Below are 57,518 nucleotides of genomic sequence, written 5' to 3' on the forward strand. Positions count from 1 at the left end.
CTCCTGACCCGGGCCCTCCCCATGTGCCGTACAGGTCATACGCAAATAGCCGTACTTGACTAATCGTACGCAACGGCGTGTAGTCGGAAGGGTGGGTCCGCTGCCGACCCCCGTCCGACTTCAGGAGGAACGCGATGACGGAGAGCTGGACCGACGAACACAGCGCCGCACCACCCAACCCGCGCCGATGGCTGATCCTGGCCGTCGTTCTGGCCGGGGCGTTCATGATCCTGCTGGCAACGACAATCGTCAATGTCGCGGTCGCCCCGATCCAGCGCGACCTCAAGTCGACCTACACGGCCATGGAGTGGGTCATCGCCGGCTACGCGCTCGGCTACGGCCTATTGCTCATCCCCGCCGGTCGGATCGGTGACCGCTTCGGCCACCGCAAGCTGTTCCTCATCGGTGTCGCCGGGTTCACGGCGGCGTCGGCGGCGTCGGCGCTCGCGGCCACCCCCAACCAGTTGATCGCGTTCCAGGTGGTGCAGGGCATGATGGCCGGCATCCTCAACCCGCCGGTGCTGGCGCTGATCCAGACCACGTTCCCGGCGAAGGAGACCGGCAAGGCCTACGGGATCTACGGCGCGATCGGCGGCATCGCGACCGCCAGCGGCCCGCTCCTCGGCGGCCTGCTGATCGCGTGGGACCTCGGCGGCTGGGACTGGCGGCCGGTGTTCCTGCTCAACGTGCCGATCGGCCTGGCCACGTTCGTCGCCGCGCTGATCCTGGTGCCCGAGTCGCGAGGCCGCCGCGGTGGGCTCGACGTGATCGGCATGCTGCTCGTCTCGGCCGCCGTCCTGTTGCTGGCCGTTCCCCTGGTCGAGGGCCAGCGCCTGGGCTGGCCGGCGTGGACGTTCGTCTCCATGGCAGCGGCGCTGCCCGCGCTGGCGGTCTTCGCGGTGTGGGAGTTGCGCCGCGCCCGACGCGCCCAGGTCCCGCTGGTGAGCATGCGCCTGTTCGCCCACCGCTCGTTCTCCGCCGGCGTCGGCATCAGCCTCTGCTACTTCGCGGGCTTCATCGGCCTGCTCTTCGCGCTCTCGCTGCACCTGCAGATCGGCCTGGAAAAGTCCGCCCTGACGACGGGCCTGATCCTGCTGCCGTTCTCGTTCGGCACCCTGGTCGGCGCGGCCATCTCCGACAACGTCGCCCGTGCGCTCGGCCGCGGTGTGCTGATGCTCGGAGCGGGCATCGTGATCGTGGGCATGGTGGGCATCATCGCGACGATCCATTGGTGGGGCTCCGGCCTGGAGCTACTGCCGGCCCTGCTCTTCGCCGGCTTCGGCTCGGGCCTGGTGATCGCGCCGAGCGTCGAGATCGTGCTGGCCGGCGTGCCCTGGCAGGACGCGGGCGCGGCCAGCGGCGTGCTCGGCACCGCCCAGCGTCTCGGCCAGGCGATCGGCGTCGCGGTGGCCGGCGTGGTCCTCTTCGGGACGCTCGGCTCCTACTCGGCGACGGCCGCGGAGAAGGCGAGCCCCGAGCTCCAGGCATCGCTCGTGGCAGCGGGCCTGCCGCCAGCGCAGGCGAGCACGGCGACGACCACCTTCGCCGACTGTTTCATCCGCCAGTCACGCGCGTCGGATCCGACAGCCACGCCGCCCGGCTGCGCGGACTCGGCGCCGGGCGCGGTCGGCGAGGCCTTCGACAGCGCGGCCACCTCGGCACTGGAGACCAACTTCAACCGCGCGGTCCAGTGGACGGTCGGCGCCGTCCTGATCGGCGTGATCCTCACCTTCCTGCTCGTCTACCTGCTGCCCCGCCGACCCGAAGAGCCCTGGGCCGAGGCGAGCAAGCCCGATTGGAACGTGACCACCGCGCCCGAACCCGCCCAGTGACAAGCCGCCAGCCCTGGCCCGGGTGTAACACCGGGGGCCAGGGCTGGCGCTCTCAGGACGTGGTCATCGATGTCGGTTGGTTGGCCATCAGCTTGGGCAACTGGTCGAGCAGCTCGTCGTGCCAGGCGAGCTCGGTACGGAGACGGAGCTCGGTATGACGGAAGGTCGTCCACTCCAGACCACGAATGTGGGGCGCCGCCAACTCTCGGAGCGCGAGCCACGAGTCGAGCTGCGCGGCGAGAGCCTTCCGGCGCGCGACGATGATCGCGCGCAGCGCGTCCTCTTCGAGGTCGATCACGTTCTGCAGGGCCAGGTCGACCGGGTCGTGACGGAGCTTGGTGTCACGCAGCGCCTCGTCGCGGTGGTCGATCAGCTCCGCCGCACCGGCCGAGGTGATCGCGTAGATCGTGCGGGCGGGTCGGTTGCCATCCTGCTCGGTCCGGACCGCCTCGATGACGCCCTCGACCTGCATTCGGTGGAGCGCGCCGTAGAGCGACCCCGGCTTGACGTCGCTCCACAGCTCGGTACGGTCCACCTGGGCCGCCCGGCGGATCTGGTGCCCATGCATGGGGCCCCCACGCGCGAGCGCTCCGAGTACGAACAGGCGAGTGCTATTCACGGCATTAGTCCAACACGAGTGCCCGTTTGCGGGCAAGTTACCCATAGCAATCCTTGAGCCGACTGCTATCCCCCGTGAAAGGTCGGGTCGACGCAGAGCCTCGGCAGAGCGATCAGCGAAGCCGCGATGGCCCTGTTGACCGCGTCGATGCGCGACACCGCACCGAGCTTGGCGAAGATGTTGCGCAGGTGGCGCTTGACCGTCGCCTCCGACAGGCAGAGCCGGCCGGCGATCTGGGCGTTGCTCATCGCCTGACCGACCAACTGCAGGACCTCGCGCTCACGGTCCGACAGCGTGCTGTGCACCGGCCCCTGCACCTGGGTCAGGCTCTCGCGGGACACGGCCAGCATGACGGGCGCGTCATCGGCGCGGGCGCCGCGGATCGCAGCCACCAACTCCTGGCGCGTCGAGTTCTTCAGCAGGTAACCGCAGATGCCGAGGGTCAACAACTCGCGCAGCAGCGTCGGGCCGTCGAACATGCTGAGGATGATGACCCGACTCGCCGGCGCGACGTCGCGGATCCGACGGACCGTCGTGGTCACCCCGTCGCCGGGGATCTGCACGTCGAGCAGCACGATGTCGGGCTGGCGGGCTCGGATCTCGTTGACCGCGGCGCAGCTGTCGCCCGCCTCGCCGACGACCACGAGGTCGCGTTGGGCGTCGAGGATCTCCCGGAGGCCGTCGCGCACCACGACGTGGTCGTCGACCAGCACGATGCGGGTCGGCTCGATCATCGTGGCGGTCACCGGCCGGCCCCCGCCCCGACGGCGAGCAGCGGCACGACCAGCTCGACCGAAACGCCCTGGTGGCCCGTCGCGCGCACCGCGAGGCGACCACCGACGGCGGCGGCGCGCTCGGCCATCGCGCGCAGGCCGGAGCCGTCGCGCGCCGTCGCGAGGTCGAAGCCCACCCCGTCGTCGGCGACGGTCGCCCGCAGCTCGTGCGGGGTGATGTCGACGACCGCATGGATCACGCGAGCGCCGGCGTGGGCGACCGCGTTGCGCAGCGCTTCGCGGACGACCAGGAACACCTCGTCGAGCACCTCGGGCGGTACCCACGACTCGTCGCCGTTGATCTCGGTGTGCAGACGCGTCTCGCCGGTCTCGACCGTCGACAGGAAGTTGGCCAGTGCCTCGTCGAGTGACCCGAGCGGCTGAGAGAGCCGAAGATCGGCGATGAGCACCCGCAGATAGCCGACCGCGTCGTGCAGCGACTCACGGGCGATGACCACCCGACGGTCGACGTCGTCGTGGCGTCGTTCCTGGGCGAGCTCGTGGGCCTCCAGGTTCCGGTACGCCGCGCTGAGGCTGTGGCCCAGCCGGTCGTGCAGCTCGCGCGCGATCAGCGAGCGCTCTGCGATCTGCGCCTGGTGGACCTCGTTCATCAGGCCGGCGGCATAGCGCGAACTCGAGTCGAGCAGCCGGGTCAGTGTCGTACGGGTGAGCGCGTCGGCGACCAACGCCAGGATCGCGCTCTGGTCGGGCTGGCCACACAACTGCTTCAGCGCGTCGGCCAACACGATGTCGGCGAGCGCGACGACCGCGCGGAAGCACTCGCGTGGGTGAAGTTCGGCGTCCTCGGTGGACACCGCCGGCGGCGGTGTCGACAGCGGATCGGTGGTCTCGCGGCGAATCCCGGCAATCGTCTCCCGCACCAGGACGTCGGCCTGTGCTGTGTAGCTGTCGATCAGGTCAGCGGCCCCAGCGAGATCGTCACTCGCAGCGGCAAGACGCTGACGGTAGGCGGCAAGAATCGGTTGACGCCTGCGTTCGAGAACCTCGGCAGCGGTCCTCCGCAGCGCATCGTTTCCAACAACCATTGCGGATCCCCCGGTGTGTGCCCTATTGCTCCCCAGGTGCGGGCCCGAACGGCTCTCCCCAGCGCCGGCTGCCCGCCGTGTCGCCGACCCCCCATGCGTGGGCGACAAAGCACTCAGATCGGATCGGCCTCTTATGAGTTGTCACGGCCGACTACTCGCACGAGTCTACGGTCTCCCCGCACACCGTTGGAAGCATCGAAGCTTAGCTTTTGGTAGTCACACCAAAACTTAAGGTTAAATCCACACTTGCCGCGATCAGCTTTCGACGACGCGTCGAGGGGCCTCCGCGACAGTTCACCCGAGAACTCGACAACCAGGAGTGGAGCGACCAATGGTGAGCAGACGCAACGTCATGAAGGTCGGTGCCACCGCCGGAGCAGCCGCGCTGGTCACGGGCACCGCGGCGGCAGCGGCCCGCGGATCCACCCCGTCCGCGACGCCGGCCCACGGCACCCACACCGGCCACGGGAAGACGGCACACGTCGCGGCCGTCACCGCCCCGTTCGCTGTCCGGATGCCGATACCGCCCGTGCAGCAGCCGATCGCCTCGGTAAGCAACACCGACTTCTACGTCGTTTCCACCCGTAAGGCTCAGGCGGAGATCCTGGCGGGGACGCGTACCGAGGTGTTGACCTACGACGGGCAGTTTCCCGGGCCGACGTTCCGGGTCAAGACGGGCCGGCTCGCGGTCATCGCGCACAGCAACCACCTCGACATGCCGACCGCGGTGCATGTGCACGGAGGCCACACCCCGTCGAGCAGCGACGGGTTCCCGACCGACGTGCTCGACCCGGGCAAGAGTCGGATCTACAGCTATCCCAACAAGCAGCGGGCCGCCACGCTCTGGTATCACGACCACGCCCATCACATGGAGGCCGAGCACGTGTTCCGCGGGCTCGCCGGCTTCTTCCTGATCGACGACCCAGCCCAGGACGAACTCCGGTTGCCGTCCGGCAACCACGACATCCCGATCATGTTGCGCGACGCGCGGTTCGCCGAGGACGCGAGCCTGGTCTTCGAACACGACGACTTCCAGTTCCGCAACACGATCCTCGTCAACGGCAAGCCGCAGCCCTACTTCCAGGTGGCCGCCCGCAAGTACCGGCTGCGCTTCGTCAACGCGTCCAACCTCCGCACGTTCACGCTGCGGCTCGGCAACGATGCCGAGGTCGCCCAGATCGCGAGTGACGGCGGGCTGCTCGCCGGGCCGACGCCGATCCGCTCGTGGAGCCTGACGCCCGGTGAGCGGATCGAGATCGTCGTCGACTTCGGCGCGTTCCCGGTCGGCAGCCAGGTCTTCCTCGACGACGCCGTGGCCGGGCCGGTGCTGCGCTTCGACGTCAACCGGGCCGCCGCCGACACCAGCCGGGTGCCCGACCGGCTGAGCACCATCCCCGCGCTGCCCGCGGCCACCAAGGAGCGGGCGTTCACGCTCAACTTCAACCCGGCCACCGGCCAGTTCCTCATCAACGGGCAGCAGTTCGACGCCGACCGGGTCGACACCGAGATCAAGCGCAACACGACCGAGGTGTGGACGGTGACCAACGGCGACACCCTCTTCGGTATCCCGCACAACTTCCACCCCCACCTGGTCCAGTTCCGGGTGCTCGCCCGCAACGGCCAGCCACCGGCGCCGGGCGAGGCCGGGGTGAAGGACACCGTCTCGGTGGGGCCCGGCGAGACGGTCCGACTCCAGACGACGTTCGGGCCCTACCTTGGCCGGTATGTCTACCATTGCCACATGATCGACCATTCCGCGAGTGGGATGATGGCACAGATGAAAATCGTTCCCTGACCCTGAGAAAGGTTTCTTGTGCCCTCGGCAGAGAAGACTGTGCAGATCGGACGGACTCCTGAGGACGTCTTCGCCTTTCTCGCCCGTGGCGAGAACGACGCGCGCTGGCGCCCCAACGTGCTCGACGTCGCGCGCGTCTCGGGCGAGGGGGTCGGCGCTCGCTACAAACAGGGACTCAAGGGCCCCGGTGGGAGCCGCATCCCGGCCGACTACGAGGTGACCGGGTTCGAGCCGGGCCGGCGCTTGGCGTTCCAGGCCACCGGCAGTGTGGTACGCACCCAGGGCGAATACACGCTCACGCCGGCCGGTGGCGGCGGGACCCAGCTCACGCTGAAGCTGGCGTGGCAGCCGAGCGGGCTGTCGCGTTTCCTCGGCCCGGTCGTCGGCAAGACGTTCGAGGAGGAGATCGCCGCCCTCGATGCCCTTCGCGACCTGCTGGAGAGCGAAGCCTGAGCGCAGCGTGCGACGGGAGCGCCGGCGTCAGCTGCCGCTGGCGGATGTCACCTGCGGGCCCGGAGCCACTCGGCTCCGGGCCCTCACCCTGCCCGGTCAGGGGCTGGTGCAGGTGACACTGCTGGGTGCGGTGGCACCGTTGCCCGTGGCGGTGAAACCGAAGTTGGTCGAGGCGTTCGGGCCGACCGTGCCGTTGTAGGCGGCGTTCCTGACGGTGACGCTGCCGGTGGTGCCCGTGTTGGTGCCGCTCCAGAGGCTGCTGATGGCCTGACCACTGGCCAGGGTCAGGCCCACGGTCCAGCCGTTCAGGGGCGAGGTGGAGTTGTTGGCCACTGTCACCTCGGCCTGGAAGCCGCCGGGCCAGGTGTTGAGCGTCCGGTAGGTGGCGGTGCAGGTGCCCGGTTCGCCGGTCGGCGGCGGGGTGGTCGGCGGCGGGTCGGTCGGCGGCGGGGTCGTCGGAGGCGTGGTCGACTCGAACTGACTGAAGAACCTCCAGATCTCACCCGAGGTCCAGGTCCGCGAGTCGTTCGGGCTGCCCGACCCGTCCACCGGACTGGGGGTGTGGTCCCCGTCGAACGCCGCCCACTGCACGGGGTAGCCGGACCGGCATCCCGCGTACGCGGTGGTGATGTGGGTGAGGCTGCCCCGGCTCGGTTCGCGCGGGCTCTGCGCGGTGCAGCCGTTGTTCCGCACGAACGTGTCGCGCAGCTGCCGACCCTGGGAGATGTTCAGCACGCTGTCGTAGATGCCGTGGATGCCGAAGTAGGCGACGGGCTGGGTGCCGCCGTTGCATCCGCTGAGGTTGCCGCCGGAGATGACGGTGACCGCGCGGACGATCGTGGGTCGGGCGCAGGCCACCGCGTAACTCATGGCCCCGCCGTAGCTCCAGCCCAGGGCGAACCGCTGGGTGGTGTCCACGCAGAGGTCGTTCTCGATCTGCCGGGAGATGTCGTCGAACAGGGTCAGGTCCCGCCCGTTGGTGTTGGCCCAACCGGCGTCGAGACCCTGGGGCGCGACGAAGATCGTGCTGTTGTTCGACAGCGGCTGGAGCCCGTAGTAGCCGGCCGAGGTGACGTTGTTGGCCGAGCCGTTCAACCAATGGAAGCCGAAGATCAGGCGGTAGGGGTGGTTCCGGTCGTACCCGTCCGGGATCCGCAGGTTGTACGTACGACTCTGGCCGCTGCTCTGAATCGTGCGCGTCCCGCTGGCGAGTGTCGGGGCCTTGCCGCACCCGGCGGTCGCCGCGAGGGTGCCGTTGGTCGCGGCCGCCGCCGTCGCACCGAAGCCGCCGCTCAACGCGCCGCCGGTGGTGGCCGCGAGCAGAAGCGCCGCGGCCGCGATGGATGGGAGGAAAAGTCTGCGTTTCAGCATGGATTGGGCTCCTTGCCGTTGGGCGACCGTCAACGGTCGCCTGGCATCGACGGGGGCCCGGACTGGTCACCGACCGGGAAGGCGGCGGGAGGGGTGCAGCCCTCGGCACGTCTTCGCCGACCGGCTCAGGTGACCGGGAGCGTGCCCTTCACTCCCGGCTGAAAGATAGCATGTTATCGATAACACACCGAGCCGATCGCGCCTCTCGCGCTCACGCCCCGAGCGGCCGGGCCGCCCACTCGGCGGCCACTTCTTGCAGGTCACCGGTCCGAAAAAGCGGAGGCTCGTGCAGCAGGAAGTCCCGGTGACTGATGTTCCAGGCGTACGCGCCCGCCATGGCGAAGGCCAGCACGTCACCCACGCCGATCGGCCCCGCGCTGGCCGACCGGGACAGCACGTCCTTCGGCGTGCAGAGTTGCCCGACCACTGTGACCGGCCCGCCGTCGGTGTGGGGGCCGCCGGCACCTTGTCGCGGGTGCACGGTGAATGGCTGCGCGTGCCCCTTCGCCGCCGGGGTCCGCAGGTGGTGCGTCCCGCCGGCCACCACCACGAACCACTCACCGTAGGAGCGCTTCACGTCGATGACCTCGGTGAGGTACGCCCCACAGTGGGCGGTGACCGACCGGCCCGGCTCGATGCGCAACCGCACTCCCGGGTGCCGGTCCAGGACGTCCGTCAGGGCCCGGCCGTAGCACTCCCAGTCGAACCGCGCGGCCGGGTCGGTGTAGTCGACGGTCATGCCGCCGCCGACGTCGACCTCGGCGGCGTCCACCTCGGCCGTCGCCCATTCGACCACGGCGGCGGCGACCGTCGCGGCGAGCGGTGCGTCCAGCCCGCTGGCCAGGTGCGCGTGGATTCCGCGTACGTCGATGCCGGCGGGCGGGCGGCGGGCGCACGCGATGGCGTCGGCCGGGTCCATGCCGAACGGGCTGGGTCCACCGCCCATGACCAGGCTCGCGCCCGGCGCGTCGACCGGCAGGTTCACCCGCAGCAACACCTGGGCCGACCGGCCGGCGGCGGTGGCCAGCGCGCCGAGTCGCGCCAGCTCGGCGGGCGACTCGACGTGGATGCGGTGCACCCCGGCGGCGAGAGCGGCGGCGAGGTCCACGTCGGTCTTGCCCGGCCCGGCGTACGCGGCCGGCGCCCGTCCCGGCAGCACCTCGGCCAGTCTCCGCAGCTCGCCCCGGCTGGCGGCCTCGAACCCGTCGACGATCGGGGCGAGGGTGCGCAGCACACCGGGATCCGGGTTGGCCTTGACCGCGTAGAGCAGCTCGACCGGCCGGGGCAGCGCCGCCCGGATGGCCCGGGCCTGCCCGGCCAGCGCGTCGAGGTCGTGGACGTAGACCGGTCGGGTCACCGTGGCCCACCCATCGGGTTCGGCACCGGCACGAACGGTGCGGCCCGGTCGGCGTCGCGCCGCCACCGGACCAGCAGGTTCGCCTTGGCCAGCAGCGGCTCCCCGGACAGCAGGGCGCGCAGCTCGGCCGGCTCACCGAGGTCGGCGGACACCGCCTCGACGACGGCGCGCAGCTCCTGCCACAGGAGTCGTTCGATGCCCGGCCGCGCGTCGGCGAGGGCCCCGCTGATCCCACCGAGGTGGTTGACGAACAGGCAGTAGACGATCCGGCGGTGGGCGGCCCGGGGACCGTAGCGGACCTGCGCCGGGACGCCGTCCGGCCAGGTGCCCCACCGCTCGGCGTCCAGCTTCACCCCCTCCAGGTCGCGCAGCAGCATGCGTACCGGGCGGCGGTCCCGGTCGAGCACGACGACCACGTTCTGCAGGTGCGCCTCGTGCACGACGCCGTGGCTGAGCCAGCCGCGCAGCACCGCCGGCACCAGCAGGCCGACGTACGCGCGCCACCAGGCCACCGGATCCGGTGTCCCCAGCGGCGTCGCGGCCAGCGCCGCCGCCAGCACCGGGGTGTCGCCGGGACGCAGGTGCGGGCGCAGACCGCCGCGCAGGATCGTCCCGTAGGCCTCGTCCGGGCCGGGAAGGTCGACCGTGCGGTAGGCGGGCTCGGCGAGCAGCCCCACCCCGTCCGGCAACGGCACCCCGGCCAGCAGGTCGGTAAGCGCCACCGCGCCGGTGAGTTCGTAGCGGGCGTTCTTGCGCAGGCAGTTGGTGATCCGCACGTGCAGGCTGGTCTTCACGAACAGGTCGGCCTCGGGGGCGTAGAGGGTGCGGACGCTCGCCGTGGGTCGTACCGGCACACCGGCCGCCCCCAGGTGGCGCAGCCGTGGGTGGGTGGGCGGGATCAGCGACAGCTGCCAGGGGTGCACCGGCAGGACGCGGTGCCCGCGCGGGGGCCGTGGTGGGTCGAGGGCGGCCACCAGCGGGTCGAATGGTCCGGCGTCGGCGGTGAGGTCGTCCGGTACGGCCAGCCAGTGCAGCCGGAACGCGGTGCGCAGCTCCGGCGCGTACGCCCGCCAGCTGTCCGGGTCACCGCTGCGCCACTTCGGGGTGGGGTGGTGCGGGTGGCCGAAGACAAGCGACTGCTCGGAGTCGACGTACGCGTCGATGGCGGGCTCACCGGTGGGGGTCGGATCCTCGGCCGGCCGGTCGGCCAGCAACCGGGCCACTGTGTCGCGGCTGGCCCGGACCTGCTCGACGAACTCGTCGTTCGTCAGGCCGGTACCTGTGCTGAGCTCCGCCGAGACCAGGGCGGCCAACCCGTCCGCGTCCAGGTCTGCCCACCGTCCGCCGCCGGTGCTGCGTTGGACCGGGCCGGTGTAGCGGTGCGCGCCGAGCGGCGAGACTCGCGCGACCTCGCAGCGCAGCGTGACGTCGAGGTGCCGCAGCAGCAGTCGTACCGCACCGTCGACCACTGTCGGGGTGCCGTCCGGCGGGGCCAGCTCGCGCAGCAGGCAGCCGAAGACGGCGTGGGCGGCGGCCAGGTCGGCGCGCTGACCGGTGTCGGTGGCCGGCCGGGAGCGCAACTGCGCGCTCGTCATCGTGTCTCCCGGAGGTAGTTCGGGCCGGTACGCAGGTAGTACTTGTTGATGTCGGCGCAGCCCAGCCGTTGTTTGGGCAGCAGGGTGCCGGCGGTGAGCATCGCCTTGATGGGCAACTGGGTGGCGTGCAGGACCCGTTCGGTGAAGGTCCGCACCGCCGGCCCGTCGCCCCACCGGTCCCGGGCGGCGGCGAGCCGGGGCACCAGCGCCTCGGCCGGCGTCGGCACGGGCAGACCTCGGGCGGCCAGGGCGATCAGGGGCGCGGCGGCGGCCAGGTGCAGGGTGATGGTGATGAACACGTCGGCCAACTCCTGCGGGTCACGTACCCACATCCGGTCGTCGTGCAGGGCAATGCCGCTCGGGCGGTCGTGCCGCGCGTCGAGCCGGGCGCCGTCGTTGTCCTTGTAGAGCAGGCCGACAGTGCCGTCCGGGTGCACCAGCAGGTGGATGTTCTGCGGGTGCGCCTCCAGGGCGATCCCGTGGCGTAGCCAGAGGAAGACGTGCCAGTCGAGCAGCAGGTCCAGGTAGGACTCCAGCAACGCGACGGGCCGCTGCGGGCTGACCCGTTCGAGGACCGTGCCCGCCACCGGGTCGGCGGCGGCGAGAGCCGCGACCGGCACCACCTGGACGCCGGCCAGGTCGCGCGGAAACCGGCGCAGCAGGAAACCGCGCCGCTCGTCTCCGTCGACGTGCGCCCAGGTGCTCTCGTCGGCGTGCCGGATCCGACCGGCGAAGCGGGGTTCGGCGGTGGCGATCCGGTCGAGCAGTGCGGCGACGGCCGCGCCGTCGGCGAGCGAGCCCGGTTGCAGCGTGCGTCGGTTGCGCGCGCCGAGGCTCGCGGTCGGCAGCGGCAGTTTGAGGTGCAGGTACGGGTCGTCCTCGAGCGCCACCGTCCGCATGGAGAGGGTGGGTCGTACCGGGGTCACCGGCAGGTCGGCCACCGGGAGCGCGTCGCGGGCCACGGTGATCGGATGCGCCGGCAGCAGCAGTTGGTGCGGTCGCGGCGCGGGCGGCCACCACGAGGGGAGGTCACCCGCGAGCCGGACGTCCTCGGCGGGTACGGCGTACCAGCGCAGCGCGAAGCGTGGGGCGTGCTCCGGGGCGTACCGGAGCAGTTCGTCGTCGCGGAGACCGTGCCGGCACCTGTCGGTGGGGTAGACGGGGTGGCCGTGGTGGGCGGCGAGCACGTCGTCCAGGAGCGCCGCCGGCAGGCCGGTCGGGGTGAGCGCGCGTTCGGCGGCCACCTCGGTGAGCACCCGAGCCCGGTTGCGGGCGGCGAGCCGTCGGGCCCGCAGGTCGGCGCGGCACTCGACGCCGAAGTCCCGCCAGCCGGCCTCGGCCTCGGCGTTGTCCCGCGGGGCGAGCAGTGTCAACAGGCCGTCCAGCGTCTCCGTACGCTGCGGGTCGCCGTCGCCGACCACCAGCAGCACCACCGGCGCGGCGCTGCGCAGGGCCTGCTGGAACCCGTCGGCGCGGACCGGAATGCGCAGCAGGCCAGCAGGGTGCGGCACCTGCCACCAGTCGGGCCCGTCCGCTCGGCCGGCGCTGCGCAGACCGAGGTGGTCCTCGCGGAGCAGGGCGTCGAGCACCCGGGCGAAGACCTCCCGCTCGCAGTCGTCGCTCACTCGACGATGGTCCACTGGAGGTCGCCGCGGAGGGCGGCCAGCGACTGCCCGACGGTGCGCTCGTCGGGGCCGATCCCGTGCAGCACGGCGAGGTAGTCGCGGTTCGTGCCGGTGTGCTCGGCGGTGCGGCCCACCTCGCGCAGCGGACGGCAGCCCAGCCGGACGTCGCCGTCGACGGTGTCGAGCGGGCCCGGTGCGGCGACGAGACGGCCGGACCGGTCCGCGCAGACGTACTCGACCTGGGCGTAGCGGTCGACGGTGTGGGGCAGGCCGAGGGCGGCCAGCGGCTCGCCGAGGTGCAGCCGGATGACGTACTCGAACAACGGCACACCGAGCAGGTCGGCGAGGATCAGGTCCATCCGGTCGCCGATGAGGCGGTAGTTCACCTCGATGAGCCGGACCCGGCCGTCGGAGACGACGTACTCGGTGTGGCAGGCGCCGAAGCCGACCCCGAGCGCGTCGAGCCGCGCCCGCAGCTGGGTACGCGCCTGCTCCGTCGGGGGCGACCAGGCGAGGCTCTCCTCGGTGAAGGTCGGTGGCGGGCCGAGGCCGGTGCGCCACCCGCCGAGGGAGGCCAGCTCGGTGCCGTCGCCGAGGGTCTCGAAGGTCCGCAGTTCGCCGTCGAGGTACTCCTCGACCACCAGGGCCACGTCCGGACGGCGGCCACGGATCTCGGCCACCCGGACGGCCAGCTCGGCGTGGTCGGCCACCAGGTACGCGTCCTCACTGGCCACCCCCTCGCGGGGTTTGACCACCGCCGGGAACATCGCGGTCGGCACGTCCGGCGCGGCGCCGGGGTCGACGGTGACGGTGCGTACCAGATCGAGGCCCGCAGCGGCGACCGCCCGGCGGGCCGCGGCCTTGTCCTTGCAGAGACGGGCGGCGTCCGGGTCCTTGCCGGGCAGGCCGAGCTTTCGGGCGGCGATCGCGGTGGCCTCCTGGAGATGGTCGCTGTTGGACAGTAGCGCCACCGGTCGGGTCGGTGCCGCCGCCGCGACCACCGCGGCCGCGTCGCGGACCGCGCAACGCGCCACCCGCACGCCCGCCGGCCATTCGCCCGGCCGGTCGGTCAGCACGGTGGCCGACAGCCCGAGCGACGCCGCCGCCGGGAGGAACCCGTCCAGGACGGCGTCGGTGGGGTTGAGCGCGGTCAGGTAGAGCCGCATACCGCCTCCGTCGACTACCACGATGTCACTATTAGGGTAGCCTACCCTTATTAGGCGGATTTGGTGCGGTCTGCCCGGTGTAGCAACCCGGCGGCCACCAGGCCGCCGACCAGCACCGCAGCCGCGCCCACCAGCTGCCCCGTCTCCAGCGCCGAGGCGAAGGCGACCGTCACGGCCTGCCGTTCGGCCCCTTCGCGGGCGGCGGCGAGAGCCGCCGGAAACGATCCGGCACCGGCCAGGGCCGCCGGCAGTAGCGCCGCGAACCGGGCGTTCAGCACGGCGCCCAGCACCGCGATGCCGAGGCTGCTGCCGACCTCGGTCATGGTGCCGTCGACCCCCGCGCCCGCGCCGGCCTTGGTCGCCGGAATCGCGCTCATCACGGCCTCGACGATGGCCGGGTTGGCCAGCGCGCAACCGACACCCATGACGAGCAGCCCGACGAGCAGCACCCCGTACCCGTCGGACGGAAAGAGGGTGACCAGCGCGAGACCAGCCGCGAGCAGCGTCATACCGACGGCGATGGCGACCGCCAGGCCGAGCCGGCGGATCACGCTCGCGACGACACCACTGACGTTGAGCAGCACGATGGACAGCGCGAAGGGCGCCATCCGCAGGCCGGCCTCCCAGGCGGGGTACCCACGGACGAACTGGAGGTGCTGGGTGAGCAGGAACAACGCTCCGGTGGCGCCGAACGTGATCAGCACGACCCCGGAGATCGCACCGACGAAGCGCCGGTCCCGAAAGAAGCCCATGTCCAGCATCGGGTGCGCGGTCCGTCGCTCCCACCGCACGAAGATCCCGAGCAGGAGTACGCCGACGACCGCGGCGCCGATCACCTCGGTCGACGCCCACCCGCGCTCCGGGCCGGAGATGATCGCCCAGACCACCGCGGTCAGGCCGGCGGTGGAGAGCACGGCGCCGAGCACGTCGAGTCGGCCGCCGGCCGGTCCACGGGACTCGGGCACCAGCGCGCGTCCGACGAGCAGGCAGACCAGCACGATCGGCACGTTCATCAGGAAGATCGCGCCCCACGGCAGGTGCGCGAGGATCGTGCCGCCGATCGGTGGCCCGATGGCGAAGCCCAACGCGCTGGTGGCGGCCCAGATGCCGATCGCCCGGGATCGCTCGGCGGCATCGAAGACCTGCATCGCCACCGCGAGCGTCGCGGTGACCAGCAGCGCGCCACCGACACCCATCCCGGCCCGCGCGGCGATCAACTGCCCGCTGGTGCTGGCGAGACCGGCGGCCAGCGAACCGACCCCGAACAGGACGAGCCCGGCGAGCAGCATCTGGCGGCGGCCGTACCGGTCGGCGGCGCTACCGGCGGTCAGCAGCAACCCGGACAACACCAACGCGTACGCGTTGATCATCCACTGCACCTCGGCGGTGCTGGCACCCAACTCGGTGGTGAGCACCGGCACCGCCACGGTCAACACGGTGTTGTCCAGCACCACGACCAGTTGCGCGACGCACAGCACGGCCAGGATGAGCCATCGCTGTGGCAGTCGTGCCGGTGTCGCGGTGTCGGTGGCCGGCTGGACGGTGGTCACGCCACCGCCTTGGCGCCGTCCACTGCGGGCTGCTCGGCCGCCGGGCCGACGGTCGACTGCTCGGCCGCCGGGTCGGTGGTGGGGCCGGGCCGGTGTGGGAACCGCCGCTGGTGCGCGAGGCCGAGGGCGACGCCGGCGGCCACCAGCACGATGGCCGCGACCGCGACCGCCGGGTAACCGACCCGGTCGGCCGCCGCGAGACCGATGGACGCCGCCACGAACGAGCAGACCAGGCCGAACGACGACAGGACGGTGAAGTCGGTGCCACCGGTGTCGGGCCGCGAGTAGTCCATGTTGACCGTGTAGAGCACGACGTTGGCGATGGTGTACGCCACCATGAAGCAGCAGAGCGCGGCGACCGTTCCGCCCAGCGGCGCGCGGCCGTTCATCAGCGGCAACAGCAACAACGTCGACACGGTGAGCGCCACGCCGCCGACCACGAGCACGCCCCCGCGCCCGAACCGCCCGATCCCGAGCCCCGCGACCAGACCCGCCACGATGGCCGGGGCGCTGGTCACCACGCCGGTGACGACGCCGATCCGGCCCAACGACCACCCGGCGTCGACCAGAGCCGGGGTGACCAGGGCGTACGCCATGCCCGCGCCGACGTAGACCAGCGGCACCACACCGAACGTCCACCACCGGCAGCCCGGCTGGCCGAACACTGACAGCAGCGCCCGGTAGGCCGCGCCGACCCGCTCCACCCGATCGGTACGGGGAGGCTCCCGGAACCGCCACACCACCAGCAGGCCGACCGCCGTCATCGCGGCCAGCAGGCCGATCGCCGGCGCCCAGCCGAACTGGTCGTAGACCAGGACGCAGGCTCCACCACCGAGCAGGTTGCCGAGGTAGCTCGCGGCGACCTGGATGCCGTTGCCGGTCCCCCGGGCCGACTCGGCGAGCATCCGGACCGCGACGGCGTCCACGGCGATGTCCTGGGTGGCCGAGAAGAACACGTACGCGGCGCAGATCGCGATGATCGGGCCGAGCGCGTCGGCCGGGTTGGAGAACGGCAGCAGCGCCAGCAGGGCGAGCACCAGGGCGGTCTGGAGCACGAGCAGCCAGGAGCGGTAGTGGCCGCGGTGCCGTGAGCCGTACCGGTCGAGGATCGGCGCCCAGAGGAACTTGATGGGCCAGATCAGGCCGACGATCTGCAACAGCGCCAGCGTGTCCAGCGAGGTGCCGCCGTCCCGCAGGATGGCGGTGAGCCCGACGGTGATGAAGCCGACGCCGAGGTACTGGGTGACGTACAGCGCGGTCAGGGTGCCGAGCCGCCCCTTCATGCCGCTTTCCAGTAGCCGAGGGAGGTCAACCGGTCCTTGTCGACGCCAAGCGTCTTGCGGAGGTGTCGGGTGATGCCCCGGGTGGTGGCCGCCTCGCAGGCCACCCAGTAGTGGCCCGTGCCGCTGGTCGGCAGGGCGGCGCAGACCGTGTCGACGAGATGTTGACCCTCGTCGCGTCGTGGCACCCAGGTGACGTCGTGGTGCGCCCGGGCCCGCAGCGCGAGCGCCTTCTCGCCCTCGTGGGCGTACTCCAGCCAGACCGTCGCCGGGATGTCGGCACCGGCGTCGAGCAGGCTGTTCACCGCGGGCAGGGAGGCCGCGTCGCCGACCAGGTAGAGGTGCTCGGGCGCGGGGTCGGGCAGTTCGAACGCGCTGCCCTGCATGGTCGCGCTGATGGTGTCGCCGACCTTGGCCGTGGTGGCCCAGCGGGCCGCACAGCCGTCGTGGATGGCGAATTCGAGGGTGAAACGGCCGGTGCTCGGGTCCGGGTCCACCAGCGTGTACGCGCGCTGGTGGGCTCGGCCGTCGTTGTCGAACCACAGCCGGATCCACATGGTGGGGTGCACCCCGCATGTCTCCAGCAGTCCGCCCCCGTCCAGGAGGAGCCGCTGGTAGTGCCCGTCGATTGACTCGGTGCTCAGGACGGTCAACCGAAAGTCCCGACCTCCCATGGCCTTGAGGACCAGGGCCTCCCAGTTCCGTTTCACGCACCCCTCCAGGTAAGGTCATCCTTGGTTAGGGGAGGTTAACCTAAGTTGCGCCCCGGATGGAACAGAGGACAGCGCCCGATGACGTACCAGGAGAAGATCGACGGTCTCGGCGAGCTGTCGTTGGTGACCGTGGACCCGGACCGGGACGCCGCCCTCCTGCACGGTTGGGTGACCCTCCCCCGCAACTCCTTCTGGGGCATGGGTTCGCACACCCTCGACGAGGTACGCGAGATCTACGCCTTTGTGGACAGTCTGCCCACGCACCACGCGTACCTGATCATGGTCGACGGGGAGCCGGTCGGCCTCTTCCAGAGCTATCAGCCCGAGGCGGACCCGGTCGGCGAGCGCTACCCCGTCCAGCCCGGTGACGTGGGGATGCACCTGCTGCTCAGCCCCGACCGACGCCTCGCCCGCAGCCTTACCAACGCGGCCGGCCCGGCCGTCGCCCGCTTCCTGTTCCGCGACCCGACCGCGCAGCGGATCGTGGTCGAGCCGGACGTCCGCAACCACCTCGCCCTACGCCGACTGGAGATCGAGGGCTTCACCTTCGACTCGGAGATCGACATGCCGGACAAGCGGGCCCAACTCGCGTTCCTGACCCGCGCCCGGTTCGCGGAGAGGCACCCGACGCCGGCCTGACCACCGGCGCGGCCGGCGACCCTCAGCTGTTGGCGTTCCAGAAGCCGACGAGGGTGGCGGTCCACCAGGCGAGTTGCGAGATCGTGGCGGCGGCGACGCCGGGCAGCAGGACGGACCAGGGCAGCCGGCCTCGCACGGCCACGAGTCGATCCCGGACGCGGCCGAGGAACAGCCCGTTGACGCCGACCACCAGCACGGCGAGCAACTTGACCCAGACCAGCCCGGACGACGTGTCCGGCCCGAGGGCGGCCCCACTGGCGAGCAGGCCCACCAGGCCCAGCCAGATGAGCAGGTGCGCGCCGCGTGCGGCGGTCAGCACCGTGCCGAGCGGCTCCCGGCGCAGCAGCCAGCGAAGGCTGAACCAGTCCACCGTCAGCACCGCGCCGAAGCCCACCACGAGGCAGGTCAGGTGGCAGAAGAGGGCAACCATCCGCGCACCCGGCGAGAGGGTGACGTGCGGCGCGACGAGGATCGCGAGCAGCCACCCGAGACCGACAGTCAGAACCGAGGCGACGACCGCGGCGCGGCCGGCGGCGCGACGGTGGCCACCGCGCCAACCCGCCACCGACGCCGAGGCGACCGCGTCGGGCGGCGATGCGCTCGGGGGTCGGTGCGTCGCACGCCGGGCCGGACGGACGGCGTCCGACGGGACGGCACGGCGGGCGGGGCGGGACGCCCGGGACGGCGTACGGAGGTCGACGTGCAGGTCAGACATCCGCATCGGCCGATTTCCTGGGCCGCACGGTCAGCCGCCCGGTGCGGCGGTGGACGCCCCGGGCCGGTTGTCCAGCGCGCTCAGCTCGGCGGCCCGCGCCTGCTGGATCCGACCGGCGAGCGCCTTCAGCTCCGGGCTTCCCCCGGCATCCTGCTCACCCCGGCACAGCACCACGGTCTGTGCGAGGTGTGCCCGGATCAGGGCAGCCGCCTGAGACGGCACCTCGGCGTCGGACGCGGCACGCAGCTCGGCGAGGCGGGCATCGGTGACCATGCCGGGCATCTGATGCCCCTCGTGGATGTTCAGCTCCGGCACGTTGCCCGCCGCCAACAGCCCACGCAGGTCCCGCAACTCCGCCTCATGAGTCTTCCGGAGCTCGCCGAGGAGTGCCCGCAGCGACGGATCCGCGTCCGCCCGTCGGGTGTCGAGCTGGTCGATCAGCGCGAGCGCGCCCTCGTTCATCGGGATCAACAGTTGGATGAAGGCGTCGTCGGTGCCGTTGAGCACCACCGGCGCGGTCGGCGCCGCAGCGGCTGACGAGGCGGCGGCCGACGACGGCACGGGTGCCTGCTCGGTGCAGCCCCACCCCTGGCTGAGAGCGACGGCCAACGTCGTGGCGCCCAGGGTCGCGACCACGCCGACCAGCCGCCCGGCCCGGACGCGAGGCCCCGGACGCTCCGCGATCTGCTCGTCCACCCGTTCGCCGCTGCTCAACGGGCGGCCTGGAACGCGCGCCCGACCACTGTCGCCTGGGTTCCGTCGCTGAACAACCCGGACCGGTCCTTCTCCGTGGCGGGTAGCCCGAACCAGGCGTAGCGCTGCAGGTAGGGAAGCTGGCCGAGCATGGCGGTGGCCGCCGTGAGGAAGGCCGCCTGCTGCTCCTGACTGGGAAACTGCGCACCGCCCGCGCCGAAGCGCATAAGCGCGAACTCGGTCAGCCAGATCGGCTTGCGGTACCGCTGGTAGACGGCCTGTAGGTACTGCCGGAGCTGGGTCACCGCGGTGGCGGTGGTGAAGTCGGCGCCGAACCAGTGCAGCGTGATGAAGTCCACCCGGTGGCCACGGGCCTGGGCGCCGGTCATGAACCGGTCCAGCCAACCCTGCGGGTCCGGCCCGCCCCAGGCGACCGCGGGGCTGCCCAGCCGGCTGCCCGTCGCCATCAGCTGCGGCCACAGGTCCAGCGCCTGCTCGACGGTCATGTTCGCCTGCTCGGGCAGGTCCGGCTCGTTGAAGGTGAGCAGGTACGGCCCGGCGGCCTTGGCCCGGGACAGCTCCGCGGCGGTGACGTTCTCCGCGCTGCGGATCATCGGCACGAACGTCGCACCGCGCGGCGTGCTGATCCCCGGGTGCTGGGTGCCCCAGGTGTAGTACCAGCTGGCCTTGGAGTTCGCCAACGCCTGACTCGCCCCGGCGAAGTTCCACACCCCGACGCCCTTGCGGGTGGAGCTGACCGCCGGCGCGACCGGAGCCTTCGAGGAGGGCCGTGCGCTCGGCGAGGGCGCGACGCTCGGGGCGGCGACGGCGGTGGGCGCAGCAGACGGCGGCGGCGCCGCCCACGAGGGTGCGGACGGCTCGTCCGGCAGGATCACCACAGCCATGGTGATGGCCAGGACGGCGGCGGCCACACCGGCGGCGAGGGACGGCACGAGGCCGCGGGGCCGGTTCACCACGAGGTCGACGACGCGCTGGCCGCCGCCCGCATCGCTGGACACCCCACCGGGTGGGGTCGGCCCGGTGGAGTGTCCGACCGTCGGGCTCGGCGGCGCGACGGCCTGCGCGGCGGCCGCGGGGGCGGTCGCGCTCGGCAGGTGGGCGCCGAGACCCGCCGGCAGCGGCAGCAACGGCATACCGGCGAGCAGCCGGTCGATCGGCAGCAGCGTCGTTCCCAGCCGTCCACAGAACGCGCAGTCGCGGACGTGCCGAGCCAGTCGCTTGCGCCACAGCGAGCTGGGCGTGCCGTCCCACTCGGCGGTCACGGCGCCCAGGTCCGGGCAGCCGGGGCGGGCGCGGAGCGCGCGTACGACGCCGCGGGCGCTCTGGATCTGCTCCTTCATCCGGTGGATCCGCACCGCGACGTGCCCGGGTGACAACCCGAGCGCGTCGGCGACCTCGTTCCGGGTGATCTCGCCGGTCTCCTCCAACCACCACAGCGAGAGCAGTTCCTGGTCGTCCGGGTCGAGCCAGCGGGTGGCCTCGGCGACCTCACGTCGTTGGTCGGTGAGGCCGAGCCGGAGAATCGTCATTCCCGCGAAGTCAGAGGCGGGGTCGGGCACGTTGTGGATCACGTCGAGCCCGGCGTCGCGGTTGAGCGCGACGCGGCGGCGCGTCTCCCAGTCACGCACCTGGCGGATGGTGATGGCCACCAGCCAGGAACGGTATGCTGCCGGGTCGTTGAGCGCGGGCAGGTACCGGATCACCCGTACCAACGTCTCCTGGACCACGTCGTCGACGTCGGCGTGCCCACGCAGCGCGCGCCCGACGATGTTGTAAACCAGCGGGAGTGAGGCCGCGACGACGTCGTCGAGAGCGCGCTGGTCGCCCTGCCTGGCCGCGACGACCAACCCGACATCGGGCAGTGCTCGACCGGCTGACGACATGGGTCTCACTCCTCGTGTGCTCATCCGCGCGGCGCCCACGCTGGGTGCGCTGACCGCCCTCACGATCGGAGACTCGCGGCAGCGGGTGGGATTACAGAATTCCCGGGCGGCCGGTTCGCCACAAGCGACGCGGGTCCGTCGGCGGCGCATACGAGGTGGCGGCGCCGGGTATGGTGCGGGGTGTCGGTGTCGCCGGGTGCTCGCCCGTGCACAGGACACCAGCATTCGGGCGCGAGCGTGTGCGCCGAAGCGTCACCAGGTCGCACGGCCGACGTTGCCGAGGCCCCAGACGCACCCCTCTCGTAGAGACAGGATCCCTGCATGACATCGAACGACAACGGTCGACCTGCCCTGTTCCTCGCCACCTCGAACGGCGACGGGCTCGACGGGCCCGCGGTGACCTTCGACAGCAGCGAGGAGGCCATGCGGCAACTGCGCCACCCGTTCGCGGTGCAGCCGGCCCAGCCGGCCCCGAGCGCTGTCGACGCCTCGGACCAGCGCGGCTGATCCCAGCGCGCTGACCGTTCGCCGAACGCCTGGTCTCATACTTTCGGCTAGAAATTAGTCGGTCTTTCGGGTAGTGTCCGGGTCATCAAGTGAACGACATGACGCGGTGGCGAGGCCCGTGCTCGTGGCCTTGCGACAGCGCACCTTCGCCCGTACGTGCGCCCCGGCGGTAGCCGGTTCGGAGACCCTTCCGGTCGACTCGATCGACGGGCCTGCGGGAAGGACCACCCACATGGCCACCATCGTCGACAACGCGACCAGCATCGATCAGCGCACAAGCGACCAGAGCCCGGATGACCTCCTCGCCGCGCTGGCGGCTACCCCGGCGGACGACCCCCGCCGCCCGGCCGTGCGGGACCGCGCCATCGAGGCGTGGCTGCCGCTCGCCCGGCACCTGGCACGCCGCTACGGCGGACGCGGTGCACCCGACGACGACCTGGCCCAGACCGCCTTCGTCGGGCTCATCAAGGCCGTGGACAACTTCGACCACGACCGAGGTGTCGACTTCAGCGGGTACGCCATTCCCACCATCATCGGCGAGATCAAGCGGTACTTCCGGGACCGCACCTGGGCGGTACGCGTGCCCCGCCGCCTCCAGGAGCTGCGCCTGTCGATCAGCGCCGCGAACAGCGCCCTGACCCAGACCCTCGGCCGCTCGCCTACCGTCGCCGACATCGCGTCCCACCTCGACGTGACCGAGGAGACTGTCCTGGAAGGGCTGGAGGGGGCGCGCGCCTACCGGGCCACGTCGCTGTCCACCCCGACCGGGGCCGACGGCAGCCGGGAGCTCGGGGACACCCTCGGCGACGACGACCGGGCGTTCGACCTCGTCGAGATCCGCGTCGCCCTCGGCCCGGCCCTCGCCACGCTGCCGGCACGCGAACGGCAGATCCTGAGCCTGCGCTTCCACGGCAACCTGACCCAGGCCCAGATCGCCGACCGGATCGGCGTCTCGCAGATGCACGTGTCCCGGCTGATCACCCGCTCGCTGGCCGCGTTGCGCCTCCAGCTCAGCGAGGACATCGCCGCCTGAGCCCGTTCAGAGTTGGATGACGTGGCCCACCCGTGGCGGCGTACGACCGGCGAGGACGTCGAGCCACGCGTGTTGCAGCGCCGCCGGCCCGGCACCCACCCGGACGTCCAGCCACCCGCTCACCACGGCGGCGAAGCGTTGCCAGGCCTCGGTGAACCGTTGGTCGAGCCCGTCGCGGCCCCAGTCGTGGCTGCGCTTGCGCATCTGCACCGGCGCGAAGAACACCTCCTCGGCGGCGTCGGCGTTCGGCGTCTGGTTGGTGAGCCCGACCGCGATGTCCCGGACGAGCCGGTCCCCGAGGCGCCGACGCAGGGCGGCACGGGTCGAGGGCGCGCCGGACAGGTCGAGGTAGACGGTCGGGACCACGTCGAGGGCGTCGATGTCGTCGTACGACACGACCTCGTCGTAGCAGCCGAGCGACCGGGTGAACGCCAGGTTGCCGGGTGAGGTGAGACCGACCAGGCGCGGCCCGCGCCGGTGCAGCTCGAACGCGGCGGCGTACGCGGTCTTGCTCGATGCCGATGACACCAGCAGCGTCTCGGCACCGTAGAAGTCGTTGTCGACGACCTGGTCGGCCAGCATGAACGAGGTGAAGAACAGCGGCCGGAACAGGATCAGCAGATCCTCCTGGTCGCGCTGGTACGCCGGGTCGCCGCTGGTCGACCGGTACGCGTTGTACGGCGACGGCAGCTCGGCCCGGTGCGGGCTCGCCTCCCGGAACCCGGACGCGTCCACCCGGTCCGGCCGCACCACCAGGTGACCGGCGGGCGGGAGGTAACCGTAGATCCGTTGCCCCACCTCGACCCCGGTCACCGCCGAGGCGACCACCTCGGCGAAGCCCCAGAGCGGCGGGAGGCCCCACTGCGGCCCGAGCCCCTGCGCCGCCGGCGGAAAGAACTGCCAGTAGCGCATCGAGTCGCCGAGCACCGCGTACGTCACGTTGTTGGCGGTGAGACCGACGCGATCCACGCGCAACAGCGCCTCGCCCTCGGCCACGGCGGGGGTGGAGCCATCGACGAGCGTGGTCTGCGCGAGGTCGTCACGCGCCACGGCGAAGGTCCATGAGTCAGCCATGAGGTGACGCTAGACAGCCCCGCAATCGGAGACAAGTGCACTGCGAGTGCAAAATCCCACTGCGGGGTTCGCGGGTCGGCGACGCGGCGGCGCGGTCAGGGGTTGGTGCCGGCGGCGAGGTCGCGGAGGTGCGCGAGCGGCAGGTGCGGTGGCCGCCACTCCACGAACAGGGCCGTCGCGTCGTCCTCGAGCTGGTCGTCCTGGTAGCCGACGACCGCGCGGACCAGACGACGCATCGTCTCCGGGCTGGGCAACCGGTCGTTGAGGGCGCGGTTGACGAAGTCGACGAGCCGGTCCAGCCCGAACTGCTCACCCTCCGCGCTCCGGGCGTCGGTGATGCCGTCGGTGTAGGCGAGAATGCGGTCACCGGGGTGCAGATTCTCCTCGTGTACCCGCGGTCGGTGCGGGGACAGGTGACCCAGGCCGAGCGGCAACATGGTCGGCCCCGGCAGCTCCCGAACGGCCTTGCCGTCGCGCAGCAACATCGCACCGGGATGCCCCGCGTTGATGATGCTGAGGTGGCCGGTCCGACGGTCCAACTCGATCAGCAAGCCGGTCGCGAAGAAGTTCGGGTGCTCGGACCGCACCCACCGGTCGATGCTGATCGCCGTGTCGACCAGGTCGAGGCCGCACCGACGGGCGTTGCGGTACGCGCTGACCACCAGCGAGGCCAGGGTGCTCGCCTTGATGCCGTGCCCACAGGTGTCGAAGAGCCCGACGCTGAGCACGTCATCGTTCAACGCGTAGTCGAAGATGTCGCCGCCGACGTCGTAGCACGGTTCGAGGATCGCGGTGACCACCAGGTCGTCGGTGGCGAAGGTCAGGGGCGGGAGCAGGCCCCACACGATCTCGGCCGCGACCTGCATCGGCATCCGCCGCCGCATCCGCTCGACCACGTCACCGTAGAGCCGGCGGTTGACCAGGATCTGGGCGATGTTGACCGCCACCTCCCAGGCCGGACCGTCCATCGTCTGGTCGGCGGCGGCCGGCGAGACGATCTCCAGTACGCCCATCCGCTCACAGCCGAGCAGCAGGGGCACCCAGACCCGGTCCGGGTTGTCGGGCGCGCGCTGGATGTCGAGGGTGGTGAAGGCCCGGCCGGCGAGCGTCGTCTCGATCGGCAACTGGTCCCGGTCGAGACCCGCGCCGAGCAGCGGCACGAGGAGGGTCTGCGTGTAGTCGGCCAGATAGATCACGATCTCGCTGGCGTCGAACGCCGGCGCCGCACGGGCGACCAGCTGCGACACCTCGTCCGGGCCACCCCGGGGCGCGTTGAGCTGCAACCAACGCACCACCTCGCCGACGTCGGCCACGCTCCACCTCCCCCTGTCCAGCGGTGAGGCTACCCCGCCCCAGCGCATTCTCCGCCCGCCCCGACCATCGCGCCGAGGAGCGCGGACAGCGGCACGGTGGCGAATCCCACTCGGGCGTCACTCGCCCCGTACGGCATCCACAGCTCACCGTCGTGCACGAGCGCGCCGCAGGAATAGACGACGTTCGGTACGTACCCGTCCCGGTCGTTCTCGTCGGGTGCGAGAAGCGCACCGGGCAGGTGGGCGACGACCCGCTCCGGTGTGTGCAGGTCGAGCAGGAGCGCACCGATCGCGTACCGCCGCATCGGCCCGACACCGTGGGTGAGCACGAGCCAGCCGACGTCGGTCTCGATCGGTGATCCGCAGTTGCCGACCTGGATCAACTCCCAGCTCTCGCCCGGTGCGTGCAACGGGGTCGGAGTCTGCCAGCGGTTCTCGCCGTCCAGGGCGGTCAGGCCGATGGTCTCGCCGTCGGCACGGCAGAGCGCCAGGTGCCGGCCGCCGACGGTACGCGGAAACAACGCGAGCCCCTTGTTCCGGGCACCCGGCCCGCGCATCGGGGTCATCTCGAACCGGCGCAGGTCGTCGCTGGCCAGTGCGCGGGTGGCGATGTTCCGGCCGTCGTAGGCGGTGTAGGTGGCCCGGTACACCGGCCCGGACTCGTCGACGAAACGGACGAACCGCGCGTCCTCCATGCCGTTGCTCTCCGCCGGGGTGGCCGGCCACAGCACCCGTTGGTGCAGGACCGTGTCCGCGGGGAAGGCAGTGGCGTAACTACCGGCGTTGGTACGACGCAGTTGTTCGACGGTCCCCAACCCGGTGCTGCGGGAGAGCAGATCGGGTGGCAGGTTGCCGAGCACCCGCTCGAAGGCGGCCTCGTCGTACCACTCGGGCAACGCGTCAAGCACCGTGGCCGCGACCTCGTTGTCGCAGTCCTCCTCGGCCAGGCCGGCAACGAGCAGGTCCCGGCGGTGCCGTACGCCCGTCCGCTGCCCGACGGCCAACGGCCCGGTCCGATCGGCGATCGTGAGCTGTTTCCCCGGTCCGACGATCGCGGTGGCGAAACCGATCGAGGACACGTGACCCTCGCCGACCTGGCGCAGGCTGACGGCGACGCGCAGCTGCCCGGGGCCGAGGTCGGTCTGGTCCGGGTGGGCCACCATCGACGGGTTGCACAGGGCGGCGGCCTCGACGGCGTACTCGTGGCTGAAGTAGGCGCCGACCAGCAGCCGGCTGTTCGGCGAGAGGTCCCGGGCCCGCGCGGCGCGGTGCCGGACCAGGTCGTAGTGGTGGTGGAAGGTGCCGGCCAGGTCGCGGTGCCGGGCACCGAACCGGTCCAGGGTGTCCCGCAGCAGCCGGGCGGTTTCCTCGTCGTCGAGGTGCGCGACCCGGTCGATGAGCGCCTGCGCGCGGGTGCGTACCACCGCGGCGTCCTCACCGGGAACGAAGAGCTTGACGATGACGCGGCGTGGATCCGGGGTGAGGGTGATGTCCTGCCGGACGGCCAGGCTCCGGGTCACGACCACCGCCGCGCGTGCTGCAGGGTGGAGATGAGCGCGAGGGTGGACTCGGCTCCCTGGTTGAGGTTGGGCCCGTGCGCGGTCAGCCCGTCGTAGCCGCCGCCGGTCGCCGGATCCCACATCGGCGTGCCGAGGTCGTTGTCGCCGAGGAACCACCCGACAGCCTGCCGCACCTCGTTGTCCCACTCGGGGTCCCCGGTGACCGCGGCCGCCGTGGCGCAGGCATCGGCGAAGGCGGCGACCTCGATCGGCTGCTGGTCGTGCCGCAGTCGTACGGCGCCGCGCCGCCAACCCCCGGCGGGTACGACCGAAAGCCGCCCGTCGCGGAGCTGGACATCGCGCAGCCAGGTCAACATGCGCAGGCCGTCGTCGAGAGGTGGGCCACCCTCGCGAAGCTGGCTCGCGGCGATGACCACTTCGGCGAGGGCGGCGTTGGCGTACGTCAGCTCCTGCCGTGGCCACGGCCAGCCCGGATCGGAGGCCGGCGGGCCGATCGTGCTGGCCGCGTCAGCGAGCAGGGACGCGGCGGCGACGTGGCCCGGGTGGCGACGGAGCACCTCGACCGCACCCAGACCGGCGAAGGCCATCGTGTGCGGGGCCTTGGCCCGCCGGGTGGCACCCCGGCTGAAGGCGACAAGCGCCTCCTCTCGTACCCATGGGGCGGGGCTGCGGGCGACGGCCGTGCCCAGGCCCCACAGAGCTCGACCCCACCAGTCGCCGAGCCCTGGTTCGTCGACCCAGCGGCGGTCGTGCCCGAGCCGGTTGCGGAACGCGCCGCCGGCGTCCTGCGCGTGGGTCAGGAACGCCAGGTATCGCTCCGCCAGCCGGAGCAGCTCCTCGCTCGGCTCCGGCTCGCGGCTGACGACCACCAGGCCACGGGCCACGTCGTCGGTGCAGTAGCCATGCTCACGCCGGGCGATGGCGTGCCGTGCGTGCTCGAACAGACCGGTGTCGTCGCTGAGCCGAGCCAGGTGCGCGAAGCTCGGCGCTGGTGCCGTCCCCCAGCGCCCACCCGTCGACGTCCGGGGGCGTCCGGTGGTCGCCGTCACGCCGGCACGGCGCTGGCGGCGGGCGAGCGGGCGTCGACGAGCTCTTCGGCGAGGGCGCCGTAGCGCGCCGCCACCGCGGGCCACCGCAGGTGCGCGGCCAGCGGACGAACCCGCCCGGCCAACCGGGCGGTCAGGCCCGGTTCGATCAGGACCCGCCGGATCGCCTTGGCCAGTGCCGCCGGGTTCTGGTGGGGTACGACCAGACCGGGCCCACCGGTCAGCAGCTCGACGGCGTGCGGGAACGCCGTCGCCACGACGGGCACCCCGGCGGCCACCGCTTCGATGAGTACGCCGGAGGTGACCTGTTCGCGGGAGTCGTAGGGCAGGACGACCACGTCGGCGGAGCGGATCAAGCGGCCCAGCGCCTCCTGGTCGTGGTAGACGTCCTGGTAGTCGACGGCGTGCGCGACGCCCAGCTGGGCACCGAGCTGGTGCAGCCCCGCCCGGTACGCCTCACCGTGGTGCTCGATCACCTTCGGGTGGGTCCGCCCCGCCACCGTGTAGGTGGGAGTCGGTTCCAGATCCTGCAACCGCGCCAGGGCCCGCAACGACCACTCGATGCCCTTGCCCGGCCCGAGCAGCCCCCAGGTCAGCAGGTGCGGGCGGGTACGCCTGTCGACGGGTACGCCGGCGAGCTCGGCCGCGCCGTGCGGGATCACCGTCACCTTGCCCGCTGGCACGGCGTACCCGACGAGCAGCCGGTCGCGGGCGGTGTCGGTCATCGTGACGACCGCCCCGGCGGTCGCCACGATCTGCTCCAACAGGGATTTCTGCCGGGCCGAGGGCTGGCTGAGCACGGTGTGCAGGACCACGATGCTCGGCACGCTGAGCCGCCGCAGCAACGGCAGGACCTCCTCGCCGTCGGTGCCGGGGTAGATGCCGTACTCGTGCTGGACGATCGCCACGTCGTACGCGTTCAGAGCGGCCGCCGCCTCCCGCCAACCGGCCGGGTTCCGCGCCGACCAGGTGTGCACCACCCCGGGTGCGGGCCGCTGGTCGTCGCCGTGATCGGTGACCCGGACGATGCCGCCGCGGGTGCCGTCGGCGGTCAACTGGGCGGCGAGGGCCGCGTTCAAGGTGGCCAGCCCGCACCGGGTCGGTGGGTGGGTGCTGAGGAATCCGTAGCTGAGCATGAACGTCGGGCCTTCCGGTTGTCGGCCACCGCAGGAGTACGGGGTGAGCCTCACGCGGGAACGGCGTACGCCGGTCAGCGTGTGTGACCGGCGGAACGGAGAGCGGTGCGGTTCAGTCAGTTGCGGACGAGCTTGTCGTAGACGGCCAGATAGTCGGTGACCATCCGGTCCGCGCCGAAGCGCTCCAGAGCCCGCGCCCGACACTGCGCCCGGTCGAGGCCGGCGACCCGGGTGATCGCTTCGACGGCCTGGTCGACGGTGGAGACGAGGAGACCCGTCACCCCTTCGTCGACGACCTCGGGCATGGACCCCCGCTTGTAGGCGACGACCGGAGTGCCACAGACCATCGATTCCACGACCGACAGCCCGAACGGCTCGTCGAAGGCGATCGGGTGCAGCAGTGCGGCGCTGTCACCCAGCACCTCGGCACGCCGCCGCGGACCCACCGACCCGAGGAAGACGACCTGATCGCCGTCGATGTGCGGGGCGACCTCTTCGGCGAAGTACCGCTCGTCCTGCACGATCCTGCAGATGGTCAGGGGTCGGCCGGCGCGGCGGGCGATCTCGATCGCGGTGTGGGTGCCCTTGTCCGGGTGGATCCGGCCGAAGGCGGCCAGCCCCGGGCCGGCCTCGTTGGTGAACGGCAGTCCGTCGACGTCGACGCCGTGGTACACCGTGGCCACGTAGTCCAGCTCGGGCGCCCGGTCGGCGTCGGAGATCGACACGTACGACGAGCGGGCTCGGCCATAGGCGGGCAGGATCCCCGCGCCGGAGAAGCCGTGCACTGTGGTCAGCAGCGGCGCGCGGCAGTGTTCCGCGAACGCCAGGGGCAGCCAGTCCAGGTGACTGTGCACCAGGTCGAACTGCGCCGAGCGGGCCATCGCGTGCGAGACGTGCATCGCCTCCCACACCCGACCGTCCAGGTCGGGGTCGTCCGCGTACCCCCGTGGGCAGACTCCGTCGAGTTGGGCGGATGTCACGGAATCCAGTGTCGCGAACAGCGTCACATCGACCCCGCGGCTGACCAGCCCCTCGGCGAGCAGGCCGGTCACCTGCTCCCACGGGCCGTAGTGGTGTGGGGGTGTACGCCAGGCGATCGGTCCGAGCAGCGCAATCCTCAAGGGGAGGACGCGTCGACGAGATCAGCTGGGTTGAGGTTCAGGGTGGCGAGCAGCCCAGAGTGCTTGGCCGGGTCCACGCGCTCCGGCAGCTCGCGCTCGACCCAGTCGGCCCGGGCCTGCTGGCCCCGGTCGCGAAGTGCGGTGACGATCCGGTCTCTGGCGATCCTCATCTGGTACTCCCTAACTAAGGCGTTCGGAACAATTGGCACGAAGGGTGACCTGCGTGCGCGCGTCGGGCAACCGACTGCCGGACGCCGACGATGCGATGGCCGGCCGGTCGGGACGCGAATAGCGATCAGCCGACACGACCGGTGCGTCGCGGCGATGGAGAAGATGAGCGGTAACGCCCCTGGCGGGCTGGTGGCGACGGCGTCTGGCGGCCACCGGGGTCCCCCGGGCGACATGTTCACCGTACGCCCTCGCGGCGGCCCGCCGCACCAGCGCCCTGGACGGGGCCGGAGGTCAGGGCTCCAGCACCACCTTGCCGGCCCGGCTGCGATTCTCGGCGAACACCAGTGCCGCGGAGACCTCGCTGAGGGGGTAGCGGGCGGCGATCTGCGGCACGATCATGCCCTGCCGCAGCAGGTCGAGCACGACGCCGAGGTCGGTGCGCAGGCGACGACGGAACGCGGCACGCCGGGTGAGCCGACCGGCCCAGAAGTTGTAGAAACCAGCCCGGTGGCCGTTGGGCAGCGCGTTCCAGGTGTAGAGGCGGGTCAGCAGCTTCGCGAAGACCCACACGACCGACTGCCCGGTGCCCACGGCGGCGGCGTTGCCGTAGACGACCAGCTTGCCGCCGGGGGCGAGCAGGGCGTACGAGGTGCGTACGCCCGGGCCGGCGACCGGGTCGAAGACTGCGTCGACGCCACCCGGCGACAGTTCGCGGACCCGCGCGGCCATCTCCGGGTCGCGGTAGTCGAGCGGTTCGACGCCGAGTTCGCGCAGCCCGGCGTGGTGCCGTGCCGCGGCGGTGCCGATGACCCGCAGGCCGAGGTGTCGGCCGAGTTGGACGAGCACGCTCCCCACGCCGCCGTTCGCGCCGTGCACGAGGATGGTCTGCCCGGCCGTCAGGTCGGCGTCCCGCAGCATCTGCCAGGCGGTCACCCCGTTCACGACGACGGTCTCGGCCGCGGCAGGGTCCAGACCCACGGGTACGGGGGCCAGGACGTCGATGTCGACGAGCGCGTACGTGGCCCAGGCGCCGGTCTTCGTGACCGCCGCCACCCGGGTGCCGACCAGCGCGTCGTCTCCGCCGGGACCGACCGCCCGGACGGTGCCGACGAGGTCGTAGCCGGGCACGAACGGGAACTTCGGCTGGCCGGGGTAGAGAGCGTGGCGCATCTGCTGCTCGGCGAACGAGATGCCGGTGGCCTCGACCTGGACGAGCGCCTGCCCCCGGGCGGGGACGGGCATCGCGCGCCGGTGCAGCAGGAGGCCGTCGGGCTCCACCACGCCGGGCAGGACCACTTCGGTGATCGTCGTGTCGGTGGTCATCGGAATACTCCCTTGTTTGTAAGTGTGCACTCACACACTTGTCGGGCTCGAAAAGTGGGCCGCCGAAGCGGCCCGGCAACGGGGATCGGTCAGGGGTGGCGAATGCCGGCGGTCAGGGCGCGAGCCCAGGGCTCCGGAACCTGCTCCAAGCCGGCGGTCACGATCAGGTGACACAGCTGGCCGTACGCGAAGAACTGCTGCACCTGCGCGTCGCTGGCACCGGCCCGGCTCTGCACGAAGGTCGCCACCCGGCGGTAGCCGGCCCGCACCGCCTCGGCGACCTCCGGGATGTCCGTGACGGCCTGCGCCTGCACTTGGAAGAGCAGCAGATCGCGATCGGCGATCAGCTCCGCGTAGGCACCGCCCATGGCGTCGAGGATCTCCTCCGGGCTGTCGCCCTCGGCGCGCTCCGCACCCGCCTCGATCGCGTCGGCGATCCGGTCGAAACACGCTCCGGCCGCCGCCACGAACAGGCCGAGCTTTCCGGAGAAGAGCCGGAAGACGTACGCCTCGGAGATGCCGGCGGCGGCGGCCACGGCGGTGACCGGGGTGGCGTGGAAGCCGGCGCGCGCGAACACCGACACGGCGGTGTTCAGGACGGTGACCCGGCGGGCCTCGGCGGTGGATCGCATGTTTGTAAGTGTGCACTCACAAACAAGCGTCGTCAAGCCCGCCGCTCAGCTGCCCGGGCCGGCGCCCGCCCGCCCGGGCCGTCGCCGGTGGTCACGGTGCGATGCGCAGCAGCCGGATCGCGTTGTCGTCGTAGTCGCCGAAGCGGTACCGGAGGCCGGCGAACGGGCTGCCGGGGAAGTCGCCGGTGATCGTCGCGGTCACGACGGTGCCGGCGGGGGCGTCCTCGACGTCGGTGATCTCGTACGACACCAGCGGCACGGACCGACGCCACTGGCGGATGGCCTCGATGCCCCGGTACTCGGTCGACTCGTCCTCGACCACGGCGTCCTCCGCGAAGAGGGCGAAGTAGTCGGCGGAGTCGGGCTGGCCGGCCAGCTCGAAGTAGCGGCGGATGATGGCCGGTGCGGCCTCGGTGTCGGTCATGGTTGGAGCCTTTCCGGTCGCGGCCGAGCGCCTCGTCGTATAGTTACTTCTGAAGTAGCACCTACTAACTTCGACACTAGCACCCACTCGGGAGAGGGCACGGTTGTGGCCGGGAAGATCCGCTTGGAGGACCGCGAATGCCCGCTGTCCAGCGCGCTGGGCCACGTGGGCGAGTGGTGGACGCTGCTGATCCTGCATGACGCCTTCGACGGCTACACCCGGTTCGATCAGTTCCAGGCCAACCTGGGCGTCTCGTCCAGCATCCTGACCAGCCGGCTCAAGGCCCTCACCGGTCAGGGGTTGCTCGAACGTCGCCGATACCAGACCCGGCCGGACCGCTACGAGTACGTCCTCACCGACCTCGGCCGCAGCCTGCGGCCCGTCGTCGTCGCCCTCGCCGCCTGGGGCAACTCACGCCTCGACCCGAGCGAGCGCAGCATGATCCTCGTCGACCAGACCACAGGCGTGGAGGCCGACCCGGTGATTGTGGACCGCAACACCGGCCGTCCGCTCGACGACGCCAACTTCGTCTTCGCTGCCGGTCCGGCCGCCAGCGAGACCATGCGCAAGCGCTACGAGCACATTCCGACCCAGGCGAGCCCACAGCGGCCCTGACCGGCTCACTCCAGCGGATAGAGGCGGGCGGGGTCACCGGGTCGGAGGCTGTCCGGCGCGTCGTCAGCGGTGCTGGCGGCGATCGAGCCGAGCAGCGCCAACGAGCGGGCGGACTCCGTACCGGGCTCGGCGTGGTAGATCACCAGAAGCTGCCCGTCGGCGCCCGCCACCGCGAGCTTGTCGCAGTACAGGTCGAGGTCGCCCACCTCGGGGTGGTGCAGCCGGCTGACCACGCCCTCCCGCCGACGCACCTCGTGGCGCGCCCACAGCTGCCGAAAGCAGTCGCTCTTGAGGGACAGCTCCCCCACCAGCGCCGCCAATCGGGGATCGTCGGTGGCCGCGACCGAGTCGGCACGCATCTGCCCCACCACGCTCTGCATCGCCTGCCGCCAGTCGCGGAACAACTCCCGCTCCGCCGGGTCGAGGAACACCGCGCGCAGTCGGTTCGAACCCGGAGCGAGATTGGGCGACAGAGCCCTCGCCATCGGGTTCGAGGCCAGGATGTCGAGGTAGCGATTCTGCACGAACGCCGGCATGGAGAGCTGCCGCAGCAGGTGCAGGATGCTGGTCGGCACCCGCTCGGCGGCCGGTCGGGCCGCCCGGCGCGACCGCGCACGGCTCAACCCGATCATGTACGCGGTCGCCTCCGGGTCCAGCCGCAGCACCCCGGCGAGGGCATCGAGGACCTGCACCGAAGGATGCCGCTCGCGACCCTGCTCCAACCGGAGGTAGTAGTCGGCGCTGATGCCGGCCAGCATCGCCACCTCCTCGCGCCGCAGCCCCGGCACCCGCCGCAGGCCCACGCCCGGGCCGAGCCCGACGTCCTCGGGCCGGGTCTGCTCCCGGCGGGCACGCAGGAAGTCGCCGAGCGGGTTCGTTGCGTCCATGCCACCGACGGTAGATCGCCGGGCGGCCCGGTGACTGGCTGTGTCACTACCAGGAACACCTCGCCCTGCCGCCCGGGTGGATGCCGGCGCACAGTCGTCGGAGGGCCGGTTCCGAGCGGCCCCGGATGTCACGACGACGACGGACAGAGGATGACATGAGCGAGAACCTTCCCGGCGGTGCCCTCACCCCCGCTGACGGCCTCACCCTGAGCCGGATGGGCTACGGGGCGATGCAGTTGGCCGGCCCGGGTGTCTTCGGCCCGCCCCGCGACCGCGAGCAGGCGCTCGCCGTACTCCGCGAGGCCGTCGACCTGGGCGTCCGGCACATCGACACCAGCGACTTCTACGGACCTTTCGTGGTCAACGAGCTGATCCGCGAGGCGCTCCACCCGTACCCCCAGGGTTTGCACCTGGTCACCAAGGTCGGCGCGCGCCGCGGCGCCGACCGCTCCTGGATCCCGGCCCTGGAGCCGGACGAACTCAAGGCCCAGGTCCGGGAGAACCTGGAACACCTCGGCCTGGACGTGCTCGACGTGGTCAACCTGCGGGTAGGCGTCGCGGAGGGCACCGGCGAAGCGCCGCTCGGTGCGCAGTTCACCGCCCTGGCCGAACTGCGGCAGGAGGGCCTGATCCGGCACCTCGGGCTCAGCAACGTCACGGTCGACCAGCTCACCGAGGCCCAGGCCATCGCGCCGGTGGTCACGGTGCAGAACCTCTACAACGTCGCCAACCGGCAGGACGACGCCCTGGTCGACAGGTGCGCGGCGGAGAACATCGCGTTCGCGCCGTTCTTCCCGCTCGGCGGGTTCACACCGTTGCAGTCCGACACGCTCGACAGCGTGGCCGCCCGGCTGGGCGCCTCGCCGCAGCAGGTCGCCCTCGCCTGGCTGCTCCAGCGCTCCCCCACCATCGTGCTGATCCCCGGCACCTCCAGCGTGGCGCACCTGCGGGAGAACATGGCGGCGGCCGACCTGAAACTGCCGGCCGACGCCGTCGAGGAGTTGAACGGGCTGGCTTCCTAGCTAGTGCTGGTGCGGCCTAGCTAGTGCTGGTGCGGCCTAGCTAGTGCTGGTGCGGCCGGTTGCGGATGAGGGTGAGCGCCAGCACGGCGGTGACCAGGAAGACGACGCCGTTGATCCGCAACCCGGCCTGCACACCGGAGGTCAGCGCCTCGGCGATCGCCGCCCGGACCGGGTCGGGCAGCGGTTGGTGGCCGTTGGCGCCGGAGGCCACCGCCGCCTGCACTGCGGTACGGGTGGGTTCGCCCACCTGGTGCGCGGCGAGCCGGTCCGGCAGGTCGGCAACCATCGTGGTGGTGAGGAGCGTGCCGAGCAGGGACGAGCCGAGCACCGAGCCGACCTGGCGGGCGGCGTTGACCGCCCCGGAGGCCATGCCGGCCTGGGCGGGCGCGACGCTTGCCAACGCTGCCGCCGTCGCCGGGGCCACCACCAGACCGCTGGCCGCGCCGAACAACGCGAACAACGCCCAACGGTGACCGAACGACGTGGTCGGCCCCTGGTTCGCCAGCGCGAAGCTGGCGACTGCACCGAGGACCAGGCCGAGGGTCAACGGCAATTTGAATCCGGTACGACGGATCGCGCGCCCGGCACCGAAGGCGACAAGCACGTAGGCGCCGAAGAGCACCAGCATCCGCCAGCCGGTGTCCAGCGGGCTGAGCGCCTGCGCTCGTTCGTGGAAGAGGACCAGCAGGATCGCCACGCCGGTGAAACCGAACAGCGACACCGCGCCGACGACCATGACAGCGCTGAACGACGCGGACCGGAACAGCCGTACGTCGAGCATCGGCGCGCTGGTCCGCAGCTCGACCAGCACGAACGCCACAAGTGCGACGACCGCGACCACCCAGGCCGTCGACACCACCGGGCTGGTGTAGCCGACCTTGCCGCCCTGGATCAGCGCGTAGACGGCGGCCGCGATGGCGACGGTGCCCAGCAGCAGGCCGGGCACGTCGAGTCGGGCGACGTTCGGGCGGGACTCGGCTACCCCGACGGCGGCGACGATGAGGGTGACCAGGCCCAGCGCGATCGTCGACAGGTAGACGCTGTGCCACTGGTAGTGCCGTAGCAGGGTGCCCGCGATGAGTGGGCCGATCGCGAGCCCGATGCCGGACGCCGCCGACCAGGCGGTGATGACCTCTGTCCGTCGGTGCGGGTCGGTGAAGGTCGCGCCGAGGATCGCCAGGCTGTTCGGCAGGATCAGGGCCCCACCGAGACCGGCCACCAACTGCCCGACGATCACCCAGGCCACGGTCGGAGCGCCAGCCACGACACCTGCGCCGACGATCATCGCGACGACCCCGGCGCCGAACATGCGCTTACGCCCGTAGCGGCTGCCCAGGGTCGCCGCGGACAGCACGACGCTCGCCACCATCAGGGTGTAGGCGCTGGGAATCCAGACCACTGTGGTCGGGTCGACCCGCAGGTCCCGCTGAATCGTGGTCAGCGCGGAGACCGTCGCGGTGATCTGCAGGAACGTGATCATCGCGCCCAGACACATGGCGATCAGGGTCACCGGGCGGGAACCGCGCAAGGTTGAGCGGGCGGTGCCGGCCGGCCCGGTTGCTGTTGGCCCGGGTGGGGTCGCTCCCGGTGGAGTCGGGGCTGTGGCGCTGGTGGTCACTGAAGATCCTTCAGGCTGATGGTCTGACTTGCGTTTGCTGAAGTCAGCACGCCCCAGTGAAGCACCTGGCTAGCCCTCACGCAAGTCAGGTAGGCTGGATGGCATGGAGGACCTACGAGACGACCGCGAATCCTGGACGAGCGAGAACTGTTCGGTAGCCCGGGCGATGGACATCGTGGGCAGCCGGTCGACGGTCCTGATCATGCGGGAGGCCCTGCTCGGCACGCGCCGCTTCGACGACTTCGTCCGCCGGGTCGGCGTCGGTGAGCCCGCCATGGCCGCCCGACTCAAGGAGATGGTCACCGCCGGGCTGCTCGAACGAATCCCCTACCGGGAGCCGGGGCAGCGCACCCGCCACGAGTACCAACTCACCCGCAAGGGCCGCGAACTCCTGCCCGTCATCACCGCACTGCGCAACTGGGGCGACACCTGGGCCGCCACCGACACCGGCCCCTCCATCGTCGCCACCCACCACGACTGCGGCGAGCCGATCCGCGCGGTGCTCCGCTGCGCCGCCGGCCACGAGATCGCGGACGGCGACATCGACATCATCGCCGGCCCGGGCCTCGTCAGGCGCGACTGACACTCCAGGTCGCGACCTCGGCCCGGCCGCGACCATGCCGCGTCGCGCCCCTGTCGTCTCACACGCCGCCTCGCTTTGAGGTACGGCACTCGCACGCCGCATCGCGTCGCCCGCACCTTGCCTCTCGGAAACGCTTGCCGAAGGGCCACCCGAAGCCGCAGCGGAGGAGCCGAGCGGTGACGGCATTCACTACGACCCCACCGAAGCAGAACTGCCGGCATTGTGCAGTCGCAGCGGGGCCTGCCACCTCCACGCCGCGTGCCGTCAATTCAATCGATCATGGTGACTGAAAGTGTCGTACACCTGTTCTAGTCTCGGGTCATGGTCGAGGAGTTGGCGCAGGCAGACGAGGCGGTCGCCGCCGGCGTCGACGCCCCCGCCTGGGCCCTCCCGGAGCACGAGTTGGTCGCGGCGCTCGACGCCGCGCACCGCCTTCAGCAACGCCTCGCCGCCGTCACCCTCACCCTGATCCGCGAGCTCGACGGCCGCGGCACCGCCCGCGCCCAAGGCGCCTCCAGCACCACGGTGTGGCTGCGCGAACGCCTGCGACTCACCATCCCCGCCGCCCGCCGGCTCGTCGACCTCGCCGCCACCCTCGACACCAGTAACCCCGACATCCGACACGCGTTGGCTGACGGCCGGATCACCCTCGACCAGGCGCGGGTCATCGCCGACACCGTCACGACGGTGCACACCTCAGCGGGGCAGGAAGCCGCCGACAAGGCCGTTGGTGTGCTCACCGACTGGGCCCGGCAGTTCGACCCCACCCTGCTGCGCAAACTCGGCACCCGCATCCTCGACCACGTCGCCCCCGACATCGCCGACGCCGCCGCCCAGGCCGCCCTCGAAACCGAAGCACGCCGCGCCAACCGCGACCGACACCTCACACTGTCCGAGCAGACCGACGGTCGACTCCGACTCACCGCCACCCTCGACGCGGAGGCCGCCGGCCTGTTCCGCGCCGCCATCGACCCACTGACCTCCCCGTCCGGACCGGACGACTCCCGGTCCCCCGGTCAGCGACGCCACGACGCCCTCGCCGACCTCTGCCGACTCGCCCTGCGGACCGGCGAGCTGCCCGACAGCGGTGGCGATTCCGCGCAGATCGTCGTCACCACCCCCTATGACGCGCTCACGGCAACGCTCGGCGCCGGCACCCTCGACACCGGCCTCCAACTCACCCCGGAAACGGTGCGCCGACTCGCCTGCCACGCCACCCTGCTACCCGCCGTCCTCAGCGGCGCCGGCCAACCACTCGACGTCGGCCGACAACGCCGCCTCATCACCGGCCCACTGCGCCGCGCCCTCGTCCTGCGCGACCGCGGCTGCGCCTTCCCCGGCTGCGACCGCCCGCCCCGCTGGTGCGCCGCCCACCACATCCGACACTGGGCCGACGGCGGCACCACCAGCCTCGACAACGCCGTCCTGCTCTGCGGCCACCACCACCGACACCTGCACCACAGCGACTGGACCGTCCAACTCGCCGGCGACGGCCACCCCGAATTCATCCCACCCGCCTGGCTCGACCCCGAACAGGTCCCCCGCCGCAACCACTACCACCGACGAACGTAGGAGCAACCAGCCGATGCCGAGCAGCCCCTCAAGCCGGACAACCACATCCGCGCGCTGTTCCGAGTTAGAGGGCTTGCTCCCAGGTTGCCGGGCCTGGACCGGCGCTGCGCTCGGTCTGCTCGACGGGACACATGGGCTGCTGCGCCTGCTCAACGACTCACAACGCTCCGGGTGTTCCGCGGCGCCTGAAGCTGCGCGAAGCTGCCCGACGCCCGCCGAAATCCGACGTGACTGGACGCCTGGGCCACCCTGGGAAACGCGCCACTACCCGGTTCGGGGCGTCGCCAGCCGCCAGGCGCAGACCAGTGCTGGCACGTTGGGGTACCGGGCGGCCGGCGCCAGCCTCGTCGCTCGTTCCACGACCCGACGCTGGTCGCTGTTGCCCCGCCACGCCCCCGCTGCATCACGCCGGTGCTTGGCGGCATCCCCTGCGGCGTGCGGCGAATCGAGTAGGTGGTGCAGCGTGCGGCCGAGGGCGTGCACCATTGTCCGTTCGTCGATGACCGAGCCGCGGGTGAACTCCTCCGGCGCCATGTAGCGACGCGACCCGGGCAGCCGATCCGCCGCAAGTACGAACGGACCGGGGCGGTACTCATCGAGGTCGATCAGCCGCATCCGGCTGGCGGCGAAGTCGTACAGGAAGCAGCCGTCGTAGAGATCGACCGCGACCAGGCCGGCGGCGCTGACGGCGAGGTGGGCGTCGAGGATCACGTCGAGCGCCACCTCGACCTCCGGGACCGGCAGGTGCTGGAAGCGGGTCAGCCCGCTGCGGTCCGCGCCGTGCACGGTGGCGTGGTTCAGGACGGTGCCGTCGTACCAGGGGTAGACGAGAGTCGGACCAGCCGCGCCGTGGATCGTCCGGTTGGGACGGACGATGGCCGGGTGGCGTACGGCGGCGTGCACCGCGACGGCCCGGTCGAGGGATGCTTGGCCCTCGACCGTGGCGGCCGTCTTGACGAGCCAGCGGCGGCCCGCCTCCTCGACCCCGTAGGACAGGCATCCGGAGTCCTGGGCGTCGAAGACCACGAAGGCCGACTCGACCGACGGCACGGGCAACCGGCCAAATGGCATGGATCCCCCATGTCGGCGCTCCGAAATGACGCGCAAAGTACCCGTTGTGTTACGAGCTTGTTTCCAAGATGACAGGCAGGTTACGGGTGCTTCTCGATGATCGGTACCGATCCTAGGTTTCGGCCACCGTCATCAGTCGTGGCGGCCGGCACCGAACGTGGAGGCAACGACGTGCCACAACCGAACGCACATCGGACCGGACGGGCCAGGTACGGGGTCAGCATGCTGGCCGCCGTGGCGCTGACCGCGGCCGGTCTGACCAGCCTGCCTGCCAGCGCCAGCGCCGCGCCGGCAGGCAGTGGGCCGACCGCCCGCTACCTCGTCCAGCTCGCCGAGGAGCCGCTGGCCACCTACACCGGCGGGGTTCCCGGGATCGCGGCGACCAAGCCGGCCGACGGGGCCAAGCTGAACCGCACGTCCGGCAGCGCCAACGCGTACCGGGATCACCTGCGCCGGCAGCGTAAGTCGGTGTTGGACCACGTCGGCGTGCCAGCCGAGCGCACCCGCGTGACCATGGAGACCGCGTTCAACGGCTTCGCCGCCGACCTGACCGGGCCGCAGGCCGCCCGGCTGCGCGCCACCAAGGGTGTCCGAGCGGTGTACGAGAGCCAGAAGGTGCACGCCGCCACCTCACACACCCCCGACTACCTGGGCCTGACCGGCAATGGTGGGGTGTGGAAGAAGGAGTTCGGTGGAGACTCCCACGCCGGTGAGGGCGTGATCATCGGGGTCATCGACAGCGGTTACTGGCCGGAGAGCGCGAGCTTCGCACCGCTGCCGAGCCCGCGCCCCGACCAGGCCGTCATCGACGCCAAGTGGAAGGGCACCTGCGACGTCGGCGTCGAGGCGCCGGTCACCTGCAACAACAAGGTGATCGGTGCGCGCTGGTACAACGACAGTGGCATCGCCGACGCGTTCCCGGACGACTACTCCTCGCCGCGCGACCGCAACGGCCACGGCACCCACACCGCCAGCACCGCGGCCGGCATCCACGGCGTGCGGGCCACGTCGGGCACCCAGGACCTGGGCATGATCTCCGGCATGGCGCCGGCCGCGCGGTTGGCGATCTACAAGGCGCTGTACGACAACGGTGCGGGCGGAGCGACCGGCACCGACATCGACATCGTGCACGCCATCGACGACGCGGTCGCGGACGGCGTCGACGTGATCAACTACTCGATCGGTGACGACACCGAGCGGTTCGGGGCGGTCGACGCGACGTTCTTCAACGCGGCCGCCGCCGGGGTGTTCGTCGCCGCCGCCGCCGGCAACTCCGGCCCGTTCGCCAACACCGTCGACAACTCGACGCCCTGGCTGACCACTGTGGCCGCGAGCACGACCGACCGGCAGAACACCCGGAAGCTCACCCTCGGCAACGGCACCACCATCGCCGGTGTGGGCATGGGCGAGACCGGTGTCGGGCCGGCCCGACTGGTCTTCGCGAAGGACAGCGCAATCGACCCGGACGGCGCCTACGGTGCCGGCCTCTGCGCCGACGACACGTTGGATCCGGCCAAGGTCAAGGGCGCGATCGTGCTCTGCCTGCGCGGCGAGATCCCGCGTACCGACAAGAGCATCGAGGTGGCGCGGGCCGGCGGCGTCGGCATGGTTCTGTACAACGACGAGCTGAACTCCCTGAACGCCGACGTGCAGGCCGTGCCGACCGTGCACATCAACGAGGTCGACCTGGCCACGGTCACCGCGTACGTCGCCAAGGGCAATGCCACGGCGACCATCTCACCGAGCAAGCTGGAGACGGTCGAGGCGCCCGCGGTCGCCGCGTTCTCCTCGGCGGGCCCGTCGAACCTGAACGCCGGTGAGCTGCTCAAGCCGGACATCAGCGCGCCCGGTCAGGACATCGTGGCCGCGTTCTCCCCGTCCATCGGCGGCAACGACTTCGCGCTGGAGTCGGGCACCTCGATGGCGGCGCCGCACATTGCCGGTATCGCCGCCCTGCTGCTGGCCAAGCACCCCGGCTGGTCGCCGGCGGCGGTCCGCTCGGCGCTGATGACCAGCGCGGTGGACAGGACCGACAAGGGCAACCCGATCAAGATCGGCACGTACGACGCGACTCCGCTGAACTACGGTGCCGGCCAGGTCGAGCCGGGAAGCGCCTTCGACCCGGGTCTGGTCTACGACTCCAACCAGCAGGACTGGATCCAGTACCTGTGCGGGGTGTCCGCCGACCGTGGCAGCGACTACGGGCTCGGTGACCTGGACGGCTGCGACACGGCCGGCGCGATCGACACGGCACAGCTCAACTACCCGTCCATCTCGCTGGGCCGGATGGTGGGCAAGCAGACGGTGACCCGCACGGTCACCAACGTCAGCGACAAGACCAGCACCTACTCCTCGTCGGTGCAGGCCCCGCCGGGCTACCAGGTCAAGGTCACCCCGAAGAAGCTGCAGATCGGGGCGGGCAAGAGCGCCCGTTTCACCGTTGAGGTCACCAACACCGGTGGCGCGTTCGACACCTGGACCGACGGTTCGCTGACCTGGCGCGACCAGTACAAGCACGCGGTACGCAGCCCGCTGGTCGTGCACAACTCCGGGCTGGTCGCCCCCGACGCCATCACCGGCAAGGGCACCTTCGGCAGCGTCCGGATCGCCGCCGAGGTCGGCTACCAGGGTCAGCTGATCTCCGAGCTCTCCGGCCTGACCTCGGGCACCAGCAACGTGGTCACCCTCAAGGGCGACGGGCCGAGCTGGGACTGGAGCACGTCGAACAACCTGCCGGTGCCGCTTCCCGCGTCGATCAGCAGGACCACCCTGCACGTGCCGGCCGGGACCCGCAGCCCCCTCGTCCAGGTGACGTCGCAGCGGCCCACCTGCTCCCACATCGACTGGGACGACGAGGAGGGGGTGATGGAGTGCACCGAGTTCAGCCTCAACGTCTACGACAAGTTCGGGAAGTTCGTCACCGCCACGGCCAGCGGCCGGGACGGCGCCAAGGTGACCCTGCCGGACGGCGCGGGGGACTACATCGTGGTCGTCGAGCAGGAGTTCACCGAGAACATCAAGGACGGCGCTAACGCGTACACCGTGACCAGTTACCTGCCGGGCGCGCCGAACACGTCCACCGGCCGGTTCACCATCGACCCCAAGCAGCGCAGCGTGCAGCCGGGCGCGACGGCGAACCTGACCCTGCGCTGGTTCGGTCTCGCCCCGGGTCAGCGTTACCTCGGAGTGCTGGAGTTCCGCAACGGTGACGGCTCGCTGAAGACCGTGCCGGTCACCGTCCAGTCCTGACCGTGTAGACGGGCCGGCGGTTCGGTTTGTGACCCAGGTCACCGCCGGCCCGCCGGCCCACCGCCGCGCCGGACAGAGGTGATCTGCTCGGCCCACGGTGATCGACGGCGACAAGGACAAGACACGGGGCGGCGGGAGCCCAACTCCCGTCCGCCCCGAACGTCTGCGCGGGCCGGTCGAGTTCGTCGGCCGAGCGGCGGAGTTGGCCCAGCTACGCCGGCTCGTCGCCACCCCACCCTGCCTGATCCTGCTGGAGGGTGAGCCCGGGATCGGCAAGAGCCGACTCGTCGCCGAACTGCTCGCCGAACTTCCCGGCCGGCACCTCGTCGGCGAGTGTGACGACGTGCCCGAGCCGTTCCCACTCGGCGTGCTGCTGGACGCGATCCGGGGCGGCGCCGACCAACTCGGTCCGCTCAGCCCGGTGGCTGGCGCCCTCGCGCCACTGCTGCCAGAACTGGCCGACGTACTGCCGGACGCGCCGCCCCCGTTGACCGACCCGGCGGCCGAGCGACACCGCCTGCTCCGCGCCGTCGCGGCGGTGCTCGCCGCGCTGAGCCCCGCCACCCTTCTGCTGGAAGACCTGCACTGGGCCGACCCGGCGACCTGCGAACTCCTCCGTTACCTGAGCACACACCCGGTGGAAGGGCTGGCCGTGGTGCTGACCGCGCGTACGGCGACACCGGGAAGCAGTACGCCGATCCACGACGCCCTGGCGCGGACTCCCCCGTGGAGCGTCACGCGCGTTGCGCTCGGCCCGCTGGACGCCGACGACGTACGCCGGCTGGCGGCCCGCACCCTGCGGCTCGACGATCCGCCGCAGCAGCTGACCGCCACCCTGCTCGACCGCACCGCCGGCATCCCGTTCGTGGTCGAGGAGGTGCTGCGTACGCTCGCCGAGCGGGGCGGCGACCCGTTGGCCGACGACAGCGTCCCGTTCGTCCTCCGTGACGTGCTGCTCTGGCGGCTGCGCCCGCTCGACGAGGCCACCCGGGAGGTGCTCGGCGCGGCGGCCGTACTGGGGATGGCGCCCGATCAGCGCATCCTCGCCTCGGTGCTCAGCCTGGACCGGATGGCGATCGGCGCTGCGTTGACCACCGCACACCGGGCGGGCCTGCTGCACGACGCCGGGGACGGTCTGCGGTTCCGCCACGACCTGGCCCGACAGGTGGTGTACGACCTGGTGCCCCGGGAGAGCCGGGAGTGGCTGCACCTGCGGGTGGCGCGAGTGCTGGAACAGGAACTGCCGAGGCCGGTGGCTCAGCTGGCGCACCACTACCGTCGGGCCGGCAGCGGGGCCGACTTCGTCCGCAACGCCGAGGCCGCCGCCGACCTGGCCACCGAGCGCGGCGACGACGCGACCGCCGCCAGCTTCCTGCTCCAGACGATGGACATCGCCGAGCTGCCCCGGCCGGTACGGGTTCGGCTCGCCGCCAAGCTGGGCCGGTCGGCCATCGACGGACTCAGCCAGGCCGAGGCGATCCCGGTGCTGGAACGGCTGCTCGCCGACCGGCGGCTGCCGCCGGGCGCCCGAGGTGAGCTGGGTCTGGTGCTCGGCCGGATGCTGCGGCAGCAGGGCGAGGCGCTGCGCGGGTACACCGAGATCGAGCGTGCCGTGCCGTACCTGCGCGCACCGCGCCGCAAGGCCCCGGCGCTCGCGGTGCTGGCGGCCCCCGACACCGTCGTCGGCCGGCACGTCGACGACCACCTGGCCAGGTGCGCGGAGGCGGAGACCGCCGCGGCGGCCAGCGGCGATCCGGCGGCGCACCTCGCGGTCCGCATCGCCCGAGCCTCGCTGCTGCTGGAGTTGGGCGACCCGGCGGCCTGGGCGATCATCTCCGAGTTGCGCGCGTCCGCCGAGTTGGCCGACCGACCCCGCGAGCATGCGCGGGCCTGCCTGAACTGGGCACAGGGCGCGCTGCACGCCGGCCACCCGGAGCAGGCCGACGCGCTGCTGGCGGCCGGTCGGGCGCTTGTCGACGAGACCGGGTACGAGCGGCTGACGTCCCTGGTGGAGGCGACCGAACTGTCACTGGACCGGGCCGCCGGCCGGCTGGACGGGCTCGCCGAGCGGCTCAGCCGGCTGGTCGCCAACGCCGAGCGGATGCCGGTCACCCTGCTGGACGCGCGGGCCGAACTGGCGACCGTGCTGGCCCGTACCGCCGGCAGCGACGAAGGCAGCACCGACTTCGAGTACGCGGGACGGGCCTTGCGGGAGGTGGTGGCCGACGCCCGGCGGGTCGGTGCGATCTGGCCGCTGGTGCAGGCGCTCTCGGCGCTGGCCCGGCTCACAGTGGCCGGGCGTCCGGACGAGGCCACCCGGCACGCGGCGGAGGCGCTGACGCTGGTACGCGGAAAGGGCATCCTGGTGTGGGCCGCCGAGGCCGTGTTGGTGCTGGCAGAGGCGGCAGCCGCAGCCGGTGATCCGGGGCGGGCCGCGGGAGCGGTAGCCGAACTGGAGGCCGGGATCGCGGGCCGGGACGCGCCGCTGGCCCAGGCCGCCCTGCGCCGATGCCGGGAACTCGTCCCGGCCTGAGCCAGGTGATTGGGTGGCGGGCCGCCGGTCGACGGCCCGCCACCGTGGATCAGAGGACGATCTGGTGCACCCGGTCGTCCACGCCGCGTACCGCCAGCCAGGCGCTGCCGTTGGCACCGGCGGCGGCCCCGGGGGCGCCCCGGAACGCGTCGGTGGTGAACTCACCGCGTCGGAACCAGCCGCCCCAGGCACCGTCGGCCAGATTGCGCTGCCAGAGGCGGTTGTCGGCGGCCAGCGCGAACAGGTAGACCCGGCCGGAGGTGGCGAGCAGGGTCGGGCTGCCGCTGGTGGTGCCGCCCAGGTTGGTCCAGGCCGACCAGGTGGTGCCGGTCCGGCTGCTCCACCACACCTCGTCGGTGCGGCTGCGCACTGCCACGTGCAGCACGCCGGCGTCGTCGACGACCGCGCTCGGCCGACCGTAGAACGGCCGGTTCTCGGGAGCACCGACGCCGGTCCAGCCGGCGCTCGGCGTACGTGACCAGAGCTTGCCGTCGGCACCGCGGGCGACGAGCGTCCATTGGGTCGGGCTGGTCCAGGCAACAGTGGGCGCGTCGGTCAGCGTGCCACCGAGGCTGCGCCACGGCCCCCAGCTGCCGGCGACGTAACTGCGCTGCCAGGCGGCGTTGTCGGTGCCGCGGACGAAGACGTCGAGCCGCCCATCGGCGGAGCCGTACGCCGCCGGCTGGCCGAGGATCCGGCCGCCGACCGGGCCGCCGAGGGAGGTCCACCGGCTCCCCCAGGTCGCGCCGGTGCGGGTGTTCATCGCCAGCGCACCGGAAGCGTCGCGGACGAAGGCGGTGGCGTGCGTGTCGTCGACCCGGACCAGCGCCGGGCTGGCGCTGGCGGTGCCACCGAGGTCGGCGCCGGCGACCTGGTCGGTGCCGGTCAGGCCGAGCATGGCCACCCCGTGCGCGGGCACCTCGACGGTGTATGAGCCCGTGAACGGCTGCTCGCCCGGGGTGCCCGGCTGGGCGTCCACGGTGGAGCGGGACCACAGGTCACGGACCTTGACCGACCCACCGAGGGCGACGTCGGCGAAGTTCACCGTGATCTGCTGGGCGGTGTCGTGCCGGTTGAGCAGCGCCACGGCCCGCTTGCCGGAGCCGGCGAGCACCTTGCTCCAGACCTGCGCGTCGGTGCCGGTGTCGGCGACCTTGACGCCCTGCCGGACCAGCGGGTCCTGGTCCACCGCGATGATCTCCGGGTTGGTCAGCGCCGAGATCATCTCCTTCGGCAGGCCACGCGGATCGGAGCCGATCACCAGCGGCGCGGCCATGATGGCCCACATGCCGAGCTGCGTCTTGGACTCGTCCAGGCTCAACTCGTACCCGCCGCCGGGCAGCGGGCGCATGGGCAGCAGGTAGTCCGGGTCGTTGTAGTGCCCCGGCCCGGTGGCCGCCGGGTGGTACGCGTTGACGTCCATGTTGCGCAGCACCCACGGGTACGCCCACTGCGGGCTCGGGTCGGTGAGCCCCACGTCGGTGTAGGTCCGCCACGAGTCGGCGATGGTGGGCGCGTACGTGTAGCTCCAGGTGGAGAGCTGCTCCGGGGTGTACGGGCCACCGCCCCAGTCCGAGCTGACCGGGTTGCAGATGTTGAGCAGCATCGGCCGGGGCGACTGGCGTACCGCCTCGGCCAACTCCCGGAAGGTGGTCTCCGGGTCGAGGCCGGCGGCCCGGCCGCAGAGCCAGTCGGCCTTGAGCGCGTCGAAGCCCCAGCCGGCAAACTGGGCGATGTCCGCCTGGTAGTGGCCGTTGCTGCCGAGCCCACACTGCCCCGGCAGGTACGGGCCGGCGTCGGTGTAGATGCCGGCCTTCATCCCCTTGCTGTGGATGTACGCGGCCAGCGCCGCCATTCCACCGGGGAAGCGGGCCGGGTCGGCGACGAGCTGACCGGCCTCGTTGCGCGGGGTGGGCGCGGCCCAGTTGCCGTCGATCCAGACGTAGGTGTAGCCGGCGTCCCGTAGGCCACTGTGGACCATGTAGTCGGTGACCGCCCGTACTTCGGCCTCGGTGGGATCGCCACCGAGGCCGAAGTAGGTGTTCCAGCCCTGGTAGGGCGTCGGGGCGAGGCCGCTGTTGAAGAAGGTCGGCGCGCCCTGGTCCTCCGCGCCGGTGGCCGCCGGGGCGTGGCCGGGGCGACCGGGCCCATGACCGGCCTGCGGCGAGCCGGCGTGGGGTGAGGCGACGTGGGGTGGGCCGGCCATCGCCGGCATCGGGCTGGCCAGGCCCAGGCCGAGCACGGCCAGGGCAGCGGTCAGCGGTCGGTTCAGGCGCATGGAGGTACTCCTGTCCCTCGGGGGTGGGGTGGTGGTGCTCCGATCTCAGTCGCGGGTCAGCACGATGAGGTCGGCGTCGTGGGTCGCGCTCCACTGCACGGGCAGACCGACAGTGGCGAGGTGGCTGCCTGAGTAGTGCCGGTCGCCGTGCGCGTAACGGGCCGTCGGGTCGAGGCCGCGCAGGGGCAACCGGACCGGGCGGGACGGAAGCAGCCCGGCACCGTCGAGCCGGCCGGTGTGCCAGGCCAGGACGACCACCCGGTTCTCGTCCGGCGCGGTGTACTGCACCGCGCAGCGGGCCTGGTCGGGGCCACCGATCAGGTGCACCTCGCCGTGCGTGACGACGTCCCGGATCTCCTTGTAGCGGGCGATCCAACCGGCCGCCTCGACCCGCTCGGCCGGGGTCCACGCCCGGATGTCCGCGCCGATGCCGAGCACACCCGCCATCGCCAGGACGAACCGGAACGCCAGCGTTCGGGGTCGCGGGTCGAACAGGCCGGGCGCGTCGGTGACCCAGGAGCTGAGCAGGTGCGGGGCGTTGGCGTGCAGGAAGCCGTACTGGATGGCCAGCCGGTCCAGTGGACCGGTGTTGTCGCTGGGCCAGAAGACGTCGGCCCGGGCGGCCATCGCCAGGTCGGTCCGCGCGCCCCCGCCGGCGCACGCCTCGATCAGCACCCCGGGGTGGTCCCGGCGCAACCGCTCGTAGATGCGGTGCAGGTTGGCGACGTGCGCGCCGTCCAGGTCGAGCGGGCCGACCCCACCGGGTCGACCCGGTTCGGTACGCGGCCGGTTGAAGTCCCACTTCAGGTAGTCGATGTCGTACCGGCGCAGCAGACCGTCGACTGTGGAGTGGACGAACTCGGCGACCTCCGGCCGGCCCAGGTCGAGCAGGTACTGGTTGCGGACCGGGGTGAGCGGCCGGCCGTCGACCGAGTAGACCCAGTCCGGGTGCTCGGCGTACAGGGAGGACTTCGGGTTGACGCACTCCGGCTCGACCCAGAGCCCGAAGTTCAGCCCGAGCGCGCGGACGTCGGCGATGAACGTGTCGAACCCGGCCGGGAACTTCGCCGGGTCGGGTGTCCAGTCGCCCAGCCCGGCGGTGTCGTCGTTGCGGCCCACGAACCAGCCGTCGTCCACGACGAACGTCTCCACGCCCAGTTCGGCGGCGATTCGGGCGAGCGCGAGCTGACTCTGCGCCTCGACCGCGAAGTAGGTGGCCTCCCAGGAGTTGTAGAGCACCGGGCGGGGGCTGAGCCGCTCCCCGGCCAACAACCGCTGGTGGGTGTGCCAGACCCGGGCCAGCCCGTCCAGGCCGTCCGGGCTGTACGCCCCGGTGGCCACCGGCAGGGTCAGCCGCTCGCCGGCGGCCAACTCCAGCGGGCCGTCGACCAGCTGACGGCCGACCCGGACCCGGGTCAGGCCGCCGGTGTCCCGCTCGGCGCTGATCTCCCACGAGCCGGTCCAGGCCAACGCCATCCCCCACGCCGGCCCGACCGGCTCGGCGGTGTCGCGCACGGCCAGCCAGGGCACGTGCAAATGCCCGGGTACGCCCTGGGAGCTGCCGATGCTGAAGGTGCCGTGGCCCAGCTCGACGTGGGAGAGCTGGAACTCCTGCTCCCACTGCCCCCACTGGTGGCTGAGCAGCGCGCCGTGGGGTGTCGGTACGCAGAACCCGCCCGATCCGGCCCGGACGACCCGCAGCGCGTCGGTGCCGTCGTTGGTCAGCTCGACCCACCGCTGCACCACGTCGGTGCCGACGGGCACCCGGTAATGCACGGTGGCGCGCAGCCCGGTGACCGGGTCGGCGAACTCGACGGCAAGCTCCCGCTGGTCGGCGTCGACCCGCGCGTCGGTGTGCGTGAAGCCCACCCGGCGCTGCCCGTTCGAGGTCTCGATCACCAGGTCGGCGCCGGTGAACGGGCGGTCGGCGTCGGTGGCGTACTCGATGGGGGCGGCGTCCCCGGCGGTGAGGAACGGGACCGGGCCGTCGTAGGCGACCGGCGAGGGCCCGTCGGAGACGCCGTGCGGCCCCCACGCGACAAGCTCCAGCCAGCGACCGTGCCCGGGCACCGTCACTGTGTACTCGGTGTGCGTGCCCCGCAGCGTCCAGCGCTGCCCGGTCTCGGCGGTCACTTGACCGCTCCGAGCGCCAGGCCGGAGACGAAGTGCCGCTGGAAGCGGAGGAACACCGCGACGGTGGGGACGGCCGCGATGACCGTACCGGCGGCGATGACGTTCCAGGACGAGACGAACTGGCCCTGGAGGGCGAGCAGCGCCGGGGTGACCGGCATGTTGTCATCGGTACGCAGCACGGTGATCGCCCAGAGCAGGTCGTTGAAGATCCAGGTGAAGGAGAGCGCCCCGAGAGCGGCCAGCGCGGGTCGGGTCAGCGGCAGCATCACCCTGGTGAAGATCTGCGCCGTGCCGGCGCCGTCGATGGTGGCCGCTTCCTGGATCTCGCCCGGCAGGTCCCGCATGAAGCCGTGCAGGACGAAGGTGTAGAAGCCGAGACCGAAGCCGACCTGCACCGCGATCAACGCCCAGAGCGTGTCGTACAGGCCGGTCAGCTCGCTGAACTTGGCCACCGGGATGAGCAGGATCTGCGGTGGGAGCAGGTTGCCGGCGAGCATCAGCAGCAGGATCGTCCGCCGCCCGGGGATCCGGAAGCGACTCAGCGCGAAGGCGGCCATCGCGGCCAACGCCAGGCTCACCAGCACCGACGGGACGGTGACAAGCATGCTGTTGATCAGCGCGCGCAGCTCGCCGCCGTCGGTCCACGCCTGCCGGTAGGTGTCCAGTGTGAACGACCGGGGCAGACTGCCCACGCCGTGCGCCGCGATGTCGTCGAACGACCGGGTGGACATCACCACCACCCAGAGCACCGGGCCCAGCCAGAGCAGCGAGAGCAGGATCATGCCGGTGTGGAAGGCCCCGGTACGGAGCTTGTTCATGACGCTTCCTCCCGGAACGCGCGGACCAGGTAGCCGAGGATGACGGCCAGCGCGAGCACGAAGATCACGACAGCGATCGCCGAGGCGTAACCCAGCCGCAGGCTCTGGAACGCGGTCGAGTACATGTAGGTGCTGAGCAGCTCCGACGAGTGGTACGGCCCACCCTTGGTCAGCGACCAGACGATGTCGAACGAGCGCAGCGAGTCGATCACGATGACCGACAGCACGACGGCGTTGACCCCCTTGAGCTGGGGAATCGTGACGTGCCGTAGCCGCTGCCAGGCGTTGGCGCCGTCCATCCGGGCCGCCTCGTGCAACGCCGGGTCGATCGCCTTCAACCCGGCCAGGAACAGCACCATCACGTAGCCGATCTGCCGCCACAGCGCGGGCAGGATCACCGCGTACAGGGCGGTCTGCGGGTCGGCGAGCCAGGGCCGGATCAGCTGCTCCAGGCCGACCGCCCGCAGCAGCGTGTCGGCGATGCCGTCAGGCTGGTAGAAGACCCGCCAGACCAGCGCGGTCACCACCAGTGAGAACACCACAGGGGTGAACAGCGCGGCCCGGTAGAAGCCGACACCACGCCGCTCCTTCTGCAGGACCAGCGCCATCCCGAAGCCACCCAGCACGGAGAGGCCGCCGAAGAGCACCAACCAGATCACCGTGTTGACCAGCGCACCCCGGAAGGTGGCGTCGCCGGCCAGCTCGACGTAGTTGTCGGTGCCGACGAAGGTCGGCGGCGTCATCCCGTCCCAGCGGGTAAGGGAGAACCAGAAGCCCTGGATCGCCGGCCAGAAAACCCAGACGCTCTCGACCGCGAACGGCACGAGGACGAACGCCACCAGCAGCGGCGACAGTCGAGCCGACCGTCGCCGCCGCCGGGTGGGGGTGACCGAAGTCGTGGAGATCGTTGCTGTCACGTCAGCCCTTGAAGACCTTCTCGGCGCCGGCCTGCCACTCCCGCAGGATCGCGTCGATCTGGTCCGGCTTGTCGATGAACTTGGTCAGCGCGGTGTCCGCGGTCGGCTGGAGCGCGTCGCTGGAGTCGCGGTTGAAGAACTGGGTCAGCTCCTTGGCCTCGTTCAGCATCGCCTTGCCCTTGACCACCAGCGGCGAGTCGGACGCCTTGGCCTTGGGGTTGGCCGGCAGCACGATGCCGGAGCTGGCCTTGACGTACGCCTCCTGGGCCTCAACCCCGGCCAGGTAGCTGAGCAGGGCCCTGGTGCCGGTCGGGTTGGCGGTCTTCGCGCTGGCGAAGAAGCCGTCGGTCGGTGCCTCCTCGGCCAGCGGCACCGCCGGGTCGATGATCGGGAACCGGAAGAAGTCCAGGTCGCCGAGCGCGTCCTTGGGTGCGGCGTCGGCGAAGAAGGTGCCGATCAGGAACATGCCGGTCTTGCCGGCCAGCAGCGCGGTGGTCGCCTCCTGGAACGGGTACGCCTTGCCCTTGGGGTCGAAGTAGGGCAGGGCCTCGCGCCAGCGGGTGAAGACCGCCTTGACCTTCGGGTCGTCGAAGCGCTGCTTGCCGGCGAGCAGCTCGCGGTGGAACGGCGCGCCGTTGATCCGGATGTTGAGGTAGTCGAACCAGGCCGAGGCCACCCACGGGGTGTCGCCGAGGCCGATGCCGATCGGCGGGATGCCCTTGCTCTTCAGCGTCTCGCAGAGAGCCAGGAACTCGGTCCAGGTCTTCGGCTCCTGCACGCCCCACTTGGCGAAGTTGGACTTGCGGTAGAAGAAGCCCCACCAGTAGTTGTTCATCGGCACGAAGATCTGCTTGCCGCTGGCGTCGGTGGAGAGGGTGCGCAGCGACTGGGGGTAGTCGTCCAGCGACTTCCAGACCTCGGAGACGTCCAGCAACAGGTTCTTGCTGGCGTAGTCGTTGGCGACCGAGCCCGCGTACCAGGTGTAGAGGTCCGGCGGGTTGGCCGAGGTCAGGTAGGTCGGCAGCTGGGTCCGGAAGGTCTCCGAGGCGATCGTGTTGAGGCTCGCCGTGCCCTTGCCCTGCGCGTTGAAGGTCTCGATCAGCTTCTCCATCGCGGCCTTGGCCTGCGGCGAGGAGAGGTTGGACTGGATGGTGACCGCACCTGAGCCGTTGCTCGTCGTCGGCCCGCTGGCGGAGCTGGCGCACGCGCTGAGGAACGAGCTGGCGCCGAGCGCGCCCAGGCCGGCGAGCCCGAGGTGGCCAAGGAATCGCCGGCGACCGGGGTCGAAGTCGCTCACGGAGGTATCCCTTCCTTTACGACACTCAGCGTCACCACGCGATGTGTCGTCCATGTGAATGCTGTGACGAGAAGGTTGCATCGCCCCTCGTCGGCTGTCAAGATATCTTCGTAATTAATGATTAGATGAGACCAAGGCGGAGGTCAGGTGGATCAGCCTATGCGCCGGCTTGACGGCAAGAACGCGCTGGTCACTGGTGCGATGGGTGGGATCGGCGCGGCCATTGCCCGGCGGCTCGCCGCCGAGGGGGCAGGCGTCGCGCTGCTCGACGTGGCCGACCCGGCCCCGCTGGCCGAGGAACTGACCGCGCGCGGCCACCGTGCACTGTCCGTAATGGGCGATGTCAGCGACGAGGCCGACTGGACCGTCGCCGTGCACGCCGTTCGGGACCACCTCGGCCCGATCGACATCCTGGTCAGCACCGCGTACGCCGTGCGGGTCGCCCCGGCGCACGAGACCAGCCGCCAGTCCTGGGACCACCAGCTCGGCGTCAGCCTCACCGGCTCGTTCCTCGGCGTCCGCGCCTGCCTGGACGACCTGCGGGCACGCTCGGGCGCGGTGGTGCTGATCTCCTCGGTGCACGCGCTGGTCGGGTTGCCCGGCCGGCCCGCGTACGCCGCGGCCAAGGGCGGCCTGGTCGCGCTCGGCCGCCAACTCGCCGTGGAGTACGGCCCGCAGGTCCGGGTCAACACCGTGCTGCCCGGGCCGATCCTCACCGCCGCCTGGGCCGACGTGTCCGAAGAGGACCGGCAGCGCAGCGTCGCGGAGACCGTCGCGAAGCGCTTCGGCACACCGGACGAGGTGGCCGCCACTGTCGCCTTCCTCGCCTCGCCGGACGCCGCGTACGTCACCGGCGCGAGCCTCGTGGTGGACGGTGGCTGGACAGCGGTGAAAGCCTCGGCCTGAGAGATCGATACCGACCAGCGAAAAGGCCAGGAGCATTGGCACAGTACGCACGCCGCGGCGTCCACGGGCAGACCGTCGAAGCGATCGCCCGTCGCATCCTCACCGGCGAGATCGCCGCCGGCGCGACCCTCAACATCGTCGCGTTGCAGGAGGAGTTCGGCGTCAGCCTCACCGCGCTCCGCGAGGCGCTGAAGGTCCTCTCGGCGAAGGGCATCGTCGACGCCCGACAGAAGCGCGGCACCTTCGTCCGACCCCGTGCGGACTGGAACCTGCTCGACGGTGACGTGATCCGCTGGCAGTTCACCGAGGGCACCGACCAGCGGTTGCTCGACCAGCTGCACGAGGTACGCGCCATCATCGAGCCGGCCGCCGCACGGCTGGCCGCCACCCGGGCCACCGAGGACGACCTGACCGCCCTCGACCGGGCACTGGCCGAGATGGCCCAGGCCAACGGCGATCCCGCCGCCGCCATCGCCGCCGACCTCGCCTTCCACCGCGCGCTGCTCACCGCGACCCACAACGAGCTGCTGGAGCGGATGGAGGTGGTGATGGAGACCGGTCTCGCCGAACGGGACCGGCTGGTGCACGGCGGCACCGCGCACGACGACCCGGTGCCCAGCCACCGCGCGGTGGTCGACGCGCTGCGCGACCGGGACGAGACGGCGGCCGAGACCGCGATGCGTCAGTTGCTGGACAAGGCCGTCCGCGACGTCGAGAAGGCACGGGGACGAAGGGGCAGTCAGTGAAGATCGCGCGGATCGAGACCTTCCTGGTCGCGCCACGGTGGTTGTTCTGCCGGGTGGAGACCGACGACGGGCTGGTCGGGTGGGGTGAGCCGGTGGTCGAGGGCCGCGCCGAGGTGGTGCGCAGCGCGGTCGAGGTGCTCTCCGAATATCTGCTCGGTGCCGACCCCCTGCGCATCGAGCAGCACTGGCAGGTGCTCACCAAGGGCGGCTTCTACCGGGGCGGCCCGATCCTCTCCAGCGCGGTCGCCGGCCTCGACCAGGCGCTCTGGGACATCGCCGGGCAGGCGTACGGCGCGCCGGTGCACGCGCTGCTCGGCGGGCACGTGCGCGACCGGGTGCGGATCTACTCGTGGATCGGCGGGGACGAACCCGGCGAGGTGGCCGACGCCGCCGCCGCGCAGGTCGCCGCCGGCCTCACCGGGGTCAAGATGAACGCCTGCGGGCGGCTCTCGCCGATTCCCACCTCGGCCGAGGTGGACGCGGTCGTCGGCCGGGTGGCCGCCGCCCGCGAGGTGCTCGGCCCCGACCGGGACATCGCGGTGGACTTCCACGGTCGCGCCGGAATGGCCGCCGTCCGCCGGATCCTGCCCGAGCTGGCCGCCCTGCGCCCGTTCTTCGTGGAGGAGCCGGTCCTGCCCGATCAGGCTCACCACCTGCGCGACATCGTCGCCGGCACGCCGATCCCGGTGGCCACCGGTGAGCGGCTCTACGGTCGGTCCGAGTTCCTCGGACCGCTGCAGGCCGGGGTCGCCGTGGTCCAACCGGACCTGTCGCACGCCGGTGGGATCTCCGAGGTCCGTCGAATCGCCGCGCTGGCCGAGACGTACGGCGCGCTGCTCGCCCCGCACTGCCCGCTCGGCCCGATCTCCCTGGCGGCCAGTCTCCAGGTGGCCTTCGCGACGCCGAACTTCCTGATTCAGGAGCAGAGCATCGGCATCCACTACAACGCCGGCTCGGAGCTGCTGGACTATCTGGTCGACCCGGAGCCGTTCCGGTTCGTGGACGGGCACATCGCCCGCCTCGACCGGCCCGGGTTGGGCATCACTGTCGACGAGATGGCGGTCCGCAAGGCAGCGCAGACCCCACACGCCTGGCGCAACCCGGTCTGGCAGCACGCCGACGGGTCGTTCGCCGAGTGGTGACCGACGCGCGGCCGGTGGCCCTGCGGGTGGCGTACGACGCCGCGCACGGCGGCCGGTGGACGAGCCTGCACGGCGGTGGTCGGGAGTGGCTCTGGCGTGGCCCGGAACCCGGCCGGCACGAGGTACGCCCCGACGACGCGTTCGTCGACGCCGGCGGCCTGGAGGAGTGCCTGCCCACCGTGCGCGGCGAGCCGGACCACGGCGAGGTGTGGTCGCGGCCGTGGCGCAGCGCCGGCCCCGGCACCGTGGTCGTCGAGCGGCCGACGTTCACCCTCACCCGCCGGATCACCGACTCCGGCGGCGTGGTGGTGGCCGACTACCGGCTGGCCGCCGACCCGGGGTACCGGTTCGTCTGGGCCGCGCACGCCCTGCTCGACCTGTCCCCCACCGCCCGCCTGGACGCGCCCGCCGGCACCCCGACCCGGCTGCACCCGGAGGCCGCCGCGCTCCTGCCGCCGGGCGGCTGGCCCACCGGCGACCCGTGGCTGACCGGGCCGTGGCCGACACCGGCCGGGCTGACCCTGGACACGTTCGGGCCGGACGACGGGACCGCGCTCGGCGCGGTGCTGCTCGACTGCCCCCGGGTTCAGGTGCTCGACGGGGCCGACCGGTTGACCCTGGAGCTGGAGTGCGCCGGCCAGCCCCGCAGCACCGCGCTCTGGCGCAACCTGGGCGGCTGGCCGGCGAACCGCCCCTACCGCAGCGTCGGCATCGAACCGATGCTCGGCGCGGCCTTCGACCTGGCCGACGCCGGCCCCGATGACGCGGTGGCCGTCCCGGCCAGCGGCGAGGTCAGCTGGCGACTCACCATCTCCGCCCACCGCATCCACTGAGGACACGTGATGAACCTGCTCGACGAGCTGCGTACCCATCGACTGCTGGCCATCGTGCGCGGCCCGGACCCGGCGGCCGCGCTGGCCGCCGTGCTCACCCTGGCCGAGAGCGGCGTCGCCCTGGTCGAGGTCTCGATGACCAGCGCCGACGCGCTCGGCATCCTCCGCCGTGCCCGGGCCGCCCTCGGGCCCGACTTCGCCCTGGGCGCCGGCACCGTGCTCAGCGCCGAGGACGCCCGTGCGGCGGCCGACGCGGGTGCCGGCTTCCTGGTCACCCCGGCGATCGCACCGAGCCTCGCCGAGGGTGGCCGGCTCGGGCTGCCGGTGCTCGCCGGTGCCCTCACCCCCACCGAGGTGGTCCGGGCCACCGACGGGGGGGCCGCCGCGATCAAGCTCTTCCCGGCCTCCCTCGGCGGGCCCGACTACCTCGGCGCCCTGCGCGACCCGTTCCCCGGTACCGCGTTCGTGCCGGTCGGTGGGGTCGACGCGGACGGCGCGCGGCGCTACCTCGACCGGGGCGCGACAGCTGTCGGTGTCGGCTCCCCGCTGCTCGGTGACGCCGTCCGCGGCGGCGACCCGGCGGCGTTGCGGGAGCGCGCCGCCGCCTTCCTCGCGGCGGTCCGGCCATGACCGACCTGCTCACCCTCGGCGAGACGATGGCGGCGTTTCGCACCACCGGCCCACTGCGACTGGGTGGCACCGCCGGGATCTCCGTCGCCGGCTCCGAGTCGAACGTGGCGATCGGCCTGGCCCGGCTCGGCCACCGGGCCGCCTGGGTCGGTGTCACCGGCGCCGACGAGCCCGGCGAGCTGGTCCGCCGTACGCTGCGCGCCGAGGGTGTCGACCTGACCTGGTCCCGGGTCGACGAGACC

At 71.8% G+C, this 57,518-nt stretch carries 50 protein-coding genes (1 of these 50 cut by a window edge); 18 read left to right on the top strand and 32 right to left on the bottom strand.

Annotated elements, in window-relative coordinates:
* Positions 1–134: 134 nt before the first annotated feature.
* Positions 135–1,832, top strand: coding sequence for an MFS transporter (locus ACFYL6_RS18700; protein ID WP_387172571.1), 1,698 nt, complete (start codon positions 135–137; stop codon positions 1,830–1,832).
* 52 nt (positions 1,833–1,884) lie between these two features.
* Here the strand turns inward: ACFYL6_RS18700 and ACFYL6_RS18705 are convergent, their stop codons facing one another.
* From ACFYL6_RS18705 to ACFYL6_RS18715, 3 genes are read right to left on the bottom strand one after another with little or no spacing between them, the layout of a single operon-like run.
* Positions 1,885–2,496 carry a PadR family transcriptional regulator gene (locus ACFYL6_RS18705; protein ID WP_387172574.1) on the bottom strand — a complete coding sequence of 204 codons (612 nt, stop codon included), beginning with the start codon at positions 2,494–2,496 and terminating at the stop codon, positions 1,885–1,887.
* A gap of 20 nt (positions 2,497–2,516) precedes the next feature.
* The gene (locus ACFYL6_RS18710; RefSeq protein WP_238657161.1) at positions 2,517–3,197 is read right to left on the bottom strand and encodes a response regulator transcription factor; all 681 of its coding nucleotides are present in this window, start codon (positions 3,195–3,197) and stop codon (positions 2,517–2,519) included.
* Complete coding sequence (locus ACFYL6_RS18715; RefSeq protein WP_387172576.1) at positions 3,194–4,378, bottom strand: sensor histidine kinase; 1,185 nt, start codon at positions 4,376–4,378, stop codon at positions 3,194–3,196. The genes ACFYL6_RS18710 and ACFYL6_RS18715 overlap by 4 nt, the downstream gene beginning before the upstream one ends.
* Positions 4,379–4,601: 223 nt before the next feature.
* On the opposite strand from ACFYL6_RS18715, the gene ACFYL6_RS18720 reads away from it, so the two are divergent.
* Positions 4,602–6,065 (top strand): multicopper oxidase family protein, encoded by a 1,464-nt coding sequence (locus ACFYL6_RS18720; RefSeq protein ID WP_387172578.1) that lies wholly within the window; start codon positions 4,602–4,604, stop codon positions 6,063–6,065.
* Between the two features lie 18 nt (positions 6,066–6,083).
* A complete protein-coding gene (locus ACFYL6_RS18725) occupies positions 6,084–6,518 on the top strand; it encodes an SRPBCC family protein (RefSeq protein WP_354944045.1) in 435 nt (144 codons plus the stop codon).
* A 96-nt stretch (positions 6,519–6,614) separates the two neighbouring features.
* On the opposite strand, the gene ACFYL6_RS18730 is transcribed toward ACFYL6_RS18725, so the two are convergent.
* From ACFYL6_RS18730 to ACFYL6_RS18765, 8 genes are all read right to left on the bottom strand, one after another.
* On the bottom strand, positions 6,615–7,889 hold the full coding sequence (locus ACFYL6_RS18730) for a cellulose binding domain-containing protein (protein WP_387172580.1): 1,275 nt from the start codon (positions 7,887–7,889) through the stop codon (positions 6,615–6,617).
* A gap of 211 nt (positions 7,890–8,100) precedes the next feature.
* Entirely contained in the window at positions 8,101–9,246 is a 1,146-nt protein-coding gene (locus tag ACFYL6_RS18735) for an alanine racemase (protein ID WP_387172582.1), read from the bottom strand.
* Positions 9,243–10,841 carry an IucA/IucC family protein gene (locus tag ACFYL6_RS18740; RefSeq protein ID WP_387172584.1) on the bottom strand — a complete coding sequence of 533 codons (1,599 nt, stop codon included), beginning with the start codon at positions 10,839–10,841 and terminating at the stop codon, positions 9,243–9,245. Before ACFYL6_RS18740 ends, ACFYL6_RS18735 begins: the two co-directional genes overlap by 4 nt.
* On the bottom strand, positions 10,838–12,466 hold the full coding sequence (locus tag ACFYL6_RS18745; protein ID WP_387172586.1) for an IucA/IucC family protein: 1,629 nt from the start codon (positions 12,464–12,466) through the stop codon (positions 10,838–10,840). The genes ACFYL6_RS18740 and ACFYL6_RS18745 overlap by 4 nt, the downstream gene beginning before the upstream one ends.
* Positions 12,463–13,632, bottom strand: coding sequence for an acetyl-CoA carboxylase biotin carboxylase subunit family protein (locus ACFYL6_RS18750; protein ID WP_387172685.1), 1,170 nt, complete (start codon positions 13,630–13,632; stop codon positions 12,463–12,465). Before ACFYL6_RS18750 ends, ACFYL6_RS18745 begins: the two co-directional genes overlap by 4 nt.
* Before the next feature lie 50 nt (positions 13,633–13,682).
* On the bottom strand, positions 13,683–15,182 hold the full coding sequence (locus tag ACFYL6_RS18755; RefSeq protein WP_387172588.1) for an MFS transporter: 1,500 nt from the start codon (positions 15,180–15,182) through the stop codon (positions 13,683–13,685).
* Positions 15,179–16,465: an MFS transporter gene (locus tag ACFYL6_RS18760; protein ID WP_387172590.1), complete on the bottom strand. Its 1,287-nt coding sequence runs from the start codon at positions 16,463–16,465 to the stop codon at positions 15,179–15,181. Before ACFYL6_RS18760 ends, ACFYL6_RS18755 begins: the two co-directional genes overlap by 4 nt.
* Positions 16,462–17,172: a siderophore-interacting protein gene (locus tag ACFYL6_RS18765; RefSeq protein ID WP_387172592.1), complete on the bottom strand. Its 711-nt coding sequence runs from the start codon at positions 17,170–17,172 to the stop codon at positions 16,462–16,464. The genes ACFYL6_RS18760 and ACFYL6_RS18765 overlap by 4 nt, the downstream gene beginning before the upstream one ends.
* Positions 17,173–17,253: 81 nt before the next feature.
* Here ACFYL6_RS18765 and ACFYL6_RS18770 point away from each other — a divergent pair, with 81 nt between their 5' ends.
* Positions 17,254–17,814, top strand: a complete 561-nt coding sequence (locus tag ACFYL6_RS18770) for a GNAT family N-acetyltransferase (protein ID WP_387172594.1) — start codon at positions 17,254–17,256, stop codon at positions 17,812–17,814.
* Between the two features lie 22 nt (positions 17,815–17,836).
* Here ACFYL6_RS18770 and ACFYL6_RS18775 read toward each other — a convergent pair whose 3' ends face one another.
* Genes ACFYL6_RS18775 through ACFYL6_RS18785 form a run of 3 tightly spaced genes read right to left on the bottom strand, consistent with a single transcriptional unit; the run spans position 17,837 to position 21,126 of the window.
* Positions 17,837–18,535 carry a hypothetical protein gene (locus ACFYL6_RS18775; protein WP_387172596.1) on the bottom strand — a complete coding sequence of 233 codons (699 nt, stop codon included), beginning with the start codon at positions 18,533–18,535 and terminating at the stop codon, positions 17,837–17,839.
* Between the two features lie 24 nt (positions 18,536–18,559).
* The gene (locus ACFYL6_RS18780) at positions 18,560–19,225 is read right to left on the bottom strand and encodes a DUF305 domain-containing protein (RefSeq protein ID WP_387172598.1); all 666 of its coding nucleotides are present in this window, start codon (positions 19,223–19,225) and stop codon (positions 18,560–18,562) included.
* A gap of 14 nt (positions 19,226–19,239) precedes the next feature.
* Positions 19,240–21,126: a sigma-70 family RNA polymerase sigma factor gene (locus tag ACFYL6_RS18785; RefSeq protein ID WP_387172600.1), complete on the bottom strand. Its 1,887-nt coding sequence runs from the start codon at positions 21,124–21,126 to the stop codon at positions 19,240–19,242.
* A 321-nt stretch (positions 21,127–21,447) separates the two neighbouring features.
* On the opposite strand from ACFYL6_RS18785, the gene ACFYL6_RS18790 reads away from it, so the two are divergent.
* Positions 21,448–21,633 carry a hypothetical protein gene (locus tag ACFYL6_RS18790; protein WP_387172602.1) on the top strand — a complete coding sequence of 62 codons (186 nt, stop codon included), beginning with the start codon at positions 21,448–21,450 and terminating at the stop codon, positions 21,631–21,633.
* Positions 21,634–21,865: 232 nt separating this feature from the next.
* Complete coding sequence (locus tag ACFYL6_RS18795) at positions 21,866–22,666, top strand: SigB/SigF/SigG family RNA polymerase sigma factor (RefSeq protein ID WP_387172604.1); 801 nt, start codon at positions 21,866–21,868, stop codon at positions 22,664–22,666.
* 6 nt (positions 22,667–22,672) lie between these two features.
* Here ACFYL6_RS18795 and ACFYL6_RS18800 read toward each other — a convergent pair whose 3' ends face one another.
* The 10 genes from ACFYL6_RS18800 to ACFYL6_RS18845 all read right to left on the bottom strand — a co-directional run bounded on the left by ACFYL6_RS18800 (position 22,673) and on the right by ACFYL6_RS18845 (position 32,426).
* A complete protein-coding gene (locus tag ACFYL6_RS18800) occupies positions 22,673–23,740 on the bottom strand; it encodes a DUF2855 family protein (RefSeq protein ID WP_387172606.1) in 1,068 nt (355 codons plus the stop codon).
* A gap of 95 nt (positions 23,741–23,835) precedes the next feature.
* Positions 23,836–25,053, bottom strand: coding sequence for a PP2C family protein-serine/threonine phosphatase (locus ACFYL6_RS18805; RefSeq protein ID WP_387172608.1), 1,218 nt, complete (start codon positions 25,051–25,053; stop codon positions 23,836–23,838).
* Positions 25,054–25,082: 29 nt separating this feature from the next.
* A complete protein-coding gene (locus ACFYL6_RS18810) occupies positions 25,083–26,573 on the bottom strand; it encodes a glycoside hydrolase family 130 protein (RefSeq protein ID WP_387172610.1) in 1,491 nt (496 codons plus the stop codon).
* Positions 26,570–27,622: a glycosyltransferase gene (locus ACFYL6_RS18815; RefSeq protein ID WP_387172611.1), complete on the bottom strand. Its 1,053-nt coding sequence runs from the start codon at positions 27,620–27,622 to the stop codon at positions 26,570–26,572. Before ACFYL6_RS18815 ends, ACFYL6_RS18810 begins: the two co-directional genes overlap by 4 nt.
* A complete protein-coding gene (locus ACFYL6_RS18820) occupies positions 27,619–28,755 on the bottom strand; it encodes a glycosyltransferase (RefSeq protein ID WP_387172687.1) in 1,137 nt (378 codons plus the stop codon). The genes ACFYL6_RS18815 and ACFYL6_RS18820 overlap by 4 nt, the downstream gene beginning before the upstream one ends.
* A 116-nt stretch (positions 28,756–28,871) precedes the next feature.
* Positions 28,872–29,876: a glycosyltransferase family 4 protein gene (locus ACFYL6_RS18825; RefSeq protein WP_387172613.1), complete on the bottom strand. Its 1,005-nt coding sequence runs from the start codon at positions 29,874–29,876 to the stop codon at positions 28,872–28,874.
* Positions 29,873–30,046 carry a hypothetical protein gene (locus ACFYL6_RS18830; RefSeq protein ID WP_238661919.1) on the bottom strand — a complete coding sequence of 58 codons (174 nt, stop codon included), beginning with the start codon at positions 30,044–30,046 and terminating at the stop codon, positions 29,873–29,875. The genes ACFYL6_RS18825 and ACFYL6_RS18830 overlap by 4 nt, the downstream gene beginning before the upstream one ends.
* A 292-nt stretch (positions 30,047–30,338) precedes the next feature.
* A complete protein-coding gene (locus tag ACFYL6_RS18835) occupies positions 30,339–31,370 on the bottom strand; it encodes a medium chain dehydrogenase/reductase family protein (protein WP_387172615.1) in 1,032 nt (343 codons plus the stop codon).
* An 89-nt stretch (positions 31,371–31,459) separates the two neighbouring features.
* Entirely contained in the window at positions 31,460–32,002 is a 543-nt protein-coding gene (locus ACFYL6_RS18840) for a TetR/AcrR family transcriptional regulator (protein ID WP_387172617.1), read from the bottom strand.
* A gap of 91 nt (positions 32,003–32,093) precedes the next feature.
* A complete protein-coding gene (locus ACFYL6_RS18845) occupies positions 32,094–32,426 on the bottom strand; it encodes a nuclear transport factor 2 family protein (protein ID WP_387172619.1) in 333 nt (110 codons plus the stop codon).
* 123 nt (positions 32,427–32,549) lie between these two features.
* Here ACFYL6_RS18845 and ACFYL6_RS18850 point away from each other — a divergent pair, with 123 nt between their 5' ends.
* Entirely contained in the window at positions 32,550–33,041 is a 492-nt protein-coding gene (locus tag ACFYL6_RS18850; protein ID WP_387172621.1) for a winged helix-turn-helix transcriptional regulator, read from the top strand.
* 5 nt (positions 33,042–33,046) lie between these two features.
* Here ACFYL6_RS18850 and ACFYL6_RS18855 read toward each other — a convergent pair whose 3' ends face one another.
* Positions 33,047–33,928 carry a helix-turn-helix domain-containing protein gene (locus ACFYL6_RS18855; protein ID WP_387172623.1) on the bottom strand — a complete coding sequence of 294 codons (882 nt, stop codon included), beginning with the start codon at positions 33,926–33,928 and terminating at the stop codon, positions 33,047–33,049.
* A 155-nt stretch (positions 33,929–34,083) separates the two neighbouring features.
* Between ACFYL6_RS18855 and ACFYL6_RS18860 the strand changes: the two genes are divergently transcribed.
* A complete protein-coding gene (locus ACFYL6_RS18860; RefSeq protein WP_387172626.1) occupies positions 34,084–34,950 on the top strand; it encodes an oxidoreductase in 867 nt (288 codons plus the stop codon).
* Positions 34,951–34,990: 40 nt separating this feature from the next.
* Here ACFYL6_RS18860 and ACFYL6_RS18865 read toward each other — a convergent pair whose 3' ends face one another.
* Entirely contained in the window at positions 34,991–36,460 is a 1,470-nt protein-coding gene (locus ACFYL6_RS18865; protein WP_387172628.1) for an MFS transporter, read from the bottom strand.
* Between the two features lie 211 nt (positions 36,461–36,671).
* Between ACFYL6_RS18865 and ACFYL6_RS18870 the strand changes: the two genes are divergently transcribed.
* Positions 36,672–37,151: a winged helix-turn-helix transcriptional regulator gene (locus ACFYL6_RS18870; protein ID WP_387172630.1), complete on the top strand. Its 480-nt coding sequence runs from the start codon at positions 36,672–36,674 to the stop codon at positions 37,149–37,151.
* Positions 37,152–37,472: 321 nt separating this feature from the next.
* The gene (locus ACFYL6_RS18875; RefSeq protein ID WP_387172632.1) at positions 37,473–38,723 is read left to right on the top strand and encodes a DUF222 domain-containing protein; all 1,251 of its coding nucleotides are present in this window, start codon (positions 37,473–37,475) and stop codon (positions 38,721–38,723) included.
* Positions 38,724–38,987: 264 nt separating this feature from the next.
* Here the strand turns inward: ACFYL6_RS18875 and ACFYL6_RS18880 are convergent, their stop codons facing one another.
* Positions 38,988–39,794 (bottom strand): serine/threonine protein kinase, encoded by an 807-nt coding sequence (locus ACFYL6_RS18880; RefSeq protein WP_387172634.1) that lies wholly within the window; start codon positions 39,792–39,794, stop codon positions 38,988–38,990.
* 222 nt (positions 39,795–40,016) lie between these two features.
* On the opposite strand from ACFYL6_RS18880, the gene ACFYL6_RS18885 reads away from it, so the two are divergent.
* Positions 40,017–43,043, top strand: coding sequence for a S8 family serine peptidase (locus tag ACFYL6_RS18885; RefSeq protein ID WP_387172636.1), 3,027 nt, complete (start codon positions 40,017–40,019; stop codon positions 43,041–43,043).
* Positions 43,044–43,140: 97 nt separating this feature from the next.
* Complete coding sequence (locus ACFYL6_RS18890) at positions 43,141–45,576, top strand: ATP-binding protein (protein WP_387172638.1); 2,436 nt, start codon at positions 43,141–43,143, stop codon at positions 45,574–45,576.
* Between the two features lie 49 nt (positions 45,577–45,625).
* Here the strand turns inward: ACFYL6_RS18890 and ACFYL6_RS18895 are convergent, their stop codons facing one another.
* The 5 genes from ACFYL6_RS18895 to ACFYL6_RS18915 are packed head-to-tail and all read right to left on the bottom strand — an operon-like array spanning position 45,626 to position 53,019.
* Positions 45,626–47,854, bottom strand: a complete 2,229-nt coding sequence (locus tag ACFYL6_RS18895; RefSeq protein ID WP_387172640.1) for a glycoside hydrolase family 27 protein — start codon at positions 47,852–47,854, stop codon at positions 45,626–45,628.
* 45 nt (positions 47,855–47,899) lie between these two features.
* The gene (locus ACFYL6_RS18900; RefSeq protein WP_387172642.1) at positions 47,900–49,987 is read right to left on the bottom strand and encodes an alpha-galactosidase; all 2,088 of its coding nucleotides are present in this window, start codon (positions 49,985–49,987) and stop codon (positions 47,900–47,902) included.
* Complete coding sequence (locus ACFYL6_RS18905; RefSeq protein WP_387172644.1) at positions 49,984–50,805, bottom strand: carbohydrate ABC transporter permease; 822 nt, start codon at positions 50,803–50,805, stop codon at positions 49,984–49,986. Before ACFYL6_RS18905 ends, ACFYL6_RS18900 begins: the two co-directional genes overlap by 4 nt.
* Positions 50,802–51,722, bottom strand: a complete 921-nt coding sequence (locus ACFYL6_RS18910; RefSeq protein ID WP_387172646.1) for a carbohydrate ABC transporter permease — start codon at positions 51,720–51,722, stop codon at positions 50,802–50,804. Before ACFYL6_RS18910 ends, ACFYL6_RS18905 begins: the two co-directional genes overlap by 4 nt.
* A 1-nt stretch (position 51,723) precedes the next feature.
* Positions 51,724–53,019, bottom strand: coding sequence for an ABC transporter substrate-binding protein (locus tag ACFYL6_RS18915; RefSeq protein ID WP_387172648.1), 1,296 nt, complete (start codon positions 53,017–53,019; stop codon positions 51,724–51,726).
* Between the two features lie 159 nt (positions 53,020–53,178).
* Here ACFYL6_RS18915 and ACFYL6_RS18920 point away from each other — a divergent pair, with 159 nt between their 5' ends.
* The 6 genes in view from ACFYL6_RS18920 to ACFYL6_RS18945 are tightly spaced (at most 35 nt apart) and all read left to right on the top strand, a layout consistent with a single transcriptional unit that may run on beyond the window.
* Positions 53,179–53,925 carry an SDR family NAD(P)-dependent oxidoreductase gene (locus tag ACFYL6_RS18920; protein WP_387172650.1) on the top strand — a complete coding sequence of 249 codons (747 nt, stop codon included), beginning with the start codon at positions 53,179–53,181 and terminating at the stop codon, positions 53,923–53,925.
* A gap of 35 nt (positions 53,926–53,960) precedes the next feature.
* Positions 53,961–54,671, top strand: a complete 711-nt coding sequence (locus ACFYL6_RS18925) for a FadR/GntR family transcriptional regulator (protein WP_387172652.1) — start codon at positions 53,961–53,963, stop codon at positions 54,669–54,671.
* Complete coding sequence (dgoD, locus tag ACFYL6_RS18930; RefSeq protein WP_387172654.1) at positions 54,668–55,813, top strand: galactonate dehydratase; 1,146 nt, start codon at positions 54,668–54,670, stop codon at positions 55,811–55,813. Before ACFYL6_RS18925 ends, dgoD begins: the two co-directional genes overlap by 4 nt.
* Positions 55,807–56,646: a hypothetical protein gene (locus ACFYL6_RS18935; protein ID WP_387172656.1), complete on the top strand. Its 840-nt coding sequence runs from the start codon at positions 55,807–55,809 to the stop codon at positions 56,644–56,646. The genes dgoD and ACFYL6_RS18935 overlap by 7 nt, the downstream gene beginning before the upstream one ends.
* 9 nt (positions 56,647–56,655) lie before the next feature.
* Positions 56,656–57,276 carry a bifunctional 4-hydroxy-2-oxoglutarate aldolase/2-dehydro-3-deoxy-phosphogluconate aldolase gene (locus tag ACFYL6_RS18940; RefSeq protein WP_387172657.1) on the top strand — a complete coding sequence of 207 codons (621 nt, stop codon included), beginning with the start codon at positions 56,656–56,658 and terminating at the stop codon, positions 57,274–57,276.
* Positions 57,273–57,518, top strand: the 5' end (the start) of a protein-coding gene (locus tag ACFYL6_RS18945; protein WP_387172660.1) for a sugar kinase. Its footprint extends 696 nt past the window's final position; only the first 246 of its 942 coding nucleotides appear in the window; the start codon lies at positions 57,273–57,275; its stop codon lies beyond the right edge, outside the window. The genes ACFYL6_RS18940 and ACFYL6_RS18945 overlap by 4 nt, the downstream gene beginning before the upstream one ends.

It is taken from the genome of Micromonospora sp. NPDC007208 (genome assembly GCF_042869175.1).
GTDB classification, from domain to species: Bacteria; Actinomycetota; Actinomycetes; order Mycobacteriales; family Micromonosporaceae; genus Micromonospora; species Micromonospora foliorum.

What these genes read in the sequence shown, in the direction of transcription:
- ACFYL6_RS18700 (WP_387172571.1), top strand. Translation starts at nt 135, where the DNA reads ATGACGGAGAGCTGGACCGACGAACACAGCGCCGCACCACCCAACCCG.
- ACFYL6_RS18705 (WP_387172574.1), bottom strand. Translation starts at nt 2,496, where the DNA reads ATGGGTAACTTGCCCGCAAACGGGCACTCGTGTTGGACTAATGCCGTG.
- ACFYL6_RS18720 (WP_387172578.1), top strand. Translation starts at nt 4,602, where the DNA reads ATGGTGAGCAGACGCAACGTCATGAAGGTCGGTGCCACCGCCGGAGCA.
- ACFYL6_RS18730 (WP_387172580.1), bottom strand. Translation starts at nt 7,889, where the DNA reads ATGCTGAAACGCAGACTTTTCCTCCCATCCATCGCGGCCGCGGCGCTT.
- ACFYL6_RS18740 (WP_387172584.1), bottom strand. Translation starts at nt 10,841, where the DNA reads ATGACGAGCGCGCAGTTGCGCTCCCGGCCGGCCACCGACACCGGTCAG.
- ACFYL6_RS18750 (WP_387172685.1), bottom strand. Translation starts at nt 13,632, where the DNA reads ATGCGGCTCTACCTGACCGCGCTCAACCCCACCGACGCCGTCCTGGAC.
- ACFYL6_RS18760 (WP_387172590.1), bottom strand. Translation starts at nt 16,465, where the DNA reads ATGAAGGGGCGGCTCGGCACCCTGACCGCGCTGTACGTCACCCAGTAC.
- ACFYL6_RS18770 (WP_387172594.1), top strand. Translation starts at nt 17,254, where the DNA reads ATGACGTACCAGGAGAAGATCGACGGTCTCGGCGAGCTGTCGTTGGTG.
- ACFYL6_RS18775 (WP_387172596.1), bottom strand. Translation starts at nt 18,535, where the DNA reads ATGCGGATGTCTGACCTGCACGTCGACCTCCGTACGCCGTCCCGGGCG.
- ACFYL6_RS18785 (WP_387172600.1), bottom strand. Translation starts at nt 21,126, where the DNA reads ATGTCGTCAGCCGGTCGAGCACTGCCCGATGTCGGGTTGGTCGTCGCG.
- ACFYL6_RS18790 (WP_387172602.1), top strand. Translation starts at nt 21,448, where the DNA reads ATGACATCGAACGACAACGGTCGACCTGCCCTGTTCCTCGCCACCTCG.
- ACFYL6_RS18795 (WP_387172604.1), top strand. Translation starts at nt 21,866, where the DNA reads ATGGCCACCATCGTCGACAACGCGACCAGCATCGATCAGCGCACAAGC.
- ACFYL6_RS18800 (WP_387172606.1), bottom strand. Translation starts at nt 23,740, where the DNA reads ATGGCTGACTCATGGACCTTCGCCGTGGCGCGTGACGACCTCGCGCAG.
- ACFYL6_RS18820 (WP_387172687.1), bottom strand. Translation starts at nt 28,755, where the DNA reads ATGCTCAGCTACGGATTCCTCAGCACCCACCCACCGACCCGGTGCGGG.
- ACFYL6_RS18830 (WP_238661919.1), bottom strand. Translation starts at nt 30,046, where the DNA reads ATGAGGATCGCCAGAGACCGGATCGTCACCGCACTTCGCGACCGGGGC.
- ACFYL6_RS18835 (WP_387172615.1), bottom strand. Translation starts at nt 31,370, where the DNA reads ATGACCACCGACACGACGATCACCGAAGTGGTCCTGCCCGGCGTGGTG.
- ACFYL6_RS18840 (WP_387172617.1), bottom strand. Translation starts at nt 32,002, where the DNA reads ATGCGATCCACCGCCGAGGCCCGCCGGGTCACCGTCCTGAACACCGCC.
- ACFYL6_RS18845 (WP_387172619.1), bottom strand. Translation starts at nt 32,426, where the DNA reads ATGACCGACACCGAGGCCGCACCGGCCATCATCCGCCGCTACTTCGAG.
- ACFYL6_RS18855 (WP_387172623.1), bottom strand. Translation starts at nt 33,928, where the DNA reads ATGGACGCAACGAACCCGCTCGGCGACTTCCTGCGTGCCCGCCGGGAG.
- ACFYL6_RS18860 (WP_387172626.1), top strand. Translation starts at nt 34,084, where the DNA reads ATGAGCGAGAACCTTCCCGGCGGTGCCCTCACCCCCGCTGACGGCCTC.
- ACFYL6_RS18870 (WP_387172630.1), top strand. Translation starts at nt 36,672, where the DNA reads ATGGAGGACCTACGAGACGACCGCGAATCCTGGACGAGCGAGAACTGT.
- ACFYL6_RS18875 (WP_387172632.1), top strand. Translation starts at nt 37,473, where the DNA reads ATGGTCGAGGAGTTGGCGCAGGCAGACGAGGCGGTCGCCGCCGGCGTC.
- ACFYL6_RS18880 (WP_387172634.1), bottom strand. Translation starts at nt 39,794, where the DNA reads ATGCCATTTGGCCGGTTGCCCGTGCCGTCGGTCGAGTCGGCCTTCGTG.
- ACFYL6_RS18885 (WP_387172636.1), top strand. Translation starts at nt 40,017, where the DNA reads ATGCTGGCCGCCGTGGCGCTGACCGCGGCCGGTCTGACCAGCCTGCCT.
- ACFYL6_RS18895 (WP_387172640.1), bottom strand. Translation starts at nt 47,854, where the DNA reads ATGCGCCTGAACCGACCGCTGACCGCTGCCCTGGCCGTGCTCGGCCTG.
- ACFYL6_RS18905 (WP_387172644.1), bottom strand. Translation starts at nt 50,805, where the DNA reads ATGAACAAGCTCCGTACCGGGGCCTTCCACACCGGCATGATCCTGCTC.
- ACFYL6_RS18920 (WP_387172650.1), top strand. Translation starts at nt 53,179, where the DNA reads ATGCGCCGGCTTGACGGCAAGAACGCGCTGGTCACTGGTGCGATGGGT.
- ACFYL6_RS18940 (WP_387172657.1), top strand. Translation starts at nt 56,656, where the DNA reads ATGAACCTGCTCGACGAGCTGCGTACCCATCGACTGCTGGCCATCGTG.